We start from the raw sequence: 55,897 nt of genomic DNA, 5'->3' as shown, positions 1-55,897 counted from the left end.
GGCCGTTCGAGAGCGTCCGGTGGGAAAACGATCCGCCGGATCGTTTTCTGGACCACCTTCCACTTCTCGACCAAGATCCATCTCCGCGTCAACGGCGCTGGCCTCCCGATGAGAACCGAGATCACGCTGGGACAGGATTCCGACTACACCGGCTATGACCTGGTGATGGCCGACAACCTGCCGCAGCCCGCCGTTCTGGTCGCTGACAGGGGCCATGGCTCTGATAAAATTCGAGAAGATATCGAGAACCGCAACGCCCTGCCGATGATACCGATGCGCAAGAACAAGGTACGCAAGGCCGTCGACATGACCATCTACACGCTGCGGAACATGGTCGAGCGCGTTCGCCCGTTCTCTCGAACCGGTGGCGTTCACGGGCTCACTCGACAAGCTCAAGAACAGCCGGCGGCTGGCAACCCGCTACGATAAAACCGCAGACAGTTTCCTCGGGTTCGTCGATGTGCCCTGCATCAGGCTATGGCTGCGCCATTTGTCAACATGACCTAATGGGCTTCAGCCTTTCACTGCAGCCGCACATCATGTCGTCCAGATAGAAATCTCTTTTTATGATCTCCGCACCAGGAGGGATGCGCGTCTTGTGCTTTCCTTCTTGCAGCGCACCCGCGCCCTCCATAGTCGCCCCTGAGCAACGTGCAACGTCTTGATATTATGCGAAGATCGGTCTGTTTTGTTGGCACTGGGTTGCAGGGTTTCGTAATCTGGCCCCAGAAACCCTGCAAATTCCGATCATCCATGAAGCCCCAATCCCGCGCGCCCGAACAGGATGACCTTCTACGTCCCCGACTGGTGGACATGATCGATCTGCGCCATGAGCTGGTGAAGCTTGCAGCTCTGATCGATTGGGAGTGCTTCGCGCGGGAATGGGCCGGGCTCTTCCCCTCGACGACGGGCCGCCCGGCAACATCGCCACGCCTGGTCGCCGGGCTGATGTATCTGCAGCACGCCTTCAAGCTGTCGGACGAGGCGGTTGTTGCCCGCTGGGTGGAAACCCATATGATCAGCATTTCACCGGTGAGACCTTCTTTCAGCACCGCCCGCCGATTGATCCCTCATCGCTGGTGCGCTGGCGCAAGCGGATCGGTGAAGAAGGCGTAGAATGGCCTCTGACCAAGACCATCGAAGCCGGGCGCTTCTCGGGGACGATCACCGACAATGCCCTGAAACGGGTGGCCGTCGATACGACGGTGATGGAGAAGAACATCGCCCATCCGACAGACGCCCGTCTTTACGAGCGGCCCCGGCCCCTGCTGGTGGGCCTGGCGAAGCAGGCCGGGATCGAAAGCTACGCCCGCCTTGCGCCGCGCCTGGCGGTCCAGGTCGGCCGTTACGCCCATGCCCGTCAGTTCAAACGCATGCGCAAGGCGCTGCGCCAGCTCAGGGGTCATGTCGGCCGGGTGCGCCGCGATCTGCGCCGCCACCTGCAGGAAATCCCACCGAGCCCCTTGCGCGAGAGGGTTCTGGACGCCCTCTGGCTGGTCGGCCGCCTGCTGGAGCAGGGACCGAAGAGCCGCGACAAGATCTATTCCCTGCACGAGCCCGAGGTCGATCGCATCTCCAAGGGCAAGGCACGGGTGCGCTACGAATTCGGCACCAAGGTCAGCCTTGCCACCACCCTTGACGGCGGCTTCGTGGTGGGCGCCCGCAGCTTTCCGGGCAATCCTTATGACGGCCACACCCTGGCGCCAGCGCTGGAGCAGGTCGAGATCCTGACTGACACGAGGCCCAGCCTGGCCGTCGTGGACCGCGGTTGTCGCGGACATGGCGCAGAGATCGCCCAGGTCCTGATCAGCCGTCAGCGGCGCGGTATTACACCGGCGCGGGCGAAGCTCCTCAAGCGACGCAGCGCCATCGAACCCGAAATCGGGCACATGAAATCGGACGGGCGGTTGACCAGATGTCCCCTCAAGGGCCGGATCGGCGATGCCATCTTCGCCGTGCTCTGCGCCTGCGGCCACAATATCCGAAAGATCTTCGCCCATATCAGGGCTCTTTGGGCTCTCGTCATCCGCTTCATCCGCGCCATCATCGGGGGCGCTGACGGATCACTTCGGACGCCCCGCGCGGCATAACCGCGTTGTTCAGAACCGACTGATTAGTCGTGGAAGAGTGGCCTGCGAGAAGAGTTGCGACCGCCGCCCGACTAGAGCCATCCCTTTCCTTTCCCGCGCTGCAGTGCGCCGGCCCCGTTTCCCTTGTTGCCAGCCGTGATTTTCTGTCTTTTATACTTGTCCCGATCCAAGGGCCGCCCGTCGCGGATGGGCCAACGCGCGGCGACGATGACGGAGGAGGAGCAGCCCCGGGCCGCCGCCGATTGGGAAGCGCCGCTCACGCAGGCCGACATCGACGCCGCCATATCGCACAACCGGTCGGAATACGAACGCCTGCTGGCCCTGGACGCGGAGGTCGCTGCCGGCTGGATCGACTACGTGGCCCGCGCGGAGCGCCTCGAGCGGCAGTACTGACCTGCCCGCCGGCAGCGGCGCCTGGGCCGCTGCCGTCATGACCGCATCCAGGCCGGCATAGGCAAAGTTTACGGCTCACGCCCGGACGCCGCGAGAGACGGGCGAACCAGGCAAAGCAACACAAGTATAATATATTATTTATTGACAGATACATTAACTGTCGCGATACTGACCGGGCCAATGGGGGAGGAAACCATGAAGCCACGCGTGTCGCAGACGGATTTCGATGTCATCCAGATCGGCTACGGCCCTGTCAGCAAGTTTTCGGCCCTGCTGCTGGATCGCCTGGGCTGGCGGGTCGGCGTGTTCGAGCGGTTCGGCGAGATTTTTCCGCTGCCCCGTGCCGTCTGCATCGACCACGAGATCTTCCGGGTCATGCATGCCGGCGGCCTCGGCCCCATCGCCGACAGGGTGACCGAGCCTGCGCCCGTCTATCGCTGGTTCAACGCCGAGTGGCAGGAGCTGATCTCGATCGACTGGACCGCCGGCTCGGTTTCGGGCGGCACCGAGGTCAATTTCGTCCACCAGCCGTCGCTGGAGCGCGAGCTGGATGCCGAGGCCAAGCGCCGCACCAATATCGCGCTGCATTTCGAACAGGAATGCATGGCGATCACCCAGCATGACGATCATGTCGTGGTCCGCATCCGCGACACCGCCACCGGCGCCGAGCGCGACCATACCGCCCGCTATGTGATCGGCATCGACGGCGCCAACAGCTTCGTGCGCGAAACGCTGGGGATCACCCGCAGCGACCTGGGCTTCGAGGCCGACTGGCTGGTGGTGGATTTCGTGCTGAACGACGGGCTGACGGCGCGCGATCTGGGGCTGATCGAATGCGGGCAATATTGCAATCCCGAACGCCCGACCACCATCGTGCCGGGCGGGATCGAGAACGGCCAGATCTGCCGGCGCTGGGAATTCATGCGCCTGCCCCACGAGACGCGCGAGGAGATGGTCGAGACCGCCAAGGTCCAGGAGCTGCTGGGCGACTGGATCAAGCCCGAACAGGGCCGGCTGGTGCGCCATGCGCTCTATACCTTCCGCTCTCTGGTGGCGGACAGATGGCGCGACGGGCGCATCCTTCTGGCGGGCGACGCCGCGCATGTGATGCCGCCGTTCATGGGCCAGGGCATGTGCGCCGGGCTGCGCGATGTCTGGAACCTCGGCTGGAAGCTGGACAGCGTGCTGAGCGGCGCGGCCGATCCGGCGCTGCTGGACACATACCAGGCCGAGCGGCTGCCCCATGTCACCGACATCATCAAGGCGTCGATGTTCCTGGGTTCGATCATCTGCATTCCCGACAAGGACGCGGCGGCCGAACGCGACCGGATGTTCCTGTCGGGCGAGGCCCCGCCCCCGCCGCCCTTCCCGATCCTGACCGACGGGTTTCTGGCCCGCGATGCGCAGGGCGCGGTGCTGGCCCCGGCCGGCGAGCTGTCGCCGCATGGCACCGTTCGCCTGAATCGCCGAACCGGGCGTTTCGATACGCTGGTCGCGCCCGGACTGGTGCTGATCCTGACCCGCGAGTTGACGCTGGCCGACCTTGATCCCGCCAGCCGCCGGACGCTGGAGAGGCTGGGCGCGACCGTCGTGACCGTCGCCGGCAGGACCTGCGCCACCGACGGCGAGGTTGCCGACACGCAGGGCCAGATCCTGCCCTTCATGCGCGAACGCGGCCTGAACGCCATGCTGGTGCGGCCGGACCTGTATCTGTTCGGCGGTGCCGCCGATGCGGCAGGTCTGGACCGGGTCCTGGCCGAACTGGACCGGCAGGCGCGTCAGGTCGGCCTGCTGGCGACGGACGATGTGCCCGAACCGCACATGGCGGCCAGCGCCTGACCCTCAGGCAAGCGAAAGATGGGCGGGCTTGGCTCAGGCCCGCTTCAGCCTTTCCTCGAAATCCTCGACCAGGTTCGAATCGAGCAGGATGCGGGTCGTCAGCGACAGATGCTCGGCCATGGCCGCACCGGCCGTCGCCGGGTCGCGGGCAATGGCGGCATCCGCGATGGCCTTGTGTTCGGCATGCAGATCCCGCTGGCTGCGGTCCAGCGGCACCGTGGCGCTGCGATAGCGTTCGGATTGCACATAGAGCATTTCGCGGATCCGCATCAGCCAGGCACTTTGGCAGGCCGCCACCAGCGCATGGTGAAAGCGCTGATGCGCCTCGGCCCAGGCCGCGCTGACCCCGCCGGGATCCGAAGGATTCTCCAGCCCGATCCGCGACAGCTCGTAAAGGCTGGACACGATTTCGGATTCCCATTTCAGGTCGCCATGCGCGATCGCATCCTTCAGGCAGGCGCATTCGATCATGATCCGGGTCGCGGTCAGATCCTCCAGCTCGACGCGGGTGATCGGCGCCACCCGATAGCCCTTGTTCGCCTCGGCCAGCACCAGCCCCTCCGAGGTCAGCCGCGACAGCGCCTCGCGCACCGCGCCGAGGCTGAACCCCAGCCGCGCCACCAGGTCCGAGATCTTCAGCTTCTGCCCCGGCGTGATTCGGCAGGCCAGGATATCCGCCCGGATCTGCTTGTAGGCCTGCGTGGTCAGGTTTTCGCCCTTGTCCCGGTTGCCCCTTGCCATCGTCGTCACCCGCTTTCCGCTTCGATCGCCCCACTCTACCCGCAAGAGCTGGATAATAATAGATTTAAACACTGACAATCCACTATCACCAGCCTACCTGCCCTTCCGCGCATCTCGACATGATAATATATTATTTATTGACATATTTACTATCCCTTCTATCCTCGCAGGCATAGCTTGGAGGAATGCCATGAAATTCGCAGCGTTTTGCAAGTATGGCCGCAAGGGTCTGGCGGTCGAGGTGGAGGGGGGCTTTCGCGGCCTGACGGAAGACGAGGCCGGCTATCCCGGCGATCTGCTGACCCTGATCCGCAAGGGCGGCGACGCCGTGGCTCAGGCGGGGGCGGCGCTGCAGGCGGCCCCGCAGATCCCGCTCGGCAGCGTCGCGCTGCTGCCGCCGATCTCCGATCCCGAAAAGATCATCTGCGTCGGGTTGAACTATCGCGACCATTCCGCCGAGAGCGGCTTCGAGCAGCCGGATTTCCCGACCCTGTTCGGGCGTTTCAACTCGTCGCTGATCGGGCATGGCGCGCCGATCATCCGCCCCCTCGCCTCGGCGCAACTGGATTACGAGGGCGAGCTTGTCGCGGTGATCGGCCGCGAGGCGCGCAACGTGTCCGAAGCCGAGGCGCTGGATTACGTCGCCGGCTATTCGATCTTCAACGATGCCTCGATCCGCGACTATCAGTTCAAGTCGCCGCAATGGACGGCGGGCAAGAATTTCGACGACAGCGGCGCCTTCGGCCCGTGGTTCGTGACCGCGGGCGCCCTGCCCGCTGGCTGCCTGGGGCTGACGCTGACCACGCGGCTGAACGGCCAGGTCGTCCAGCAGGCCGCCATCGACGACATGGTGTTCTCGGTCGCGCAGCTGGTCGCGATCTGTTCCGAGTTCATGACCCTGAAACCGGGCGACGTGATCGTGACCGGCACGCCCTCGGGCGTCGGACTGGCGCGCAAGCCGCAGCTGTTCATGAAGGACGGCGATGTCTGCGAGGTCGAGATCACCGGTATCGGCTTGCTGTCGAACCCGATCCGCGACGAGGCCGCGACCCGGCTGGCGAAAACGGCCTGACCGGGGAAGAGGAGGAACAACCATGACCGCAATCACGGGAAAGGTCGGCATCACCAAGCGGCCGGGCGAGCTGGGCATCCATTCGATGGACACCTTCCACATGGTGGTGCCCGACCTGAAGGTGGCGCAGGATTTCTACACCGCCTTCGGGCTGGACGTGCGCGAGGAGGGCGAGGGCCTGGGGCTCTATACCTTCGGATCGGACCATCGCTGGATGTCGCTGGCCGAAAGCAACCGCAAGAAGCTGAGCCACCTGTCCTTCGCCGTCTTCGAGGAGGATTTCGAGCCGATCAAGCGGCGCATCGAGGCCGAGGGCGTCCGCATCATGGACGCCCCGCGCGGCTTCGACAGCAACGGCATCTGGTTTCACGACCCGTTCGGCGTCCTGATCGAGGTGAAGGTGGCGGAAAAGACCTCGCCCGCCGCCAAGATGGACTTCACCACCCGTTCGGTGCCGGGGGGCAGGATGGGCTCGATCCAACGGTCGAAGGCGCCGCAGGTGCGGCCGCGGCGGCTGGCGCATCTGCTGATCTTCACGCCCGACGTCCTGGGCTGCATCCGCTTCTATTCCCGCGTCCTGGGGCTGCGGCTGTCGGACCAGTCGGGTGACGGGATCTGCTTCATGCACGGCATCCACGGCTCGGACCACCATCTGGTCGCCTTCGCGAAATCCGAGGCGCCGGGCCTGCATCATTGCAGCTGGGACGTGGGCGGCATCAACGAGATCGGCCTGGGCGCCGCGCAGATGGCCGACAAGGGATTCTCCAAGGGCTGGGGGCTGGGCCGGCATGTGCTGGGGTCCAATTACTTCCATTACGTGAAGGATCCCTGGGGCAGCTATTCCGAATATTCGGCCGATATCGACTATATCCCCGTCGATCACGACTGGGAGGCGGGCGACTATCCCGGCGAGGATTCGATCTATCTCTGGGGCCCCGAGATCGCGAAGGACTTCGTCGTCAACTACGAGGCGCGGCAGGACTAGGCCCCAGGTCCTTGCCGGCGGCAACGCCTTCACCGCCCGGCCCCGGCTTTGCCCGTGGCCGGGATCGTGCTTTCATGGAGCCGCGAACAGAAGCAGGAACAACGCATGAAACTGAGCCAGATCAGGGATGTCGTCGCGACGGCCGAAACCGGCAGCCTGCGCGCGGCGGCGCGCCAGCTGGGCATCACCCAGCCCGCGATCACCCGCAGCATCCGCGAGCTGGAGCAGGAGCTGGGCGTCCCCCTGTTCGAGCGCCATCAGTTCGGGATGCAGCTGACCGCCGTCGGCCGAGCCTTCCTGGACCGCGCCCGCGCCGTACAGGAAGAACTGCGCCGGGCGCGCGAGGAAATCCAGCAGCTGCAGGGAACCATGACCGGCAGCATCAGCGTCGCCATGTCGGCCATCTCGACCTTCGCGCTGATGCCGCAGGCCGTGCGCGCCTTCAGGAACCGCCATCCGGGCGCCGTCCTGAAGATCATCGAAAGCTTCTTCCAGCCGATCGAGGGCCGGTTGCTGAACGGCGAGATCGACTTCTTCGTCGGCCCCTTCGCCGCCGCGGAAAAGCGCAGCAGGATCGCCTATGAGACGCTGTTCAGCAACCACCGCGTGGTGATCGCGCGCAAGGCGCACCCGCTGAAGGACATCACCTCGCTGCGCGATCTGGCCGGGACGGAATGGGTCAAGCAGGCCCTGCCCGACCGCGAGAGCGAAGGCGATTTCGAGCGGCCCTGGTCCCAGCTGGGCCTGCCGCCGCCGCGCGTGGTGATGCATACGACATCCTCGACGGCGACGCTGCTGGCGGTGGCCAACAGCGATCTGCTGACCTCGGTGCCCCGGCAGATGCTGAACGCGCCGGTCTCGCGCGAGCTGTTCGAGGTGCTGCCGATCCGCGAGGAAATGATCGCAGCGCCGATCTGCCTGGTCTATCGCACCGACATTTCGCTGACCCCGCTGGCGGAATCGATGTTCGACATGTTCCGCCGCGCCGGGCTGCAATACAGCCGCAAGACCGATGGCGCGGCGGCACCGTGACGATCAGGCGGGCACCGCCGCCCGCTGGCCCGCGATCACCGCGAAGACGCCATCCTCGAAGGCATCGCCGCGCCAGGCGACATGCTGGTCGGGCCGGATCAGCGCCAGCCGCGCGGCATAAAGCCCCGGCAGCCGGTCGTCCCCCGGCGCGATCACCGTCAGCGGAACGCCCGCCTGCCGCGCCTCGGCTTCGGCGCGGGCGATCTCGGCATCGAGGCCGGGGCCGGTCGCCAGCAGCGTGAAGCCGGCGCCGAAATGATCGTAGAGCGAGCTTCCGTCCGCCAGCCAGCAATGCGGCGCGATGCAGCCGGGGATCGCGGCCGGGACATAGTCCAGCGAACGCACCCAGTCCTGCTGGCTGCCGTCGTCCACCACGACGGGCGAGCCGCGATAGCAATAGCCCAGCACCACGCCGCGAGCATAGAACTCGGCCCGCTTGTGCCGGCGCACCAGCGCCGCCGCCTCAGCCCGCGCCGCCTCGCCCGCCGGGCTGTCCTCTTCCAGATGCGGCAGGATCAGCTGATTGGCCAGGATGGTGTGATTGGCCTCGGCCGCGTCCAGCACGATCTGCGCGGTCTGCCGCCGCTCGATCTCGTAGCTGTCCAGCAGACCCTCGCCGCCCCAGCCGGCCAGGACCGCCGCGATCTTCCAGCCCAGGTCGACCGCATCGCCGACGCCCAACAGCATCCCGAAGCCGCCGAAGGGCGGATGCAGATGCCCCGCATCGCCGACCAGGAAGGCGCGGCCGTTGCGGAAGCGGTCGGCCAGCAGCTTGCTGGCCACCCAGGTATCGGAACTCAGCACCTCGATTTCGGTGTCGATGCCGGTCGCCTTGCGGATCATCGCCTCGGCCTCGGCGGGCGTCGGCGGGTTCGCCCCATCCACCCCGGTCGGCATGAAATACCACAGGTCGCCCTGGTCCATCGGCCCGATCAGGCTGGGCAGGTCGGGATTGATCTGCCAGAACATGATCCCCGGCCCGTGCGGATGCGCCCCGGCCAGACCCGGCGCGCGGAAGATGATGTTGAGATTGCGCGACAGCCCATAGCTGCCCTGCATGGTCGCGTCGATCCGGTCGCGCACCGTGCTGCCCGACCCGTCCGCGCCGACCAGATAACTGGCCGCCATCTCGTGGGTGCTGCCATCCTCGACGTCGCGCAGCCGGACGGTCACGCCGCTGCCGGTCTCGGCGTAATCGGTGAATTCCTGGCCGTAGAGGATCCGCACGCCGGGCAGCGACAGCGCATGATCCAACAGCACCTTTTCCAGCCGGTATTGCGGAATCCACTGGCCATGTTCGGAATAATGCTCGTCCCGCGCCGGGTTGCAGTCCAGCGCATGTTCGAAACGGTGCAGCAGATGCCCGCCAAGCCGCGTCACGAACATCACATGGCTGGGGTAATCCACGCCAAAGGGCGAGGCCTCGGCCAGCTTCCCGGCGATCCCCCAGCGGCGCATATGTTCGCGGGTGCGCGAATGGGTGGTCTTGGCGCGGGGCGCGTGACCGGCGCGCGGGCTGCGCTCGAAGATGGTGCAGGGCACGCCGCGGTGGCCCAGTTCGATGGCCAGAGACAGGCCGGCGGGGCCGCTGCCGATGATGGCAACGGTGGTCGTGTCGGGTTTCGGTGTCACAGCAACAGGTCTCCGCTTGGCAGGGCCATGACGGCCCGCCATATCCGCCCCACGGGGCCGAGGACGATGTGAAAGATCAGGCGGGCAGTCTGATGTCGCCCGGCGTTTCGGGCAGGTATTCGCCCTCGCGAGACCGCTTCAGCAATTCCGACTGCGGCACGCCCTGTTTCAGCGCGGCGATCAGCTTCGGCGGGTCCACCTCGACGCCGATCGGTTCGCGCGCGAATTCGGGCGAGGTCTGCATCCAGTGCGCCGAATGGATCCAGTTGCCGAAATTGTCGCTTTGCAGCTCGACCGAATTGCCGTCCGGGTCGACATAGTAGAACGACATGGTCAGCCCGTGATCCAGGCAGATATGCGGCAGGATGCCCACCTCGGCCAGCCGCTCGTAATTGTCCAGAAGCGCCTGCAGCGTGCCGAATTCGAAGGCCGTGTGGTGGATGCCGCTATGCGCCACCTTGTCGGGATCGTCCTTGATGCCCGGCGTGGTCAGGAAGGCGATGCGGTGGTTGGCGGTGTCGTTGGTGGTCCAGGCGGCGCCCTCGAAGGCGAAGTTCGGCGCGCAGCCGACCACGGCCTCGTACCAGTCGATCATCTCCTGCAGGCGCGTCGTCTTGAACGTCACGTGATGCAGAACCGGCTTCTGCGCGATGGGCTTCGGTTTCTTCATTGGGCTCCTCCCCGACAGGTCGAAAATGCGGCGCCCCGGACATGAGCCCGGACGACGGCTTTCCGACTCCAGACTGTCATGGCGGAGGGGCTTTCATCAGATGGCAAATCAAAAACGGTGATGCCGAAAGATTATCGCGCTCCGATCTTCCGAAACGAAAATGACCGACCCTGCATGCAGGGCCGATCATCCTTTCCTGGCAGCGGCGCGAAACGAAGCGTCAGCCGCGGATCACGCAGCGGAACCCGATATGGCCGGTCGGACTGTCCACGGGCTGCGGGTGCCGGGCGGCGGGGCGATAGCGCCGGCAATAGTTCGGCGCGCAGAGATGCGAGCCCCCCTTGATCACCTTTTGCGCCACCGCGCCAGAGGCGGGGTCCGGTGCGCGCGCGCCCTTGCCCGCGGCGCAACAGGGTCGCGATCCGCCGGCCTGGCCGCGAGCCGTCCAGGGATCATCGGTCCATTCCCAGACATTGCCGATCATGTCCTGCAGGCCGAAGCCGTTCGCGGAAAAGGCCTCGACCGGCGAGGTGCGATACCATCCGTCCTCCATCAGGTTCTGGACCGGAAACCGACCCTGCCAGGTGTTGGCCATCTGCCGGCCATCCGGCACCAGCTCATCGCCCCAGGCGAATTCCGCAGCTTCCAGCCCGCCGCGCGCGGCAAATTCCCATTCCGCCTCGGTCGGCAGCGATTTCCCCGCCCACCGCGCATAGGCGGCCGCATCGGCATGGGCGATATGGACGACCGGATGATCCTCGATGCCCTTGATCGAGCTTCCCGGCCCCAGCGGGCGGCGCCAGGACGCGCCCGGAACATGGCGCCACCAGCGGCCGTGATCGTCCAGCGGCACCGCCTTTTCGGGGGGCGTGAAGACCGCCGAGCCGGGCTTCAAGAGATGCGCCGCGGCATCGGGGTAATCCTCGCGCCGCGGCTGGCGCTCTGCCAGCGTGACATGGCCGGTCGCCTCGACGAATTTGCGGAAGCGGCGGTTGGTCACCGGCAGGCGGTCGATCCAGAAACCTTCCACCGCGACCTCGCGCGCCGGCGCCTCCTCGGGATAGTGATCGTCCGACCCCATCCGGAAGCGGCCGCCGGGGATGAAGACCATTCCGCGGCCGGCGTTGGGGTGAGGGTCGGGATCGCTCATTGCCGCGCTCCGAACAGGGTCAGGGGTACAGCTCGAAATGCCTGCTGGCGTTGGAATAGAACATCCTGCCGGCCATATCCGGTGACCAGATGTCCCCGTTCCGTTCGCGGTAGTCGTCCCATAGCGCAACCATCGCATCCCGTTTCGCGGGTTCGGCCTTCGCAAGGTCGCGGCTTTCGCCGGGATCGGCCGACAGATCGAACAATTCCCAGTCATCCGTGCCATGGGGCGCATTGCTCCAGACCAGCTTCCAGTCGCCCTGGCGGATGGCGATGCGTCCCGACAGTTCCCAGCCGACATGGCTGTCGCCGTCATGCACCGCCTCGGCCTCGCCCGACAACATGTCCACCATCGAGCGGCCGGTGATCGGCATGATGTCGCGGCCCTTGTAGGTGTCCTCGGGCGGCGTCACCCCGGCATAGTCCAGCAGCGTCGGCGCGATGTCCATGACCGTGGCGAACTGGTCCCGCAGGCCCGGCTCGACCCGGCCGGGGGCGGTGATGAAGGCGGGCACGCGGATGCCGCCCTCATAGGTGAAGCCCTTGTACATGCGCAGGGGCGTGGACCCGACCGCCGCCCAGACCGGGCCATAGCCGGCAAAGGACGTGACCGTGCCGATATTGTCGGTCGAGTTGTCGAATTTCTCGGCGATCCAGTCGGCATTGTCGGGCGAGGTTTCCTCGGCATCCTGCCCTTCGGCGCCATTGTCGGACATGAACACGAAGATGGTGTTGTCATATTCGCCGGTCTGCTTGAGATGGGCGACCAGCCTGCCGATATTCTCGTCCATGTTGTCGACCATGGCGGCATAGACCTCCATCAGCCGCGCCTCGCGAAGCCGCTGGCTGTCGGAAAGCTGCTGCCAGCTTGGCCAGTCCGCGGAAAACTCCCAGGGCGTGATGTCCGCACCGATGATGCCAAGCTGCTGCATCCGGTCGATCCGGGCCTCGCGGATGGCCTCGTAGCCCGCATCGTAACGGCCCCGATACTTGTCGATATAGGGCTGCGGCGCCTGCAGCGGCCAATGCGGCGCGGTCAGGGCCAGATAGGCGAAGAACGGCTTTCCGTCATCCTCGTCCTCGGAAATATACTCGATGATCCGGTCGGTATAGAAATCGGTCGAGAAGAAGTCCTCGGGCAGGGTGAATTCCTCGCTGCCCTCGCGGAACGAGGCGACGGGCACCCGGACATTGGCCCCGACATCGTCGAAATGCCCCGCCGCGCCGGCCAGCAGGACGGTGGACTTGTCGAAGCCCCGATTGACCGGCAGCTGCTCGGGCTGGCCGCCCAGATGCCACTTGCCCGAGATATAGGTGTTGTAGCCCGCGTCCTGCAGCAGTTCGGGAAAGGCCACCACCCGGTCGGCCAGGAAGGTCTCGTAGCCCGGCTGGCCGCGCTGCTCGTCATGCAGCAGCTCGGCCATGTTGCCCAGGCCCGCGACATGGTTGTCGGTCCCCGACATCAGCATGGCCCGCGTGGGCGAACAGGTCGGCGAGCTGTGGAAATCCAGCAGTTGCGCCCCCTCGCCGATCAGCTCGTCCAGATGCGGGGTCTCGATCTCGCCGCCGAAGGCGCCCAGGTCGGAATAGCCCAGGTCGTCGGCGACGATCAGCACGATATTGGGCCGGGGATCCTGCCGCGCGGCCTCCTCTGCGCCCGCGGCGCCGGATGCCGCAACGATCACGCCCATGCCCGCCAGAACGGCGCGCAGAAAACGGTCGCAACCGGGGCCCTGCTTCGAGATGTCCATCATCACTCCCCCTTGATGATCCGCGTCGAGTTTCGCCCTGCCGCGATGCGGCAGGCATGCCGTGTGACGGCCGAAGCATCCATGGACGCCTCGGCCGAGAGCCTTAAGCCGGCAGTCTGATGTCGCCCGGCGTTTCGGGCAGGTATTCGCCCTCGCGCGACCGCTTGAGCAGGTCCGAGAGCGGCACGCCCTCTTTCAGCGCCGCGATCAGCTTCGGCGGGTCCACCTCGACCCCGATGGGCTCGCGCGCGAATTCGGGCGAGGTCTGCATCCAATGCGCCGAATGGATCCAGTTGCCGAAATTGTCGCTTTGCAGCTCGACCGAATTGCCGTCCGGGTCGACGTAGTAGAAGGACATCGTCAGCCCGTGATCCAGGCAGATATGCGGCAGGATGCCGACCTCGGCCAGCCGCTCGTAATTGTCCAGAAGCGCCTGCAGCGTGCCGAATTCGAAGGCCGTGTGATGGATGCCGCTATGCGCCACCTTGTCGGGATCGTCCTTGATGCCCGGCGTGGTCAGGAAGGCGATGCGGTGGTTCGCGGTGTCGTTGGTGGTCCAGGCGGCCGCTTCGAAGGTGAAGTTCGGCGCGCAGCCGACGACAGCCTCGTACCAGTCGATCATCTCCTGCAGGCGCGTCGTCTTGAACGTCACGTGATGCAGAACCGGCTTCTGCGCGATGGGTCTGGGTTTCTTCATTTTTCTCTCCTCGTGAAGTCTGGTCTGTGGGCGCGCGGTCCGGTGACCGGATTGCGGGTTGTCCCGATGATACCGGGTCCGGATCGGCAGATGCGTTTCATCCGGGCTCGCTTGTCCGCATTATCGGCAGAATATGCCGCTTTTCGGTGCATGAGGCGCAGGTTCGACCGCCCGCATGCTAAAGATCGGTCAGGGTTCCTTCGAAGGCCTCGGCCGCGAAGCCCAGGGTTTCGGACAGCGTCGGATGCGGGTGGATGGTCAGCGCCAGGTCGGCCGCATCGGCGGCCATCTCGATGGCCAGCACCGCCTCGGCCAGCAATTCGCCTGCATTGGGGCCAGTGATGGCCGCGCCCAGCACCCGGCCGGTATCGGGGTCGAACAGCATCTTGGTCAGCCCCTCGGCCCGGCCCATCGACAGCGCCCGCCCCGAGGCCGCCCAGGGGAAGCGTTCCACGCGGAGCTTGCGGCCCTCGGCCCTGGCCTGGGTTTCGGTCAGGCCGGCCCAGGCGATTTCCGGGTCGGTATAGGCGCCCGAGGGGATCGCCACGGGATCGAACGCCGCCTTGTGGCCGCAGGCGGTCTCGGCCGCCACCTTGGCCTCATGCGTGGCCTTGTGCGCCAGCATCGGCTGGCCCACGACGTCGCCAATGGCGAAGATATGCGGCTGGCCGGTGCGCATCTGCGCATCAACCGGGATGAAGCCCTGGTCGGTGACCGTCACGCCGGCGGCCTCGGCCCCCAGCAGCGCACCGTTCGGGCGCCGGCCCACCGCGACCAGGATGGCGTCGTATTCGGCCTGCCAGCTGCCCGCCTTGCCCTCGAAACTGACGGTCAGCGCCTTTCCCGCCTGAACGGCGGTCACGCTGGTTTCCAGATGCACGGCCTCGTAGCGCGCGGAAATCCGCGCCATCAGCGGCTTGACGACATCCTTGTCGGCGCCGGGGATGATCTGGTCCAGCCTTTCGGCGATGGTGATGCGCGAGCCGAGCGCGTGATAGACCTGCGCCATTTCCAGCCCGATGATGCCGCCGCCCAGGACCAGCAGGCGCTGCGGCACCTGCGCCAGGTCCAGCGCGCCGGTGCTGTCGATGATGCGCGGGTCGTCGGGCAGGAAGGGCAGCCGCACGGGACTGGACCCCGCCGCGATGATCGCCTGGTCGAAGCGGATGCGGCGCGTCCCGTCGGGTGTCGCCACCTCGACCTCATGCGGGCCGGTGAAGCGGGCGGTGCCCTGCACGGTCTGGACCTTGCGCCGCCGCGCCAGCCCGGACAGCCCGCCGGTCAGCTTGCCGACCACCTGGTCCTTCCAGCCCCGGATCGCATCCAGGTCGATCTGCGGGGCGCCGAAGCTGACGCCATGGGCGGCGCCCTCGGCGGCATCGTCGATCAGCTTGGCGACATGCAGAAGCGCCTTGGAGGGGATGCAGCCGACATTCAGGCAGACCCCGCCAAGCGTGGGGCGGGTATCGATCAGCACCACCTTGCGGCCCAGATCGGCGGCGCGGAAGGCGGCGGTATAGCCGCCCGGCCCGGCGCCGATGACCAGCAGGTCGGCGTGATCCTCCGAAGCGGTCGCCGGCGCTGCGGGGGCCGGCGACGGAGCGGTGGTTTGCGCCTCGGTCTCAACCCGCATGACCGGCGTGCCGGCGCTGACCCGGTCGCCCTCGGCGACCAGCAGTTCGGTCACGGTTCCCGCGACGGGGGCGGGAATGTCCATCGTCGCCTTGTCGCTTTCCAGCATCAGGATGGTGTCCTCGGCGGCGATGCGGTCGCCGGGCTTCACGCTGATCTCGACGATGGCGACGTCCTTGAAATCGCCGATATCGGGGATGGTGATGTCCTTGATCATCGGGCGCTCCTCACAGGCTGATCCGGCGGAAATCGCCCAGCACGTCCTTGAGGAAGCCAAGGAAGCGCGCCGCCGCGACGCCGTCGACGGCGCGGTGGTCCCAGGACAGCGACAGCGGCTGGATCAGGCGCGGCTGGAAGCCCTGCCCGTCCCAGACCGGCTTGATCGCGGAACGGGTCATGCCCAGGATCGCCACCTCGGGCGCATTGATGATCGGGGTGAAGTTGGTGCCGCCCACGCCGCCGAGCGACGAGATGGTGAAGGTCGCCCCCTGCATGTCGGTGGCTTTCAGCCGCCCGGCACGGGCATCGGCGGCCAGGTCGGCCATCTCGGCGGCGATCTCGCGCAGCCCCTTGCGGTCGGCATTCTTGACCACCGGCACGACCAGACCTTCCGGCGTGTCGGCGGCGACGCCGATATTCCAGTATTTCTTCAGCACCATCTCGTCGCCGTCCAGCGAGGAGTTGAATGCCGGATAGGCCTTCAGCGCCGCCACCGCCGCCTTGACCACGAAGGGCAGGATCGACAGCTTCGGCGCGTCCCTGTCTTCATTGGCCTGTTTGCGGAACGCCTCCAGCTCGGTCACGTCGGCTTCGTCGAAATTGGTGACATGCGGGATGACGATGGCATTGCGCGCCAGCGCCGGCCCCGAGATGCGCACGATGCGCGACAGCGGCTTGCGCTCGATCTCGCCGAACTTGGCGAAATCGACGCGGGGCCAGTCGGGCAGGCCCAGCCCCAGGCTGGGACCGGAGGCGGCAGCCGGCGCCTGCAAGGCCGCCTTGACGAAGCCCTGCACATCCTCGCGGGTGATGCGGCCCTTGGGTCCGGTGCCGGTGATCCGCGCCAGATCGACGCCCAGCTCTCGAGCGAATTTGCGGATCGAGGGCGAGGCATGGGGCGGCAAGCCATCCGTCCGCGCCGCGGCCGCCGGCGGCGGAGACGCGGGTGCGGGGGGCGCCGCGGCGGGTGGGGCCGGTTCTGCCGGCGCTGGCGCGGCGGGTGCGGCGGCGGGCGCTGCGGGGGCGGGATCGTCCTGCGCGTCCTCGGCCTCGATCTCGGCCAGCAGCGAGCCTTCGCTGACCTTGTCGCCCATGCCGACATGCAGGGCCGCGATGCGGCCGGCGATCTCGGCGGGAACGTCCAGCGTCGCCTTGTCGGATTCGACCACCACGATCGTATCGCCCGCCGCGATCACATCGCCGACCGAGACCGGCATCTCGACGATCGGCACATCGCGGAAATCGCCCAGATCGGGAACCGTGATCTTCACAATATTGCTCATCTCGATCCGCTCCTTCAGACGGTCCAGGGCGCGGGCGCGTCGGCATCGGCACCCAGTTCGGCCAGCGCGCCGACCAGCACGGCGCGCTCGACATGGCCGTCGCGGACCAGCGCCTCGATGGCGGCCAGCGCGATGCTGGGCGCGTCCACCTCGAAGAAGGCGCGCAAGGCGGTGCGGGTGTCGCTGCGCCCGAAGCCGTCCGTGCCCAGGGCGACAAGGCGCGCATCCAGATAGGGCGCGATCATCTGCGGCAGGGCGCGGACGTAATCGGTGGCGGCGATCACCGGCATCCGGCCCGCCAGCAGCCGGGCGGCATGGCAGGGCTGCGGCTCCTCGGCGGCGGTCAGGCGGTTGCGGCGCTCGACCTCGCGCGCGTCGCGGGCCAGTTCGGTGAAGCTGGTGGCGCTGTAGATGTCGCTGGCGATGCCGAAACGACTGGCCAGCAGATCGGCGGCGGCGATCACCTGCTGCAGGATCGTCCCCGAGCCCAGCAGCCGGACCCGCACCGCAGCCGCGTCATCGCCCCGGCTGTCCAGCTTGTAGAGCCCCTTGACGATATCGCACTCGGAGCCCGGCAGCAGCGAGGGCTGGGCGTAATTCTCGTTCATCACGGTGATGTAATAGAATTCGTCCGCCTGCTCCTGCATCATCCGGCGCATGCCGTGATCCAGGATCACCGCCAGCTCGCCCGCGAAGGCGGGGTCATAGGCGCGGCAGTTCGGGATGGTCGAGGCGATCAGGTGACTGGTGCCGTCCTGATGCTGCAGGCCCTCGCCCGACAGCGTGGTGCGCCCGGCCGTCGCGCCCAGCAGGAAGCCGCGGGCGCGCTGGTCGGCCGCCGCCCAGATCAGGTCGCCGATCCGCTGGAAGCCGAACATCGAGTAATAGATGTAGAAGGGCAGCGTCGGCGTGTCGTGGATGCTGTAGGATGTCGCGGCGGCCGCCCAGCTGGAGATCGCGCCGGCCTCGGTGATGCCCTCCTCCAGCAGCTGGCCGTCCTTGGCCTCCTTGTAGAACATCATCGCGCCGGCATCCTCGGGCTCGTAGAGCTGGCCCTTGGGGGCATAGATGCCGACCTGCCGGAACAGGTTGTCCATGCCGAAGGTGCGCGCCTCGTCGGCAACGATGGGCACGATGCGGGGGCCGAAACCCTTGTCCTTCAACAGCCCGCCCATCATGCGGACGGCGGCCATGGTGGTGGACATCTCCTTGCCCTCGGCGGCCAGCGCGAACTTGGCATAGCTGTCCAGCGCCGGGACCGGGATGCGGTCCTTTTCCGCCTTGCCCGCCAGGCGCAGCGGCATCGAACCGCCAAGCGCCGCGCGGCGGTCGCGCAGATAGGCCATCTCGGGGCTGTCCTCGGCGGGTTTGTAGAATTTCAACCCTTCCAGATCGGCCTCGGACAAGGGCAGCTTGAAGCGGTCGCGGAAGGCGACCAGCGCCTCCATGTCCAGCTTCTTGGACTGATGCGCGGTCATCCGGCTTTCGCCGGCATTGCCCATGCCGTAGCCCTTCTTGGTCTTGGCCAGGATCACCGTCGGGCGGCCCTTGTGGGCCTTGGCGGCGGCGAAGGCGGCATGAAGCTTGCGGAAATCATGGCCGCCGCGCTTCAGCGCGTGGATCTCGGCATCGGTCATATGCGCGACCAGCTCGCGGGTGGCGGGATCGGCGTCGAAGAACTTGGCGCGGTTGTAGTCGCCGTCCTTGCTGCCCAGGTCCTGATACTGGCCGTCCACCGTCTCGGCGAAGCGGCGCAGCAGCACCAGATCCCTGTCGCGGGCAAAGAGCCCGTCCCATTCGCTGCCCCACAGCACCTTGATGACGTTCCAGCCGGCGCCGATGAACAGGCTTTCCAGTTCCTGGATGATCTGGCCGTTGCCGCGCACCGGACCGTCCAGCCGCTGCAGGTTGCAGTTGATGATGAAGGTCAGGTTGTCCAGGTTCTCGCGCGCCGCCAGCGTCAGCCCGGCGATGGATTCCGGCTCGTCCATCTCGCCATCGCCGAAGACGCCCCAGACATGGCGCCCGGCGGTATCGGCCAGCCCGCGCCCTTCCAGGTAACGCATGTAGCGCGCCTGATAGATCGCGCTGATCGGGCCGAGGCCCATCGAGCCGGTCGGGAACTGCCAGAAATCCGGCATCAGCCAGGGATGGGGATAGGAACACAGCCCGTTGCCGCCGACCTCCTGGCGGTAATTGGCAAGCTGTTCCTCGCTCAGCCGCCCCTCCAGATAGGCGCGGGCATAGACGCCGGGGGCGGAATGGGGCTGGAAATAGACCAGATCGCCGCCGAAATCCTCGGTCTTCGCGCGGAAGAAATGGTTGAAGCCGGTCTCGAAGATCTCGGCCGCGCTGGCATAGCTGGCGATATGGCCGCCCAGTTCCCCGTAAGCCTTGTTGGCGCGCACGACCATCGCCAGCGCGTTCCAGCGGATGATCGAGGTGATCCGCTCCTCCATCTCCAGATCGCCGGGATAGCTGCCCTGCTGCGCGACAGGGATGGTGTTGCGATAGGAGGAATAGGGCTGGCCGGTCAGGAAGACGCCGTGGCGGCGGGCAACGTCCTCAAGCTGGCGCAGCAGGAACTGCGCGCGCTCGCCGCCCGAATGGGCCGCCACCGCCACCAGCGCCTCGATCCATTCCTGCGTTTCGACGGGATCGGAATCGGCAAAGCCGCTTCCCTGGGGCTGCATCTGGGTCATGGGTGTTCGTCCTGTCTTCGATTTCGGGAAGACTAGGGCAAGCTGCGCCGAATATAGTGCCGAAGGCCGGGGCGAAGACGAAAAATTCAGGCATCCATGCCGGAATGCCCCCATATCGCAGCATGACGTGCTTATTTTATTGCGCTGCAGAGATTCTATTGCCTGCGCTGTGGCGATTTGGCAGTTTTTGGCGACGAACACGCTCTGCCTCATGTCAGGAAGGATGAAGATGACCCGGAAATCCGTTGCCATGCTGGTTGCCAGCCTTCGCAAGGAATCGATCAACCTGAAGCTCGCCAGGGCGGTCGAGCGTTACGCCCCGCAAACGCTGCGCTTCGACTATGTCCGCATGGATGACATGCCCTATTACAATGGCGACCTGGAGGGGCAACGGCCCGAAAGCGTGCGCCGCTTCACCGACAGCATCAGGGCGGCGGACGGGGTGTGCTGCGTGACGCCGGAATACAACCGCTCGATCCCCGCCCTGCTGAAGAACGCCATCGACTGGGGATCGAAGCCGCCGGCCGAGAATGTCTGGAAGGACAAGGTCCTGGCGATGACCGGCGCCTCGCCCGGCGGCATCGGCACGGCCGTCGCGCAGCAGCACCTGCGCCAGATCCTGGCGATCCAGGGCTGCATCGTCATGCCGGGCGAAACCTATATCAGCTTCAAGACGCCCGACATGATCCAGCCCGACGGCAGCATCGCGGATGAAGCCGTGCGCGAGTTCATCGCGGCTTTCGGCGCGCGCCTGGCCGCCTTGATCGAGCGCATGGCCTAGACCGGCAGCGCCGTCTTGTATTTCACCTGCTTCAGCGCAAAGCTGGAGCGGATGTTCGACACGCCGGGAATGGTCGTCAGCTCCTTGACGATGAACCGCTCCAATGCGTGGATGTCGGGAACGATCAGGCGCACCAGATAGTCGCTGTCGCCGGTCATCAGGTAGCATTCCATCACTTCGGGAAAGGCGTTCATCTTCTGCTCGAAGATCTGCAGGGCGCGTTCGACCTGCTTTTCCAGCGTGACCTGGATGAAGACGCTGATCGACAGGTCCACGGCCTCGGGGTCCAGCAACGCGACATAGCCGCGGATGAACCCGTCCTTTTCCAGCTGCTTTACCCGGCTGAGGCAGGGCGAAGGCGACAGGCCGACCCGCGCCGACAGTTCGACATTGGTCAGCTTGCTGTCCCGTTGCAGCTGATTGAGGATACGGCGGTCGGTGGCGTCAAGCGCACGGCGCGGCATAACAAGCTCCCATTTATCGGATATGACATATGTTATGCTGATTTATTGGATTTCCCTGCCGTTAACCGCAAGAAATTTCCGCCGATCCCGCATAAATTCGGCCTGCGCGACCCATGGCGATGCCCGAAGCTGATCGGCATGGCCGGTTGCGCATCGTCACATCGGCACATGATGCGATTAGGCTTCCGCGTGGCCCAGACCAAGGAGAGATGAGCATGACCACCAGCGACCAAGACACCCTGCGCGACCTGGAAAGCAGACGCTGCGCGGCTCTGATGGGCGCGGACGAGGCGGTGCTGGCCGGCCTGCTGACCGAGGATCTGGTCCATATCCACCTGAACGGCCATGTCGACGACAAGCCCGGCTATCTGGCCGGGTTCCGCGACAAATACATCTTCCGCAATATCGAGCGCGGCGAGCTGACGATCCGCATTTTCGGCGACGCGGCGGTGATGACCGGCCCGCTGATCCAGACCATCGTGGTGCGCGACAGCGGCCAGGTCATCGACGTGCGCGCGATCACCACCCAGGTCTGGTCGCGCGATGGCGACGGCTGGCGGCTGAACACCTGCCACAATGCCCCCGTGGCCGCATAATCATCATCACAGCAGAGGACTTCCCATGCCATTGGCAGCTTATTCCACCACGGGCGAGATCCGCCTGGGCAAGGTTTTCGGCGACCGCCTGATCGACATCGCCAGCATCGACCCGGATTTCCCCAGGACGATCAAGGCATTCCTGGAAGCCGGGGACACCGCCCGCGCGGCCTTCGACCGCATCTCGGAAAGCGACGGCACCCCGATCCCGCTGCGCGACGTGACCCTGCACGCGCCGATCCCCGACCCCGAGAAATATCTGGCGATCGGGCTCAACTATGCCGATCACGGGGCCGAGGCGAACAAGCTGGGCATGGCGACGCCCGAATACCAGATCTGGTTCAACAAGCAGGTCTCCTGCATCACCGGGCCCTACAGCGATGTCGTGGCGCCGAAGGTCTCGGACAAGCTGGACTATGAAGGCGAGCTGGCGGTGGTCATCGGCAAGACCTGCCGCAACGTGCCTGCCGACAAGGCGCGCGAAGTGATCGGCGGCTATATGGTGTCGAACGACGTGTCGGCCCGCGACTGGCAGTTCCGCACCACCACCATCACGCTTGGCAAGTCCTTCGACACGCATGGCCCCACCGGCCCCTGGCTGACGCTGGACAGCGAGATCGAGGATCCCCACGCCCTGGGCCTGCGCACCTATGTCAACGGCGAGGAGCGCCAGCACGGCAATACAAGCGACCTGATCCACGACATCCATGAGCAGATCGCCTATCTGTCGCAGGTCATGACGCTGAAGCCCGGCGACATCCTGGCCACCGGCACCCCGGCGGGCGTCGGCGTGGCGCGCGATCCGCAGGTCTTCCTGCAACCCGGCGACGTGGTGCGGGTCGAGATCGACGGGCTGGGCCATATCGAGAACACCATCACCGCCGAAAGCTGACCAAGCGCGTGGCGGCGCCCGCTGCGCCGCCACGCCTGCCCGCTCTGGGGCGGATCGACATTCAACCTTTGGCACCTGCTGCACAGGGCTGAGGGCAGTGCCCGACCGCGGGCGGGCACAGCACCGGTTGTGCTGGGCAGTTCATGCTGCCGCCCCGCAGTCAAATATCTGTTGCGCGCAACCTCACCGAAGTGCCCGCCCGTCCGGGCGGTCGGGCACTGCCCGGCGGCGCGTTCCGCGCCTTGTTCCGGGCAGGACTTTACCTTCGGCGAAAAGGATCCAGTGGAAAGCCAGGTGAGTGTCGATCCGCCTTAGGCCGCCCCGGTGCAGAGCCTCACGGCGTCGGTCAGCGTCTCGGGCGACCGCCCCTCGGCATCGCGCCACAGCACATGGCCGTCGGGCCGCACCGCGACCGCGCCGCGCGGGCCGATGCCCAGCAATTCGCCCGCACGCGGCCCCAGGTCCAGCCCGCCCGGCCCAAAGCGCCGCAGCACCACCGGGAAACCCGCCTGCGCGGCCTCGTCGGCCACCGCCTGCCACTGGTCGCCTTGGGCAAACAGGGTGATCGCATCGGGCGCGACATGGCCCAGGGTCGAGGTTGCGAACCCGCCATCGGCCGAGCTGAACGGCAGCCTTGCGCCGGGATGCGCGTCGGGGCGGTATTCGGTCGGCGCCGAGGATGGCGGTGCCGAGCCATCGGCCACCAGCACCCCTTCGGCATAGGCGAAGCCCAGGTCGATCCCCGCCCCCTGCGCGAAATGTTCGGCCTGGTCGTCCACCGCAGCCTGCACCGCCGCTCGCCTGGCCTTCGCCTCGGCGCTGTCGCCGTCGATGCCCAGAACCGCGTCGTCGTGAATGCGGATCGGCCCCTTGCCGGCATCCGGCGCGATGGGGGCCAGCGTCGGCACGCCAAGTGCCTCGTCTATGGCGGCCATCTTCATCAGGTTCTTCACGCTCTGATCGGTATTGCGCTGCGCGATGGGGCGGCGTTCCTGCTGATAGCTGTCCAGCAGCGAGGGCGCGGCCCGGCCGGCCATCACAGCATCCAGCTTCCAGACCAGGTTATGCGCATCCTGGATGCCGGTATTCATCCCCAGCCCTCCGGTCGGCGGAAAGCGGTGGCAGGCATCGCCCGCCAGCAGCACATGGCCTTCGCGATAGCGGGTGGCGACCTGCGCGCTCATGTTCCAGCTGCTGACCGCGTCCAGTTCGACCGGAACGTCGAAGGTGCCGATGGCCTTGTTGATGATCGCGGTGGCATCCTTGTCGGTGAAATCCTCGATCTTCGCATCGCCGATCGGCACCAGCATCGCCCAGGTGCGGCCGGCCTCGTCGAAGCTGATGAAAACGCCGCGCACCTCGGCCCCGCCGATCCAGTAGAGCAGCGCCCGCCGTCCTTCCCGGAACCGGTCGATGTCGGCGTGGAAATAGATCGTCATGAAACGCGCGATCGAGGGCGGCCCGTCCATCTCGATGCCCACCGAGCGGCGCACCGTGCTGCCCGCCCCGTCGCAGCCCAGAAGCCAGTCGCAGTCCAGCACCTGCGTCTCGCCACCCTCTTCGACCGTGACCTCGGCGCCGGTCGCGGTATCGCGGGCATCCGTCACCCGATGGCCGAAGCGGACCGAGCCGCCCAGCTCGATCAGCCTCTCATGCAGGATCTGCTCCATATGCGTCTGCGCGATGTTCACGGACCGGAACCGGCTCAGCGGACCGCGCGCGTCCTGCGCCGCGCCCTGGATCGGCAGGACGCCATATTCGCGGCCCGCCATGCTTTCGACCCAGACCACGCGGCTGCTCAGCGCCGTGGTGTCGCCCTCGTTCCAGATCCGCTCGCCCACGCCCATCTCGGCCATGATCTCCATCGTGCGGGTATTGGCGACATGGGCGGCGGGATAGCCCTTCAGGCTGGGCCGCCGGTCCAGAACCACCGGGTCATGGCCGCGCTGTCGCAGCAGGATGGCAGCCGAAAGGCCGGTCGGGCCAGCGCCGACGATGATGACGCGGGATGCTTTGGTCATGATGTGATTGCCTCTTCCATTACCATCCGGAACCCATGCGACCATCGGCCCATGAGCCCCTCCTCCAGAATGCAGAATAAGCCAGCCGTCGCGGCATTTATCACTTGTTTCTACCGCGATATCAGACACAGGAAGCATATCCTGCGCCGACACTTGGGAACCTCCCGCAGAATGCACCCTTCCAGCTGCAAATGGGCCATGGCGCCCAAGGCGGGGGCTTGAGAGAGCCAGAGCCGCGGGTCAGAGCCGCGAAGGACAGTCCGCCCCTGCTCCGGCCCAAAGTGCAAAAAGACGGTCGGGTCTTCCGGCCTCCCTCATGTCGCGCCGGGGATCAGAACGGATAGCGCCCCGGCCCTTGGGTGATGGTGGTCAGGCGGATCTCGGTGAAATCCTCGACCGCGTAATGGCCCGAGCGGCCCCAGCCGCTGTCCTTGACGCCGCCATTGGGCAAGGATGCCTCGCCCGCCATCGTGGCGCCGTTGACATGCACGATGCCGGTGTCGAAACGCTGCGCCATGTCGAGGCCCCGCGCCGGATCGCCGGTCATGATCGCCGCGCTGAGACCATAGGGCGTGTCCTGCGCATCGCGCAGCGCCTGTTCGGGGTCGTCGAAGGGTTCGATCACCAGCATCGGGCCGAAGGTCTCGTCGCGGCCGGTGGTGCAGATCGCGTCCTTGGGCACGTCGGTGAGGATCGTCGGGTGGTAGATCATCCCCTCGGCCCTGCCGCCCGCGACCACCCGCGCGCCGCGATCCACCGCGTCCTGCACCCGCTCGGTGGTCTGCGCCAGCGCGCGGGCATTGATCAGCGGGCCGACCACCACGGCGGGATCACGCGGATCGCCCGATTTCAGGGTCCGCGTCCGGGCGGCCAGCCGCCCGACGAAATCGTCATGGACGCTGCGCGCGACATAGACCTTGCGGGTGTTCATGCAGATCTGGCCCTGATGGAAGAAGGCGCCGAAATTCACCGCCGCGGCGGCATTGTCCAGATCGGCATCCTCCAGCACGATCATCGGGTTGAAGCCGCCCAGTTCCAGCACCATCCGCTTGAGCGCCCGTCCCGCGCGTTCGGCCAATATCCGCGCGGTCTTGTCCGAGCCGGTGAAATTGATGCAGCGCACGGCGCGGCTTTCGAAGAACACATCGGCGATCTCTGCCACCTCGCCCGGCGCGTGGGTGACGACATTGCAGGTGCCGGGCGGGAAGCCCGCCTCGTCAAGGATCTCGGCATGCAGCAGCCCGGCCGACAGCGGCGCCTCTTCCGAGGGCTTGATCACCACCGTGTTGCCGAACGCCATCGGCAACAGGATCGTCCGCCAGCCCAGATAGAAGGCGCCGTTCCAGGGGGTGAAGCCCGCCACCACGCCCAGAGGCTTGCGCGTCACCATCGCCATGCGGCCGGGAATGTCGCTGCGCAGCACGTCGCCATAGGGCAGATAGCCCCAGGACGCCGCCTGCCGCATCAAGGATGCCGAAAGCTGCACCTGAAACGAGGCGAAGGCGCGGCTGGTGCCGGCCTCGACGGCCATCAGATGCACGGCCTCGTCATGGCGTTTCTCGGTGATCTCGGCGGCGCGCAGGAACAGGCGCTGGCGGTCGGCGGGGCGCATCGCCGCCCAGTCGGGAAAGGCGGCATGGGCGGCGGCGACGGCGGCCTCGGCCTCGGGGCGGCCGCCGGCGGCGATCTCCGCGACCAGATCGCCGTTCAGCGGGTTGCGGTCGGGAAAGCTGCGGCCCGTGGGGTCGGTCCATGCCCCGGCGATATAGTGGCTGTGGCGGGGGGCGACGGTCGCGGCGGGATTGTCGTTCATGGCAGTCTCCGGGTCGGGGCGGTTCAGTGAAGGCCCAGCAGCCGCAGGGCATTGCCGGACATGATCTTGCGGCGGTCCTCGGGCGTCAGGTCCAGCCCGTCCAGCGCCGCAATCGTCGGTCCGATCGGGGCGAAGGGCGTGTCGGTGGCGAAGACCACATGGTCGGCGCCGAAGAATTTCAGGCCCGCATGAAGGCCGCTGGTGCCGCCCATCAGCGCGGTGTCGCCATAGAAATCGCGGAAATAGTCCAGATGCGGGCGTTTCAGCGAAGGCAGGACGGCGCTGTAATCCTCGTCCGGGGTGCGGCTGCCGAGGACCTCCATGCCGTGGCCGATGCGGCCGTCGAAATAGGGGATCATGCCGCCCAGATGATGGGTGATGATCCGCAACCCGGGATGGCGGTCGAACAGGCCCGAGAAGACCAGCCGGGCCATGGCGACCGAGGTCTCGTAGGGCCAGCCGAAGCACCACCACATTTCAAAGCGGGATTTCGCCTCGGTCTTGTAATCGGGCATTCCGGCGTCGCGGGTGGGATGGAGCCAGATCGGCACGCCAAGCTCGGCGGCCTCGGCGAAGACCGGCTGAAACTCGGGGTCGTCCAGCGGGCGGCCGTTGACATTGGTGTGGATCTGCAACCCCTTGGCGCCCAGTTCGGTGACCGCGCGATGGGCCTCGGCCACGGCGCCCGGCACGTCGTTCAGCGCCACGGCGGCGACGAAGGCGGGGAAACGGTCGGGGTGCCGGGCCACCAGTTCCGCCAGCCCGTCATTGCCGAGCCGCGCCAGGCGGGCGGCCAGATCGGGGTCCGCGACCTCCTCCAGCGCCGGGGCGGGCAGGCTGATGACCTGCCGGTAATCGCCGAATTCGTCCATCTGGCGAAAGCGCGCGTCGAGATCCATGACCGAGGGCAGGCTTTTCATCCGCGCCGCCAGACTGCCAAGGCCCGCCGTGCTTTCGGTCAGGGCGTCGAAATAGGCGCGCGGATACAGGTGTGTATAGATGTCGATGATCACGGTTGCGCCTCTGCCGATTCAAGCAAGGCGGCGAAATCCAGTTGTTCATCCTGAAATGCCGGCCCGGCGAGGTGATAGTCGATGCAATGGCCCGCGCCGGGCACCAGTTCGGCATCGACCTGCGGGCTGGCGGTGAAGAGGCGCGCGAAATCCTCGACGCGGGCCGCCGAGACCAGCCACAGCCTTTCATGCTCGCCCTGCCGGTAATGGACCGGCACGCGGATGCGCGCGGCGATCCCGGCCAGCCGGTCCTGCCAGCCGCCGGTGATGTCGGTCAGTTCCGACAGCGGCACGGGGCGGTGCGCGGCATGGCTGGCGGCGGGCATGTCGGGCGGATAGCTGCCTTCGGGGCCGAACATCACCTGATCCTTCACCGGACCGGGCAGTTCCACGAAATATTGCCGGGGCATCTGCGCATAGGCCTCGGCGCTCTCAGACGGGGTTTCCGCACCGACGCCCGACACGGCCACGCCGGCAAGGGGCCAGCCCTCGCAGAGCGCGGCCAGCGTCAGCGCCACGGCCCCGCCGATGGAATGGCCGATCAGGCAGACCGGCCGGCCCGCCAAGCCAAGCGCGGCCAGCAGATCGGGCAGCGCGGCGTTCAGCGCCTCGGCATTCTTCTGGATCAGGTCGGGCGCATCGGGCAGCGGCGTCGAGTTGCCATAGCCCGGCCGGTCGATCGCGACGACATGAAAGCCCCACGCCACCGCCCGGTCCAGCAGCGAATGGCCCGGAATGTCGAAATAATCGCAGTCATAGGTGCCGCCATGGATCGCCAGCAGCACCGGCAGCCCGGCCTGTCCGCCATCGGGCTGGGCCAGCTTGCCGCTGAAGTCTTGCCCCGCCGCCTCCAGCGTGAATCTCTGTTTCATGCGCGTCCTTCCCCCTGTCAGTTCATCACCGAGCCGCCATCGACCACCATCACCTGCCCGGTCATGAAATCGCTTTCCGCCGACAGCAGGAAGCCGATGGCGCCGTTCAGATCATCGGGCTGCTGGTCGCGGGGCAGGCAGCGCGAGGCGACGGTCGCGCGGTTGATCGCCGCCGTCTCCTCGGCGTCCAGGATCCCCTCGCTGAGCGTGAAGCCCGGCGCCACGCAATTCACCCGGATGCCGTCGCCGCCCACCTCTCGCGCCACCACCCGCGTCAGGGCGATGATCGCGCCCTTGGAGGCCGTGTAGTGCAGCAGGCCCGGCGTGCCCTTGTAGACCGTGCCCGAGGCAATGTTGACGATCTTGCCGTAACCCTGCCCGCGCATTCCGGGCAGGACCGCGCGGATGCATTCGAACGTGCCGCGCACATTGACCTGCAATACCCGGTCGAATTCCTCGGATGGGATCTGCTCGAACGGGCGCGGCGTCAACGCCGCGAAGATCGCGGCATTGTTCACCAGCCCGTCGATCCCGCCGAAGCGCGTCTTCACCTGCGCCACCAGATCCGCGACGGAAGCGGTGTCGGTGATGTCGCAGACGGCACCTATCGCTTCGCCCCCTGCGGCTTCGATATCCGCGACGACGGGGCCGGGATCCAGCACGTCGCAGATCGCCACCCGCGCGCCCTCGGCCGCCAGCGCGCGGGCATAGGCTGCCCCGATCCCGCGCGCGGCGCCGGTGACGATGATGGTTCGGTTCGACAGTCGCGACATGCCGGGCCCTTTCAGAACAGGAACAGCTCCATCCCCCAAAGCGTGATCGAGGGCAGGTAGGTGATCAGCAGCAGCACGGCCACGAAGATCCAGAAGAACGGCAGCACGCCCCTGTAGATATCCGGGGTCCGCATCTTCAGCACCGATTGCGCCACGAAGATGTTGATGCCGAAGGGCGGGGTGAACAGGCCGATGGCAAGGTTCAGGGTCATGACGATCCCGAAATGCACCTTGTCGATGCCGAACGCCTCGACGATGGGGATCAGAAGCGGCGTCAGCAGCAGGATCGCCGAAAGCGGGTCCATGAAGCAGCCCACCACCAGCAGGACGATGTTGACCAGCAGCAGGAATTGCCAGGCGGTCATTTCCTGCGCGGCGATCCAGGACACCAGCGCCTGCGGCACCTGGTTCACGGTCAGGATCCAGGAGAACAGCCCCGCCACCGCGATGATGATCAGAACCTGCGCGGTGAAGAACACCGTGCCGATCGCCGCGTCCAGGATGTCGCGCCAGCCCAGTTCGCGATAGACGAAGCGGGTCACGACCAGCGCATAGGCGCAGGCCACCGCCGCCGCCTCGGTGGGCGAGAATACTCCGCCATAGATGCCGCCCAGCACGATGACCGGCGCGCCAAGCGCCCAGGCCGCGCGCAGCCCCGCCTGCGCGAAGCGGCGGAAGGACAGGCTTGCGCCGCTGCCGAAGCCGCCCGCGCGCGCCCGGATCATGATATAGATCGCCAGCGCCGCGGCAAGGATCAGGCCGGGCACCACCCCGGCGGCATAGAGCCGGGGGATCGAGGCCTCGGCCGAGGCGCCATAGACGATCATCGGGATCGAGGGCGGGATGACGATGCCGATGGCGCTGACCGAGGTGATCATGCCGGCCGAGAAGGCGGCGGGATAGCCGTCGCGCGTCATGGCCGGCTGCATCACCTTGCCCACCGAGGCCACCGAGGCCGCGCTGGACCCCGAGATCGCGCCGAACATCGTCGCCGTGCCCACGGTCGTCACCCCCAGCGAGCCGGGCACCCGGCCCACCATCGAGCCCACGAAATCCACCAGCCGCTGCGAGACCGTGCCGCGCGACATCAGCTCTCCGGCGAAGATGAAATAGGGCACCGCCAGCAGGCCGGGCGAGTTCAGCGAACCGAACAGGTTCTGCTGGATGGCGGTCAACGGCACGTTCATATGCACCACCAGCGCCAGCGTCGCGCCGCTCAGCAGCACGATGAAGATCGGAAAGCCGAGGACCAGCAGGACCATCGGCAGGACACCCATTGCAAAGATCATTCGATCCGCTCCTTGCCGGTCTGGGCCTGGTCGAGGCCGAAATCATGGCTGGCGATCAGGCGGATGCAGCGAACCGCCGCGATCAGGGCGATGAGAAAGAGGCTCAGCGGGATCAGCGCATGCACGATCCAGGTCGGCAGGCCGGACGCATCGCCGCGCATGCCGATGGCATAGGCGCGTCGGACATAGCCCACCGACTGCCAGGCCACCCAGCCGCACAGCCCCGCCATGACGGCCTGCTGGAGGATGTTGAGCAGCCTCTGGACCGCGGATGGCATCAGGTTCGCGAAGATGTCCATTCGGATCTCGGCCCTGTGCCAGCCGCAGACCACCGCGCCCAGAAAGGCCAGCGCGATCATGGCGAATACCGTCGCCTCGTCCGCCCACAGCAGGGCGCGATTGAAGACATAGCGGCTGATGACGTTGCAGATGGTCAGGCCGATCATGGCGATCAGCACAAGGCCAAGCAGGGCCAGAAACGCATTCGCCGCCCGGTCGAGGAAACGCATCATGGTCAGATCTCCGAGAAGGGGCCGGGGCGATGCCCCCGGCATGTCGGCGTTACCTGACCGCGGCCGCGGCGGCGCCGAGGATGTCGTAATCGGCCTGCATCTGCGCATCCCCGGCCACGATCCCCGCCACGATCGACCCGGTCGTTTCCAGGTATGTCGCGGCCTCCTCGTCGCCCATGCGGATGACGCGCCCGCCCGAATCCTCCCAGGCCTTTTCCTGCGCGGCGACATTGTCCAGATGGGCAAGCACGACGCTTTCGGCGTTCTGCGCCTCTTCCATCACGATCTGGGCAAGCTCCGGCCCGATGGTGGCCAGGAAATCCCGGTTCACGACGGCGCCGATGATGGTGAAGGTGCCGGGCAGATAGGTCACGTTGCGCGCCACGTCGGCCATCTGGAAGCCGTTGATCACCGCCATGGAATTCGTCGCGGCGTCGATCGTTTCGGTCTGCAGCGCGGGAAGCACCTCACCCAGCGGCATCGCGACCGGGGCCGCGCCGACCGCCTTCAGCGGTTCGTTCAGCAGCGGAGTCGCGCCGCCGCTGCGCACCTTCTTGCCCCGGAAATCCGCGACCGTCTCGATCGGGTCCTTCGAGATGATCACGCCCTGCCCGTCGACCACCACGACCAGCGGCTGGACCCCGGCGGCGGTGCCGAATTCGGCCAGCATCTCGCGCACCTCCGGCTGCTGGAAGGTCCGCATCGCCTGTTCCGGCGTCTCGAAAAGCCCGCCGGCGTCCAGCACCCGGAAGCGCGGGTCAAGCGAGCTGAAGAAGCCGATGATCGAGAACGAGGCCTCGATCGTTCCCATCGAGACGCCCTCGATCGCGGCGGGCAGTTGCCCCAGCTGGTTCGAGGGGTAGAGCTGCACGTCGATCCGACCGCCCGAGCGTTCCTCCACGCCGCGCTCGAACGCCACCATCCAGGCATAGACCGGATCCTTCTCGGTGGCCGGGATCGGCGCCGAGATCTTCATCACATGTTCCTGCGCCGCGGCGGCGAAGGGTGCCGCGCAAAAGGCGGCAGCGCACAGGACGGCCGCAAGGACCTTGTTCTGCTTCATTGATTTTCTCCTCCCCTGGAAGGCAGCCGGACAGACCGTTCATGCCGGTCCCGCGAAGCTTTCCCCCGGAAAGGCGATATCAACCGGGACAGATCAAAAGAAGATGCCGTCCCGGCCGACATGATGCCAAATAATGATCGCGCGGGACGATCTGTCGCCCTCCAAGCCCGTCCTCCGCCGGCATATCGCGGATTTCCGCAGGCCGTTCCGGGTCCTTCAGGGGTTTCGCGGCCTGTCCTTCATGTGCGGCCACAGGTGCGATCCAGCGGGCCGGGCCTGCGCGGCTCGTTCCGGGCCGGCCGCGAAGATCATTCGCCGATCGTGCGGGCCACGTCCAGCGCCCTGGCGGCGGCCTCGCGGTCCGGCTGGCCGGCAACCCATTTCTCGGCCGCCGGCGCCAGGGCCGTGTGCCAGGCCGCCACCGAGGGCTCCTCCAGGTCGATGAACTTCACCTTGCCGGCGTTGCGGAAGTCGCTCTCGATCTCGGCATCGGTGGCATCGACGATGTCGGCGACCCATTCGGCCATCTTGCGGCCCGCCATTTCGTCCAGCACCCTGCGGTCCTCCTCGGGCAGCGATTCATAGGCCGCCCTGTTCATCAGGATCGCCATGGGCGAGGCGGTGAAGCGCAGCGACGTGACGGCCGGCGCGACCTCGTCCAGGCGGAAGGTGCGATAGGCGTCCATGACCCAGACCGCGCCCGACACGACATGGCGCTCCAGATTCTCATAGACCTGCGGCGCCGGGATCGAGACCCCCGAGGCCCCCAGCATGGCCAGGATTTCCGACCCGAAGGGCGAGGGCGTGCGCATCTTCAGCCCGCGAAGCTGGTCGGGTTGCGAGACGCCGTCGCCGGTCATCAGGAAGCGGTATCCCGGCGTCGAGAACAGCGCCAGGACCTTGTAGTCGCGATATTCATCGTCCAGCACGCCCTGCTCGGACAGGGCGTTCAGGATGGCGGTGCCGTCGGCCGATGTCTCGACCAGTCCCGGAACCTCGACCACGCCCGACAGCGGGAACAGGCCCGGCGTATAGGTCGGCACGATCAGCGCGACATCGGCGACCCCCGCCTTGACCAGTTCGGGCTGCGCGGGCGGCGCCCCGAGGATCGAGCCGGCATAGAGCCGGAACGAGGTGCCGGTCAGCTTCGGATTGATCTCGTCGATCCATGCCTGCAGCACCTTGGCCGAATAGAAGCCCTGGGGCGGCTCGAAGGACGAGACGCGCATCTCGCGCGCCTGCCCGGCAAGGGGCGCGGCAAGGGCGATGATCGCAGCCGAGGCGGCGAGGATCTTCCTGAACATGATAACTCCTCCCATGGAAAATCGGTTTCTCAGAGCGCCGCATGGGGCACCCAGGTCACGATCGCCGGGATGGCGATGATGATGGCGACGCGGATCAGGTCGGCGATGACGAAGGGCGTGATGCCGCGCCACAGCTCGGTCATGCGGATTTCCGGGTTGGTGGTCTTCAGGACGAACAGGTTCATCCCGACCGGCGGCGTGATCAGCCCCATTTCGACGACCATGACGGCGAAGATGCCGAACCAGATCAGGTCGATGCCGGCCGCATCCGCGATCGGCACGAACAGCGGGACCGTCAGCAGCAGCATCGCCAGGCTGTCCATCAGCGTGCCCAGCAGCAGATAGATCCCCAGCATCATCAGGATCACCAGCATCGGCTGGTCCAGGATGCCCGAGAACATGCCGGTCAGCGAGAAGGGCAGGCCCGACAGCGCCAGGAAGAAGTTGAACAGGTTCGCCCCGATCAGCACCAGATACAGGGCGCCGCAGGTGACGGCCGTGTCCATCGACGCCGCAAGGAAGCCCCGGACCGTCAGCCTGCGCGACAGGACGCCATAGGCCAGCACCACCGCCGCCCCGACGGCCGCCGTCTCGTTGGCGGTGAAGAAGCCGGTATAGAGGCCGCCCATGATCAGCCCGAAGATCGCGACCGGAGGCGCCAGTTCGCGCAGGGCGCCAAGCGCCTCGGCCCGGCTGGCGCGGTTGCGCTGCGGCGCGGTGGTCCAGCCCATCCACAGCGGCACCCAGATGGCCAGGCAATACAGCGTGACCGCAAGGACGATGGGCCCGGCGGTGGCCAGCAGCAGCGAGCGGATCGACCGCTCGGCGATGAAGGCATAGATGACCAGGATGGTCGAGGGCGGGATCAGGATGCCAAGCGTTCCGCCCGCCGCGACCGAGCCGGCCGAGAGCGGCCGCGAATATCCCGCCGCCTGCATTTCCGGCAGGGCGATCCGGCCCATGGTCGCGGTCGTTGCCAGCGATGACCCCGAAATCATCCCGAATCCCGCGCTGGCGCCGATGGTGGCCAGCGCCAGCCCGCCGCGCCGATGCCCGATCAGCACCGACATGGCCCGGTAAAGCTGCGAGGACAGGCCGGAATTCGCCGCCAGGTTCCCCATCAGGACGAACAGCGGCAGCATGGTCAACGTATAGTTGGTCACGCTGTCCCAGATGGTGGTGGCGCCGACGGCGATGGTGCCGTCGATCCCGATGATCAGCGTGACGATGCCCAGAATCACGGGCATGGGCAGCGCCAGATCGCGCGACAACTCGGGCGATCCCAGCTTGGACCAGGTGTTGTCGGCCATGGTGACGAACAGGACCAGCGCGAAGACCGTCGAGACGAAGGCTCCGAACAGCCCCAAGGGCCGCGCGAAGGTCCGGGGCCGGACCTCGGACAGCAGCCTGGCGGCGACATGGCTGCGCTGGACATAGCAGACCGGTCAGCAATTCGTCATAAAGCCCTTCGACCACCTGCACCGGCTGGGCGGCGCGCTGTCGCCGAAAGGCGGCCAGCGCACCGGGTAGCAGGACCGAGCGCGCCATCGGCAGCGCGCCGATGACGATCTTGCCGACCTCGCGCCCCTCGATCTCGGCAAGATCGGCCACCGCCTGCTCCAGTTCGTGAAAGGCCAGCCTCGCCGCCTGCGCCAGGTCTCGCGCGGCGCGGCTGGCCACCAGGCCGAAGGGGGTGCGCTGGAACAGCGGCCGCCCGGCCTCTTGCTCGAGCTGCGAGATGGCGCGGTGAACCGTCGGCTGCGACAGCTCCAGCGACCGCGCAGCGAGAGTGAAGTTCTCGAACTCGCAGACGCGGATCAGCGCGGTCAGCTGCGCGTGACTGGCGGTCAGCCGCAAGCGGGGCGACAGCTCGGCCAGCGGCGGGTCCAGCGTGGCAAAGGCCCGCCGGGTCCGCCCGGCCAGGATCTCGCCCCGCCGGGTCGGGAGGAAGCCCTGCCGCGTCCGCAGGAACAATGCCCCGCCCGCCAGCATCTCCAGCTTGGCGATGGCCTGCGTCACCGCCGGCTGGGTGATGTGATGGCGATCGGCCGCCAGCGTGACCGAGCCGCCGTCGCTGACGGCCAGAAACAGCCGCAGATGCCTGAGATTGCGCGAGATCACAGCCGCGCCAGGACGCGGTCCAGCCGCGTCGCCAGATCCCCGGCGCCCGGATCGGCCTGCGTTGCGGCAACGCGATCCTGCCAGCGGGCGGTGGCCGCGCTCATCGCATCGGGCAGGCCAAGGGCGGCGACGGTCGCCGCGACCTCGCGCATCTCGGCGGCGCGGCGGGCGCCGTGAACCATCATCCGTTCGAGGTTGTAAGCCCCCTTGCCCGCCATTCCGTGCCGGGGTCCGAGGCCTGAAGCGAGGCGATCACCTGCGCCTCGACCGCCTGGGCAGCCGGGTCACGGAACTGATCCAGCTCGACAACGGCCGCATCGGCGGCTGCTCGTTCACCGTCAACAACAAGACCTATGACCTGGCCTGCACCGAGGAACATGGCGGCGGGCCCATTGAGTCAGGAGGGGGCCGGCTGCACCACGTCACCTATGCCACCGACCAGCGCGAGGACATCCTGCGCGCCGCCGACATCTTCCTGCAGAACGGCGTCCATATCGAGACCGGACCGCACAAGCACGCCATCCAGGGCACCTTCTTCCTCTATGTCTGGGAGCCGGCCGGGAACCGGGTCGAGCTGGCCAATGCCGGCGCGCGGCTGATCCTGGCGCCCGACTGGCAGCCGGTGGTCTGGACCGAGGCCGACCGCCGGAAGGGCCAGGCCTGGGGGCTGAAGACCATCGAGACATTCCACACCCACGGCACCCCGCCGGTGCAGAAAGGCTGAGCCATGTCGATCGTCGTCCAGAACATCCAGCGCGCCGATCCGGCCGTGATCGCCGGGCTTGCCGAGGCGGGCGTCGCCACCGTGCACGAGGCGCAGGGCCGCATCGGCTGCCTTGCCAGCCAGATGCGGCCGATCTGGGCCGGGGCGCGGATCGCCGGCTCGGCGGTGACGATCAGCGCGCCGCCCGGCGACAACTGGATGCTGCATGTCGCCATCGAGCAGCTGCGCGCGGGCGACGTGCTGGTCCTCGCCCCGACCTCGCCCTGCGACAACGGCTATTTCGGCGACCTGCTGGCGACCAGCGCCATGGCGCGGGGCTGCCGGGGGCTGGTGATCGACGCCGGGGTGCGCGACGTGCGCGACCTGACCGAGATGGGCTTCCCGGTCTGGTCCAGGGCGGTCAGCGCGCAGGGCACGGTCAAGGAGACGCTCGGTTCGGTCAATGTCCCCGTCGTCTGCGCCGGGCAACTGGTCGAGGCGGGCGACGTGATCGTCGCCGATGACGACGGCGTCTGCGTGGTCCGCCGCGCGGATGCCGAGGCGGTGCTGGCCGCCGCCCGCAAGCGCATGGCGGCCGAGGAAGCCAAGCGCGTCCGCCTCGCCGCGGGCGAACCGGGGCTGGACATCTACGACATGCGCCCCCGGCTGGAGGCCAAGGGGCTGAAATATGTCTGACGGCATTCCCTGCCTGTGGATGCGGGGGGGCACCTCGAAGGCGGCCTGTTTCCTGGCCTCCGACCTGCCCACCGATCCGGCCATGCGCGATGCGCTGCTGCTGCGGATCATGGGGTCGCCCGATCCGCGCCAGATCGACGGCATCGGCGGCGCCGATCCGCTGACCTCGAAGGTGGCGGTGCTGGCGCCGTCGTCGCGGCCCGATGCCGATGTCGACTACCTGTTCCTGCAGGTCTTCGTCGATCAGGCGCTGGTGTCGGACGCGCAGGGCTGCGGCAATATCCTGGCGGCCGTCGGCCCGGCCGCCATTGAGCGCGGGCTGGTGGCCGCAAAGCAGAGCGAAACCCCGGTGCGCATCCACATGCTGAACACCGGCGAGGTCGCCCTGGCGCGCGTGCAGACCCCGGCCGGGCGCGTGACCTATGCGGGCGAGGCCGCCATCGACGGCGTGCCCGGCAGCGCCGCGCCGATCCCGCTGATGTTCCAGAACACCGCCGGCGCGATGTGCGGGGCGCTGCTGCCCTCGGGCCGGGCGGTGGACGTGATCGAGGGCGTGGATTGCACGCTGATCGACAACGGCATGCCCTGCGTCATCATGCGCGCCGCCGATTTCGGCCTGACCGGCGGGGAAAGCCGCGAGGCGCTGGATGCCGACGGCGCGCTGAAGGCCCGGATCGAGGCGATCCGGCTAAGGGCCGGGCCGCTGATGAAGCTGGGCGAGGTGGCGGAGAAATCCGTGCCCAAGATGGTGCTGGTCTCGGCGCCCGTCGCGGGCACGATCCGCACCCGCAGCTTCATTCCGCATCGCTGCCATGCCTCGATCGGGGTATTCGCGGCGGTCAGCGTGGCCACCGCCTGCACGCTCGCAGGCTCTCCGGCGGCGACCCTCGCAAATCTGCCCGGTGACGGCCGTTTCCTGATCGAGCATCCGACCGGCGCGGCCGAGGTGCTGCTGGAACGGGACGCCGCCGGGCATGTCACCGCCGCCGGCACCATGCGCACCGCCCGCAAGCTGATGGAGGGGCGGGTGTTTCCCCGGTCCTGAGCCCTGCGCCTGATCTGCCGGTCGATCCGGGGGCGTGTTTCCGCTGCTTGCCCTCGCGGCCGCCGCTTCTTCGACCGCATCAGCCCGGACCATCCTGCGCGGCGCGCGCCACAGAGGATGGTGCATTGGTTGATACAGGTGCCGCGGAGATGCCCGAACCGGCCCGAGAGGATGATACCGACTTCAGGAAGCGGTGGCTGGCAAGGGCCGCGCAGGCCGGTCCCGGTCAGCATGACCGCCCGCCTTGAGGTCGGTTCCGGCGATCTCGCGCCAGGTCTCGCGCAGCCAATGGGCGATGGCGACGTTCTGCTCGAACAGCGAATAGCCGACACCGCCGCCGTAGTCGGCCATGTCGATCATGTCGGTGGTCAGCCAGCGCAGCGGGCTGTCGGCGCGGTCGTGGTGATATTGCAGCACCTTGCGGGCGACGTATTTGCTGGGCTGAACCTTCCACGCATGCCAGTCATGGTCCCATTCGCCGGGCGCCGGCCGCAGGAACGGATACTGGCAAGCGCGGCCGTAACGCCCGCCCGACCCCATCATCGCGGTGTTCTTCGGCCCGTTCGGTGCGACCGGCCGGGTCTGCAGCCAGACCACCATGTTCTGCGCCAGCCATTCGTCGATGACATTGCCCGGCTCATGGGGATCGAGGATCAGCCGGCCGCTTTCGACATCGGCGCGGATGCCGCAGGCGTCCTGTTCCTCGGGGCTTTCGATCTTCAGCAGCACATGGGAATGGTCCAGCACGAAGTTGAACGGCACGCCCCGCGCGCGGACCTTTTCTGCAACCGGGGTGATGCGGCGGAAATCCTCGGTGAACCTGTAGATATGCACCTCGGCGGCGATGGTGATGCCCAGCCTGTCGCCCTCCTCCATGGCGCGCAGGTAGAATTCCACCACCTCGTCATCGGTCACGACATGGCCCTGCGCGTGATGTGTCAGGATCATCAGGTTGTGGCATTCGGCCCCGGCGCGTTGCGCCCATTCCAGGTTGTGGCGCAGCAACCCCTCGTCCCGGCCGACCTGATAGGTCCAGAGCCCGGTGGTCATCGGCACGCCGAAGCGGTTCGATGCCTCGACATAGGCGCGTTCCTCTCCGGGCTGGGGGATGCGGTCGAAATGGTCGAAGACGCCGCTGTCGCGCAGCAGGCGGAACTGCGCCTCGACCGGCAGGGGCGCGCGATGCATCACGCCGCGGCCATTGCAGCCGAGCGACAGGTTCTTATCGGTCATGATTGGCTCCTATAATGCGATGCTGACGGCGCCCTGCGGACGGCCGCAGCAGGTCAGCACCATCCCCTGCTCCAGCTCGCCGGGGCCGAGGCCCTCGGTATCGTCCATGGCGACCTGCCCGGCGCTGCAATGCGCCTTGCAGGTGCCGCAAAGTCCCATCTGGCAATTGGTCGGCACGGCGATCCCCTCGCGCGAGGCGACGTCGAGGATGGTCTCGCCCGGCCGATAGGGCGCGGCCTTGCCCGACAGGGTGAAATGCACGAGGTTCTGCCCCGCCTTCGCCGGCTGATGATCGACGGGCGGCGGGGCAGCACTTGCGGCGGGTTCCCCGCCATCGGCGCGCAGGCTTTCCGGCGTGGCGCCATCGGGATTGCGCCGCTCGGCCGGGTCGCCGAAGCTTTCCTCGTGGTAATGCGCCATGTCGAAGCCCGCTTCGCCCAGCATCGCCCTGACCGCCCGCATATAGGGCGCCGGCCCGCAGGTCAGGACGGTGCAGTCATGCAGGTCGGGCACATGCGCCTGAAGCATGTCGCGGGTCAGGAAACCCGCCTCCATGCCCGGCAGGGCGTCGCGTTCGCAGATGAATCCCAGCTTGGCGCCGCCGCGCGCCGCGATCGCCGTCAACTCGCCCTGGAACAGCAGATCCGCCGGGCTGCGGGCCGAATGCAGGAAACTCACGCGATATCCGGTCTCGCGCCGGTCCTGCAGGTAACGCAGCATCGACATCATCGGCGTGATGCCCGAGCCGCCCGAGAGCATGACGATATGCCGGCGCGGCGCGACCGAGAACAGATCGAAGCTGCCTCCGGGCCCCTGCGCGGCCAGCCGGTCGCCGATGCGCAGCACGTCGTGCAGATAGCGCGAGACCAACCCGTCCGGATCGCGCTTGACGGTCAGCGTCAGCAGCATCGGCCGCGAGGGCGGCGAGGCGATGGTGTAGGACCGCGGCACCAGCATATCGCCATGCCGCAGCCGCAGGGTCAGGAACTGTCCCGGCCGGTGCAGGCACAGCGGCGCCTCGCCCGCCGCATTGGGCAGGACGCGAAGATGGAACGACTTCACGTCATGGGTTTCGGTTTCGATATCGACGCATTCCAGCGTCAGCCGGGTCGGGGTCCATTGCGACGAAAGAGGCTGCAACATGGCTCAGATATCGTCGCGTTCGGTGTCGAGGAAAGCTTTCAGCGCCTCGGGCCCCTGCGCCTTGGCCTTGCAAAGCGCGTAGAGCAGCCGGCGATAGGTCAGCGACACCTTGTCGGGCGCCACCGCGATCTCGTCGCGGGGATGCGGGATCTGCTCGGGATCTTGGCTTTCGACGATATCGACATCCTCTTCGAGGATCCGCATCTGCTGGTCGATATGCGGCTGGTCCGGCCCGTCCAGATCGCCGTTGCGGCAGGCGAACCAGAAGCTGCGGCAATGGATGTCGTCCAGCGGTGTCGCCCAGACCCACAGCACGGTGCGGGCGCCGTTCTGCAAGGTCAGGTCCACGCTGACGCCGAAGGGCAGCCGGATGGTATAGTCCGAGAAGGCCAGCGGAGAGAAATTGCCGCTGGCATCGACCGCATTGCGCGCGCCCTCGGGCGGGGCATAGCGAAAGCGCATCCGGCCTTCCTTGCGGAAGGCGATCTGCGGGGTCAGGAAAGTCACATGCCCGGCGCTGCCCAGGGTCTCGGGGTGAACGAAGGGGAAATGCGCGAGATCGGTATAGTTCTCGACCCGCCGCGCTGAATGGGTCTTCCAGTCGTAGCTGGGGCCGGGCACGCAGCGGAAGGCCGGGTCGTCGAAGACCGGATGTTCGGGAATCGCGGTCCCGGCGCTGCCGTCCAGCCGGACCCAGACCAGCCCGTAACGCTCGGCGCAGTCATAGCTGACCGCCTTGGCATTGGGCGGGATCGGGCCATCGGGTGCCGCCGGAATGCCCTTGCACGACCCGTCCGCCCCCCATTGCCAGCCGTGATAGGGGCATTGCACGCTGTCGCCCCGGTTCCAGCCCAGATGCAGCTTGGCCGAACGATGCGGGCAGCGGTTGTTCATCGCCACCACGCCCGAATCCAGCCGCGCGATGACCAGTTCGGTGCCCAGCAGCCGGGCGCAAAGCAGCTCTCCCCGCCCCTTGTCGGACTCCGCCAGTTCCTTGACTGTGCAGACCGGGTGCCAGAAATAGCGCCATGTCTCGTTGTCCAGAAAGCTCTCGCCCATGTATCGTCCTCCCGATGAATGAAGCTGGCCGGCCCTCTGCCATTGCCGCGGCGGAGGGATTGCGTTACACATAATAACGTTACTACATGTAACGCTATTAGACCGACTCACCCGGTTCTGGCAAGGGGGAATTGCCGTGGAGAAAGACAGAAAGCCGCGTGGCCGCCCGATGGACGAGGAACTGGGCGCGCGGGTGCTGCGCGCGACCTGGGCGCTCCTGGCCCAAAAATCCCTGTCCGAGCTGACCCTGAACGAGATAGCAAGCGCGGCGGGCACCAGCCGACCGGCGCTCTACCGGCGCTGGAATTCGGTCGAGGCCATCGTGATCGACGCCTTCCTCGCCATGGTCGAGGACGAGGTTCCGACCCCCGGCATCGCCGAGCCGGCGCTTGCGCTGCAGGAATACATCGCCTCGCTGGCACGCTTCCTGCAAGGCCGGGTCGGCCGGGTGATCGCCGAGCTTCTGGGCCGCGCGCAGAACGACGAGGCGCTGATGGCGGCGTTCCACCAGGGCTTCTTGGTCCCGCGTCGCAACCATGCGCGCGAGCTGATCGCGCGCGGGCAAGTGGCCGGCGTGTTCCGCAGCGACCTGGACCTGGACCTGATCATCGACCTCTATGCGGGCCCGATCTATTTCCGCGCCTTCTCGAAGCATGCGCCGCTGGATCGGGACTTCGCCGAGGGACTGGCCCGGCTGGTGACCGACACCCTGCGCCCTCCCCGCACAGCCGATTGAAGCGAGTTGCAGGAAGGCGGGTGATCCGCCCGGAATGCGATCCGCGCCCTGCGACGTTTCGCAATGGGTTGCAGGTTCTGGTCTTCTCGCCACTCTCGGCCAACGACCCAGATCTGGACTGGAAAAACAAGCTCATCTGTCCAGCACAGCGCATCGCAATGGCGCGCCACTCACAACTTCCGCCTACCGCCCCCGCCTGCCAATTTCACGGCAGCCATGGATTTCGTGATTTCTAAACAAGGCTCTATTGCACAAATCGTTTAACGACCGGACTCCCGGATCGGGTCGCCCAGATCGACCGGCCTGCGGTCGCGATCCGCGGCCGGGATCAGCTGGACGATGACATTGACCCTGTTCTTGCCTAGGGATTGGCCGACATTGACGGTCGTATAAACCGACTACACCCCGGGGAATTCGGTCAGCGCGACCTCCAGTTTCTCCAGTCTGGCCGTCGTGTAATCCAGCGACGAGCCGACCGGTATCTCGGCCGTGATGGCGATGCGGCCATCATCAGCGGGGGCGACGAACTTGGTTCCGACCATCGACACCATGGCCAGGCGGCCGACGAAGGTCGGGATCGTCGCCAACAGCGTGATCAGCCGATGCCGCAGCACCCATGTGATGACGTGCCTGCAGGCCCAGACCATGCACTCGGATCGAAACGCTGAACCAGACCTCCGATGACGCCCCGTTTCTCGCCGGGCTGGGAATCCGGGTCATGCCAGACGTTTGACAGCATCGGGTCCAGCGTGAAGCTGACGAACAGAGATCATGATCGCCACCGATACGGTCATGCCGAACTGATAGAAGAACTGCCCCCACCCCGCTCATCAGGGCGACGGGCAGGAAGACGGCGACGATGGTGGCGGTGGTCGCGATGGGCAGGGTCAGAGCGGTGATGACCGTGCTGCGCCAGGAATTGAGGAACAGGAACATGATGTCGATGGCCAGCGCGGTCTGGCCGTCGCGGATCACGCGGGTCTCGGCAACCGAAGCGCTGGATGACCGGCTTGTCGAGCGCGGCAGGAAAACCCCCTTCCAGCGGCGAGGCGCGGTCGCGCACATGCTGCGCCGCCGCCAGCCGGTCGACCTTCAGCCTGAAGGTCGCGGTGACCACCGGCTGCCCCTCGCAAGGGGCCGAGTTCACCTTTTCCAGGCCGCATCGAATTCAGCGCCTCCTCGATCGTGCGCGAGATCTCGACCGTCTCCGGGGTCGTGCTTGCGGCAGCCACAGCCTCCCGAATACGACGAATGACAGCGCGGCCCCATCGCGGAGATGGGCTGACGATGCGCGGCGCGACGAGAATGAACCGCCGGTCAGGTGAAGCCATCCTGCCGCCGATCGGGACAGCCGATCGGCTGGCAAGGGCCGTGTCAAGCCCGCCTGACGGATGTCTCGGGCGCGGCCACCGGATGATCAGGCCATTTCCCTTATGCGCCCAACCTGCCAGATTGGCGCCATGACGCGACCTGTGTCCTTTCTGGAAAGCCCTGCAAGGCTGGCCCTTCTCGGGGCCGGGCTGCTTCTTCTGCTGCTGACGGCGATGGGCATCGCGCAGCACCGGGCGCTGAGTGCCGAACTGGCGCAGGAAACCGCCGTGCTGCATCGCCTCGCCTCGCAGCGTGCCGATCAGCATGACGCCCACCTGACCGCGCTTTCCGCGATTGCAGTGGCCAGCGACGACCCGGCGCAGCGGCTGTTTCTGGAGGTGGCGACGACGATCACCCGCTTTTATCCGCGCATCAGTGCCATTGCCCTGGTGCCGCTGCAACCGGGCGGCGTGGCGGCGGCGGGGACGGCATTGGACCCCCAGCTGACGGCACGGATCCGGGCGGCGGCCATTGCATCGGGGGGCGAGATCGCGCTTCTGCCCGATCCGGGCCGGGCCGGGCATTACGTCATGGTCAAGCGCAGCCCCAATTCCGATGCCGCGCGCCATGGCCTGATGCTGTCGATCGACGCCGCCCGGCTGCTGGACGAGGCCGGGACGTTCTGGGACCGGCCGGGCATCAACCTGGCCCTGTCGCTGCCGGATGGGACGGTGCTGTTCCAGCGCGGCGCGATCGACGGCACGGTGGACGGCGCGGTGGACGGCACCGGGCAGGCCAAGGCCCTGGGCAGCGCCTCGCAGCCCCTGCGGCTGGAGACGGACCGCAGCATCACCCCGGGCGACCTGTTCCCGCCGCTGCGCAGCGCGCTGATCCTGATGGCGGCCGCCGCGGCGGGTTTCGGCGCGCTGGCCTTTCTGCGCCAGCGGCGGCGCGCGGGCCAGGCGCTGGAGCAGGCACGGCTCAGCGCGCTCGATTCGCGCCTGGCCCATGCCGCGCGGGTCAATGCCCTGGGCGAGCTGGCCAGCGGCCTGACGCATGAGCTGACCCAGCCGCTGACCGCCATCCTGGCGCAGGCCCAGGCCGGGCGGCGGCTGCTGGCACGCGACGACCGCGACGGTCTGGCCCCGGTGCTGGACGATACCGTGACCCAGGCCCGCCGCGCCTCGGCCATCCTGCAGCGGTTCCGCAGCTGGTCGCGCCCGCAGGCGGCGCCGGTCCGGGCCTTCGATCTGCGCGACGCCCTGCGCAATGTCGCGGCGCTGCTGGCGGCGCAGGCCCAGGCGCAAAGGGTGGCGCTGAGCTTCGATCTGCCCGCCGATGCGGTCATGATCCGCGCCGATCCGGTCGAGATGGAACAGGTGGCGTTCAACCTGCTGCGCAACGCGCTCGAGGCCCTGCGGGACCGGGCCGGGGACGGGCAGATCCGCGTCACCCTCTGCCCCGAAGCGGGCAACGCCGTGCTGGAGATCCGCGACAACGGCCCCGGCATCCCGCCAGAGCTGCGGGCGCGGCTGTTCACCCCCTTCATGACCACCCGCCCGGACGGGACCGGGCTTGGCCTTACCCTCAGCCAGCGGCTGGTGGAACGCGCCGGGGGCGAGATCGCGCTGGAGCACGGCACAGAAGGCGCCAGCTTCCGCATCACCCTGCCGCTGGACCCGACCGGGGAAGGACCATGACCCATCCCGTCTACCTGGTCGATGACGATACGGCGGTGCGTCACGCGCTGAGCCTGCTTCTGTCCACCGTCGACATTCCGGTGACCGGCTTTGCCGATCCGCAGGCCTTCCTTGCCCGCCTGCCGCAGCTGCCGCCGGGCTGCCTGATCCTCGACATCCGGATGCCGGTGATCTCGGGGCTGAAATTGCAGGACAGGCTGGCGGATCTGGCGATCGACTGGCCGACCATCATCATGTCCGGCCATGGCGATATCGAGGCGTGCCGGCGTGCCTTTCGCAACGGGGCCATCGACTTCCTGTCCAAGCCTGTCGACGAGCAGGATCTGATCGACGCCATCCAGAAGGCGCAGTCCATCCTGGATCGCCAGCTGGACCGCCGGGCCGAGCTGGCCGAGACGCTGGCGCTGCTGTCCGCCCTGACCCCGCGCGAGGCCGAGATCCTGGAACGCATCGCCGCAGGCTTCACCACGCGGCAGATCGCCGAGGGGCTGGGCCTGTCGCCGCGCACGGTGGAAAGCCATCGCGCCGCGATCGGGGCAAAGCTGGGCACCACCTCGCAGGCCGAGATGACCCGGCTGTGGCTGGAGGGGCGCGCGGCTCCGTAGTTCTACGGAGGCGGCTGCAAGGGCTACGCATACCCGACCCGCGGCATCGGCGTTAGCGTCCCGTCATCATTCATGACAGGAGATCCCGATGATCCGCACCCCGCTGCTTGCCGCCGCCCTGCTGGCCCCCCTCGCCGCCGCCGCGCAGGATCTGCCGACGGCGCCCTACCTGCCGCTGGACCTGGCAGTCGAGGCCGCCGATGCCGCCCTCGGCGCCTGTGCCGCCGACGGCCACAACGTCAGCGTCGCCATCGTGGCGCGCGACGGTGCGACCAAGGTGATGCTGAAGGCCGATGGCTCGGGCCCGCATACCGGCGCCAGCGCGACGGGCAAGGCCTTCACCTCGGCCGCCATGGGCCGCGACACGGCCGGGCTGGCCGGGTTCATCGCCTCGGCGCCCGAGAATGCCGGCCTGCGCGACATGGATGCGCGGATGGTCATCCAGGCGGGCGGCCTGCCGATCCGCATCGGCGAGGCGCTGGTGGGAGGCATCGGCGTCGGCGGCGCGCCCTCGGGCGATCTCGACGCCGCTTGCGCCACCGCTGGCCTGACCGCCATCGGCGCGGCAGAGTAAGGTCGGGGCGTGGCCCTGCCGGGATGATATCGGCAGGGCCTGTCCCGTTCCCGACGTTTCCGATCCCTTGAAGATTGCCGGCCGGGGGATCTCCTCGCCGTCCGCTGGACCGCTTCAGACGAGCTGCACGACGGTATGCAACGGTCTCATGCCGTCCCCCAAGGGGAATACGGCATCGTGCCGCATGGCGTCGGAGCGACTGTTTTGGAAAACGTTCCGCGCGGAACAGGACGGGGCGGAACGCCGAGCCTGATCGCCATCGCGTGGGCCGCATGGCGGGGCGGCGGCAAGACGTGGATGGCACGCGCCATGGGCGACAGCGCCGGGATCACAATGAACGGCCGGGGACGCAAAGCCCCCCGGCCGCCGCAAGAACGCCGCTCAGGCGTCCAGCTTCTCGACTTTCGGCGCGGCCTTGGCGATCTCGATCCGGCGCGGCTTCAGCGCCTCGGGGATCTCGCGCACCAGGTCGATATGCAGCATGCCGTCGGCATGGCTGGCCCCCTCGACGCGGACGTGATCGGCCAGGGTGAACTTGCGCTCGAAGGCGCGGGTGGCGATGCCACGATGCAGATAGCTGCGCCCGTCCTCCTCCTCGGCCTTCCGGGCCGAGACGATCACGGCGCCGTCGCGGACCTCGACATTCAGGTCGGCGGCCGCGAATCCGGCCACGGCGATCGAGATGCGATAGGCATCCTCGCCGGTCTTCTCGATATTGTAGGGGGGATAGGTGGGCGCGGCGACATCGGCCGACAGGGCCCGGTCCATGACATCCGCCAGGCGGTCGAAGCCGACCGAGGCACGATAAAGCGGGGTCAGGTCAAAGTTGCGCATGGGTCACATCCTTTCAAAGCGATGTTGTCTTGCCCCCCGATGGGTCGGGCGGGCGATCCACCGGCGCCGTTGCGGCCGCCGGCGACATCGAATCTGGGAAGCCGGAATCCGGGTTTCAAGACCCCTCAGACCAGATCCGCCAGCGCCGGCGGACGCGGCCCGCCGGTGGCCCAGTCCAGCAGTTCGACCGTATGGACGACCGGCAGGCCGGTCCCGCCGCCGATCTGCATCATGCAGCCGATATTGCCCGCCGCGATGACCTGGGGGGCGACGGCTTCCAGCGTCGCGACCTTGCGGCGGCGCAGTTCCTCGGACAGTTCCGGCTGCAGCAGGTTGTAGGTCCCGGCCGAGCCGCAGCAGAGATGCGGGTCCGCGGGCTCCAGCACCTGGAAACCCGCCTGCGCCAGCAGCGCCTTGGGGGCGGTGCGGATCTGCTGGCCATGCTGCAGCGAGCAGGCGGAATGATAGGCCACCCGCGCCAGCCGGGGGGCCGCGCCGGTCTCGGGCAGGCCCAGGCCCTCCAGGAACTCGGTCACGTCGCGGGCCAGCGCCGCGACCCGCTGCGCATCCGCCTCGATCGGGTCGCCCGCGAACAGGTGGCCGTAATCCTTGATCGTGGTGCCGCAGCCCGAGGTATTGACGATCACCGCATCCAGCGGGCCCGCCGCCTCGCAGGCCAGCAGCCGGCGGATCGTGTCGCGGGCGCGGGCGGTCGCGTCCTCTTGCCGGCCCATATGCAGGGTCAGGGCGCCGCAGCAGCCGAAATCGTCGGGGATCACCACCTCGCAGCCCGCCCGGCGCAACAGCCGGATGGTCGCATCGTTGATATCGGTGTTCAACGCCCGCTGCGCGCAGCCGATCATCAGCGCCACCCGCGCCCGGCGCGGGCCTTCGGCCGGGAAGGTCTGGCCCATGTCGTTGCGGCTGACCGGCGGCAGGGAGCGCGGCGCCATGGCGATCATCGCCCGAAGCCGGGCATCCGGCATCAGCCGCGCGAAGGGCCGGGCGATCCTCGCGCCCAGCAGCGCCAGCCGGAAGCGGCGCGGATGGGGCACCAGCGCGGCCAGCAGCCGGCGCAGCAGCCGGTCGCGCCAGGGCCGGCGATAGGTCGCCTCGATATGGGCGCGGGCGTGATCGACCAGATGCGCGTAATGCACCCCCGAGGGGCAGGTGGTCATGCAGCTGAGGCAACTGAGGCAGCGGTCGATGTGCCGCACGGTCCTTTCGTCGGCCGGACGGCCCGATTCCAGCATCTCCTTGATCAGGTAGATGCGCCCGCGCGGGCTGTCCAGCTCGTCGCCCAGCACCTGGTAGGTCGGGCAGGTCGCGGTGCAGAAGCCGCAATGGACGCAGGCGCGCAGGATCCGGTTCGAGCGCGCGGTGGCCGGGTCCTGCAACTGTTCGGGGGTGAAGTTCGTCTGCATCTAGGGGGCCCCCTGGAAGATCCCGCGCGGGTCGAACCGGGCGCGCAGCCCGGCATCCAGCCGCGCGGCGACCGGGTCGGGGGCGGGCAGGATCGCGGGCTGCGCGCCGCGGATGCGGCGGGCATGGCCCGAAAAGCGCGGCAGTTGCGGCAATTCGCCCGCGGGCAGCGCGACATGGATCAGCGCGCCGCCCCAGTCCAGCGAGCAGGGTTCGGGAAGGGCGGCCAGGAGGGCGGCGGCCTGGCTGGGTCGGCAGATGATGCGCCAGAGGTCGGCCTGGGGATCATGGGTATTTGGGCAACGAAGAAGCGGCCAGGGATCGTCCTGGGCATCACCGGGATCGCCGAAGGGGGCGAGGGTCTTGCGCAGCGACTCGGCGCGGAGGCGGACCGAGCCTTCCAGCCCTTCGAGCCGGATCAGCGCGCCGCGGCCGGGCAGCCAGGCGGCGCCGCTGACGTCGAAGGGGCCGCCAAGCGCGGCGGTCAGGGCCGGGATCGCGGCGGCGGCGTCGCGGGCGGGCAGGCAGAGCGTCAGGCGGGATTGCGGGATCGGCGCGGTGCGGAAGGCCAGTTCGGTCAGCACCCCCAGCCGGCCGCGGCTGCCCGCCATCAGCTTGACCAGGTCATAGCCGGTGACGTTCTTCATCACCCGGCCGCCATTCCGGACGACATTGCCCTGCCCGTCGATGAAGCGCAGGCCGATCAGCGCATCCCGCGCCGCCCCCGCCTGCAGCCGGCGCGGCCCCGAGGCATTGGCCGCCGCCACCCCGCCGATGGTCGAGCCGGGGCTGGCGGGCGGCTCGAAGGCCAGCATCTGGCCCTCGGCGGCCAATATGTCGACGATGCTGGCCAGGGGCGTGCCGGCGGCGACCACCAGGGTCAGCGCCTCGGGCTCGTAGAGGGTGACGCCGGTCAGGCCGCGCGTGTCCAGCCGCGCGCCCTGCCCCTCGCCCGGTTCCAGCCGCGTGCCGCCGCCCGTCACCGAAAGCGGCGCGCGGGCGGAGCGGATCGCCTCGGCCAGGGCCGCCTCGCCGTCAGGCCGCATCGGCAGATCCCGCATCGCGCCGCGCCTCGCGGCGGCTGGCCGAGATGTCCAGCGGAAAGACCTTGGCCGCGTTCAGCAGCCAATGCGGGTCGAAGACGTCCTTGACGCGCATCTGCGCCTCCATGTCGATGGGCGTGAACTGGTCGTGCATCAGGTCGCGCTTCTCGATGCCGACGCCATGTTCGCCGGTCAGGCAGCCGCCGACCTTCACGCAGAGCCGCAGGATGTCGGCGCCGAAGGCCTCGGCCCGTTCCAGGTCGCCGGGCGCATTGGCGTCGTAGAGGATCAGCGGGTGCATGTTGCCGTCGCCGGCATGGAAGACATTGGCCACGCCCAGCCCGTATCGGCGCGACAGATCGCCGATCCCGGCCAGGACCTCGGGCAGGGCCGAGACCGGGATGGTGCCGTCGAGGCAGATATAGTCGCCAAGCTGGCCCATCGCCCCGAAGGCCGACTTGCGGCCCAGCCAGATGCGGCGCGATTCCTCCTCGCTGCGGCTTTCGCGGAATTCGACCGGGTGGAAGGACAGCGCGATCTCGCGGATCAGCGCCAGCTGCTCGTCGATCTCGGGCGGGGTGCCCTCGACCTCGACGATCAGCAGCGCCTCGCAATCGGGATAGCCGGCGCGGGCGTGATCCTCGGTCGCGCGGATGCAGGGGCGGTCCATGAACTCGATCGCCACGGGCAGGATGCCGGCGCGGATGATGGCGGCGACGCAGGCGCCCGCGACCTCGCTGGAATCGAAGGCGACGAGGACCGGGCGGGCGCCGGCGGGCTTGGGCAGGATGCGCAGCGTGGCCTCGGTCACGATGCCGAGCTGGCCCTCGGATCCGCAGACCACGCCCAGAAGATCGAACCCCGGCGCCTCGCCCATCGGGCCGCCCAGTTCCACGACGGTGCCGTCCATCAGCACCATCGTCACCCCCAGCAGGTTGTTGGTGGTGACGCCGTATTTCAGGCAATGCGCGCCGCCGGAATTCATGCCGATATTGCCGCCGATGGCGCAGGCCAGCTGGCTGGAGGGATCGGGCGCGTAGAAGAAGCCCAGCCCGTCCACCGCGCCCGAGACCGACAGGTTGGTGCGCCCGGCCTGGACCCGGACCAGCCGGTCCTCGGGGCTGATCTCCAGCACCTCGGTCAGGCGCGCCAGCCCGACCACCACCGCATCCGCCGTGGGCATCGAGCCGCCCGCCAGGCTGGTGCCCGCCCCGCGCGGCACCACCGGCACGCGCTCATCGTGGCACAGGCGCAGCACCGCCGCGACCTCGGCGGTCGAGCGCGGCAGCACCACCGCCATGGGCGGGCAGCGATAGGCCGCCAGCGCGTCGCATTCATAGGCCCGCGTCTCGGCGGGATCGTCGATCACCGCGCCGGGGGCGGCATCGCGAAGGGCGGCGACGATGGCATCCCGCCGCGCCAGGACGGCGGCGTCAGGTTCGGGCATCTCCATCGCAACTCCTCCTTCGCGATGCGCGTCTGGTCAGGACGGGACGGCGGCGATCATCCGGGCGATCTCGTCCTTCAGCTGGGCGCGGCGGCGGCGCAGCTGCTTCTCGGTATCGTCGCTGACCGGCCGGACAAGGGTTTCGGCCGCCGCCACCTCGTCGTTGACGCTGTCATATTCGTCCAGCAGGCGCGCGAAATGCGCGTTCGACAGCTTCAGGTCGTGAATGCGCGTCGCGTCATTCGGGAATTCTTCGTGAATGGCATGGGGTGCAGCCATGATAACCCTCCGTTACGCGCGCGTTCCTGAAACGAACCTAGAGGCGCGCAAGGGGGCTTTCAAGGCGCCGCCGCCGGTCATAGAACCATGGCATGAGCATCGATCTGCCCTTTTCCGTCACCCTCGGCCTGCCGGACGCGCTGGCGGTGCTGCTGCTGTTCGTCAGCTGGTACGCGATCGGCTGGGTGATCGAGCGCCCGCCGGCCGGCAAGCCCTCGGTCTCGGTGCTGATGACCCGCTTCCGCCGCGCCTGGATGGAGCATTTCATCACGCGCCAGCCGCGGATCTTCGACGCCAACATCCTGACGACGCTGCGCGAGGGCACCTCGTTCTTCGCCTCGGCCTGCATGATCGCGACCGGGGGCCTGCTGGCGCTGATCGGCAATGCGGACCGGCTGCGCGGGCTGGCCGAGGGGATCGAACTGGTCGAGGGCGCGGATGCGCTGATCCGGGCCAAGCTGCTGGTGACGATGTTCTTCGTCGTCAACGCCTTCCTGAAATTCGTCTGGGCGCACCGGCTGTTCGGCTATTGCGCGGTGATGATGGGCGCGGTGCCGAACGATCCCGGCCAGCCCGCCGCGATGGAGCGGGCCATGCAGGCGGCCGACCTGAACATCACCGCCGCCCGCAGCTTCAATGCCGGGCTGCGCAGCGTCTATTTCGCGCTGGGATCGCTTGGCTGGCTGGCGGGCACATGGACGCTGGTGCTGGGAACGCTGGTGGTGCTGTTCGTGACCTGGCGGCGCGAATTCGCCTCGACCTCGCGCCGGGTCATCCTGCGCAGTCTGCCGCCGCCGAAGCTGCCCGTTCCGACAGCACCGCCAGAGTCAGCACCACCGCCCCCACGGCGGTAAGCGCGATCCCGACCAGGCCGGGCGAGGACCAGCCCCAGCCCGCCGCCAGGGCCATGCCGGCCAGGAACGGCCCCAGCGCATTGGCGGCGTTGAAGGCGGCGTGGTTCATCGCGGCGGCCATGTTCTGGGCCGGGCCCGCGACATCCATCAGCCGGGTCTGCAGCGGGATCACCAGCCCCGCCCCCGCCGCCAGCAGGAACGAGGACAGCACCATCAGCACCCAGTCGCCGACCACCGCCGCGGCGAAGCCCTGGGTCAGCGCCATCAGCGCCAGGCTCAGATAGGCGGCGCGGGTGGTGCCGAGCGTCTCGGTGAAACGGCCCGCCGCCCAGGTGCCAAGCGTGCCGCCGACGCCGAAGACCGCCAGGGCCAGCGGGATCGCCCAGCCCGGCGCCTCGGTCGTGGCAAGGATCGCCGCGGTCAGGAAGGCATAGACCGAAAACAGCCCGCCGAAGCCGATCGCGCCCACCGCCAGCAGCCACAGCACGCGCGGATTGCGCAGCGCCTGCAGCTCGTCCCAGGGCCGCGCATCCGGGTTGCCGCCGACCCGCGGCGCCAGCCGCAGGATCGCCCAGGCCGAGGCCAGCGCCAGCACCCCCGGCAGCGCGAAGCCCCAGCGCCAGCCGATCCCCTGCCCCAGCGCGCCGGCCAGCGGCACGCCCGCGACATTGGCCAGCGTCAGGCCCAAGAGGACCTGCGCCGCGCCGCGCGCGCGTTTCTCTCGCGGCAGGGCATCGGCGGCGTAAAGCATCGCCACGCCAAGGAAACCGCCATGCGGCAGCCCGGCCAGGAAGCGCATCGTGGTCAGCGCCGCCAGTCCCGGCAGCAGGGCGGCCAAGAGGTTCATCACCCCGTAGAAGGCCATCAGCGCCGCCAGATAGCGCCGCCGCGGCAGCCGCGCGCCCAGGATCGAGGTCAGCGGCGCGCCGATCACCACCCCCAGCGCATAGGCGCTGATGACATGGCCGGCCTGCGGCTCGGTGATCGACAGGTCGGCGGCGAAATAGGGCAGAAGCCCCATCGCCGCGAATTCGGAAGTGCCGATGGCAAAGGCGCCGAGCGCCATCGCGAGGATGGCGTTGCGCGTGCTGCGGGGCTGGGTCATGGCTGCGCGTTCCCGTGGGTGTTCGCCCTAACATACGCTGCGCCGCAGCATAGGCAAGCGCCGCCGCGGACAACGCAGCCTTGCAGCAGCGTCAGAGCGTCCCGCGACGCAGCATCAGCCAGATCGCCGCCGCCCCGATCAGCAGCAGCCCCAGCACGACCGAGGCGGTGACATGCAGCGCCCGGTCCTGGAAGCGGCTGACCTCTCCCAGCGGGCGCAGATGGGCGGTCAGCGCGTGATGGGCGCGGCTGACGGCGCGCATGTCCTGCTGGCGCCCGACGCGGGGCTGGGCACAGAGCCGGTCGGCCTCGGCCAGGCGCTGCGCCTGCCGCCGCAGCCGCCCCGGCAGGGCGCCGCCGCGCCGGCGCAGCATCTCGTGCAAGGGGGGCTGCTCGCCTCGCCGGGCGCCGCCGAAACGCGCCGCCATCAGTTGCGCCACCTCGTCGGCCATGCGGCGGATATCGTCGATGGTCTTCGCTTGTTGCCTCATGGCGCGCAGGATAGACGGGTTGGCGCGGCTTAGCCAGCCGCCCTGATGCGGGGGAAGATGATGCTGAACCAAACCGTTACCGGCCGGGACGAGGGCCTGCCGATCCTTCTGGTGCACGGGCTCTACGGGCAGGGCCGCAATCTGGGCGCGGTCGCGCGCAGGCTGGCCGAAAACCGCCGCGTCGTCACGGTGGACCAGCGCAACCACGGCGACAGCCCGAACATGGAGCGGCACGACTATCCCGCCATGGCCGCGGACCTGGCCGAGGTGATCGAGGCGAATGGCGGACGCGCCGACCTGGCCGGGCACTCGATGGGCGGCAAGGCGGCGATGGTGCTGGCGCTGACGCGGCCGGAACTGGTGCGCAAGCTGGTGGTGATGGACATCGCGCCGATCGCCTATCAGCACGACCAGAGCCGCTATGTCGAGGCGATGGAGGCCATCGACCTCAAGGGCATCGATCGGCGCAGCGAGGCCGACCGGCGGCTGGCCGAACATGTCGGGGACAGCCGGCTGCGCGCCTTCCTGCTGCAATCGCTGGACCTGAAAAGCGATCCCGCGGCGTGGAAGCTGAACCTGCCGGTGCTGCGGCGCGAGATGGGCAAGATCACCGGCTGGCCCGAGGACCTGCCGCGCGGCAGCTTCGAAGGCCCGGCCCTGTTCATCAACGGCGCGCAGTCCGATTACGTCACCGCGGCGGGCGAGGCGGCGATTCGCGCCCATTTCCCGCAGGCGCGGCTGGTGACGCTGAAGGATGCCGGCCACTGGCTGCACGCCGACCAGCCCGAGGCGCTGGCCGAGACGCTGGCGGTCTTCCTGGGCGAGGGCTGAGGGGCCGGCCCATCAGCAGCGCCATCAGCAGCGCAGGTCGAAACGCGCGACGCCGGTATCGCCGGGAATGCGCGTCCAGAGGCTGCCGGGGATCACCGCGCAGCCCGTCACCGCCTCGGCCGCCCGCGCCATCAGTTCCGGCACCCGGTCGCGGTCGCGCCGGGACAGATAGCCCATGCGGATCACCTCGGCCTCGGTTGCCTGGTGAAAGACGGTGAAGGTGATGCCCTCCAGCGTGACCTGGCCGCGGCCCGCGCCCATCATGTCGGGCGAGGGCGAGGCGCAGCCCGCCAGAAACGAGAAGACGAACAGGATCAGGGGCACGCATCTGCACATGCCACCTTGATCGCAGAAAGGCGTTAAGGCGCGGTTAACGGGCGCGCGAAAAGATCAGCCGTCCTGCTGTTCTTCCAGCCGCTCGGCCAGGGCCTCGGCGCGGGCGGCAAGCTCGGCCATGGCCTCCTTCAGCTCGGCCGGGATCACCGGGACCTCGACCCGCTGCGGATTGGATTGCAGCCGCGCCAGGTGCCGCTCGGCCCGCTCGGCGCGTTCCTCGGTCGAGGCGAAGCGGTCGGCCAGCATCAGCCCCGCCAGCAGCAGCAGGCGCGGCTCGGGCACCCGGCCCGCCTGCGCCAGGATCGCCTGCGCCTCGGCATCCAGGACCTGCGCGGCGCGCTTCAGCAGCTTTTCCTCGCCGTCCTGCGCGGAAAGGCTGTATTCCTTGTGCCCGATCGTGAATTCGACTTCGGCCATCTACCTGCCCTCTTCCTTCACCTGATCCGCGCCATCCTCGGGCAGCCCGGCCTCGTCGCCCATCACCTCGGGCTGGACCGCCTCCGCGGCCGGACCCGGATGGCCGGTGCCCATGTAATGCTCAAGCTCGGCCATGATCTCGCCCAGCTGGGCGATCTCGGCGGCGCGGGCGGCGCGCAGGGCGCCGATCTCGGCCTCCAGCGCCCGGTGCACGCCGTCGCCGTCCAGGTCGGGCGCAGCATCGATCAGGGCGCGATTGGCCGCCGCCAGTTCCTCGTTTGCGCGGGCAAGACCGGCCAGCTGATCGTTGGCGGCATCCAGCCGCGCCTGCAGGTCGGCCAGCCGGGCACCGTCCTCGGCGGCCTCGGCGGGGGCGGGCCGATGGCCGCGCCCGGCCTCGAGGATCTGGTCGATACGATCAAGCGCGGCGCTGAGCCGGCGTTCGCTGGCGGAGATGTCGCTCATCACGTCGGTCCTTTGGTGGCGTCAGTGACGGTTTTGGCATTGCCTGCGCGATAAGACAAGAACGGGCGGGCTCTGCCCGCCCGTTCAGTTGTCTGCCCGGGGATGTTCAGGCGAGTTCCCGCCTTTCGCCGATCAGCCCCTTGACGATGGCCCAGCAGGCGCCCAGCA

General features: G+C 67.8%; 52 protein-coding genes and 3 pseudogenes. 19 read left to right on the top strand and 36 right to left on the bottom strand.

Going from position 1 to position 55,897, the window contains the following annotated elements:
- Nucleotides 1-63 precede the first annotated feature (63 nt).
- The 4 genes and pseudogenes from C9E82_RS19200 to mhpA all read left to right on the top strand — a co-directional run.
- Nucleotides 64-502: pseudogene (locus tag C9E82_RS19200) on the top strand (transposase); the annotation flags it as partial.
- A 251-nt stretch (nt 503-753) separates the two neighbouring features.
- Nucleotides 754-2,090: pseudogene (locus tag C9E82_RS19195) on the top strand (IS5 family transposase).
- Nucleotides 2,091-2,297: 207 nt separating this feature from the next.
- Nucleotides 2,298-2,483, top strand: coding sequence for a hypothetical protein (locus C9E82_RS19190; RefSeq protein ID WP_147393134.1), 186 nt, complete (start codon nt 2,298-2,300; stop codon nt 2,481-2,483).
- 195 nt (nt 2,484-2,678) lie between these two features.
- Nucleotides 2,679-4,322: a bifunctional 3-(3-hydroxy-phenyl)propionate/3-hydroxycinnamic acid hydroxylase MhpA gene (mhpA, locus tag C9E82_RS19185; protein ID WP_170162153.1), complete on the top strand. Its 1,644-nt coding sequence runs from the start codon at nt 2,679-2,681 to the stop codon at nt 4,320-4,322.
- Between the two features lie 33 nt (nt 4,323-4,355).
- Here mhpA and C9E82_RS19180 read toward each other — a convergent pair whose 3' ends face one another.
- Nucleotides 4,356-5,063: a GntR family transcriptional regulator gene (locus tag C9E82_RS19180; RefSeq protein WP_119900352.1), complete on the bottom strand. Its 708-nt coding sequence runs from the start codon at nt 5,061-5,063 to the stop codon at nt 4,356-4,358.
- Between the two features lie 190 nt (nt 5,064-5,253).
- Between C9E82_RS19180 and C9E82_RS19175 the strand changes: the two genes are divergently transcribed.
- The 3 genes from C9E82_RS19175 to C9E82_RS19165 all read left to right on the top strand — a co-directional run bounded on the left by C9E82_RS19175 (nt 5,254) and on the right by C9E82_RS19165 (nt 8,152).
- Nucleotides 5,254-6,135: a fumarylacetoacetate hydrolase family protein gene (locus tag C9E82_RS19175; RefSeq protein ID WP_119900351.1), complete on the top strand. Its 882-nt coding sequence runs from the start codon at nt 5,254-5,256 to the stop codon at nt 6,133-6,135.
- 22 nt (nt 6,136-6,157) lie between these two features.
- Nucleotides 6,158-7,120, top strand: coding sequence for a VOC family protein (locus C9E82_RS19170; protein WP_119900350.1), 963 nt, complete (start codon nt 6,158-6,160; stop codon nt 7,118-7,120).
- A 105-nt stretch (nt 7,121-7,225) separates the two neighbouring features.
- Nucleotides 7,226-8,152 carry a LysR substrate-binding domain-containing protein gene (locus C9E82_RS19165; protein WP_119900349.1) on the top strand — a complete coding sequence of 309 codons (927 nt, stop codon included), beginning with the start codon at nt 7,226-7,228 and terminating at the stop codon, nt 8,150-8,152.
- A 3-nt stretch (nt 8,153-8,155) separates the two neighbouring features.
- Here C9E82_RS19165 and C9E82_RS19160 read toward each other — a convergent pair whose 3' ends face one another.
- The 8 genes from C9E82_RS19160 to mdeB all read right to left on the bottom strand — a co-directional run bounded on the left by C9E82_RS19160 (nt 8,156) and on the right by mdeB (nt 19,887).
- Nucleotides 8,156-9,784 (bottom strand): FAD-dependent monooxygenase, encoded by a 1,629-nt coding sequence (locus tag C9E82_RS19160; protein ID WP_205962223.1) that lies wholly within the window; start codon nt 9,782-9,784, stop codon nt 8,156-8,158.
- Between the two features lie 76 nt (nt 9,785-9,860).
- Nucleotides 9,861-10,454 (bottom strand): VOC family protein, encoded by a 594-nt coding sequence (locus C9E82_RS19155; protein WP_119900347.1) that lies wholly within the window; start codon nt 10,452-10,454, stop codon nt 9,861-9,863.
- Nucleotides 10,455-10,674: 220 nt separating this feature from the next.
- The gene (locus tag C9E82_RS19150) at nt 10,675-11,604 is read right to left on the bottom strand and encodes a formylglycine-generating enzyme family protein (RefSeq protein WP_119900346.1); all 930 of its coding nucleotides are present in this window, start codon (nt 11,602-11,604) and stop codon (nt 10,675-10,677) included.
- Between the two features lie 19 nt (nt 11,605-11,623).
- On the bottom strand, nt 11,624-13,354 hold the full coding sequence (locus C9E82_RS19145; RefSeq protein WP_119900355.1) for an arylsulfatase: 1,731 nt from the start codon (nt 13,352-13,354) through the stop codon (nt 11,624-11,626).
- 103 nt (nt 13,355-13,457) lie between these two features.
- Nucleotides 13,458-14,051 (bottom strand): VOC family protein, encoded by a 594-nt coding sequence (locus C9E82_RS19140; protein WP_119900345.1) that lies wholly within the window; start codon nt 14,049-14,051, stop codon nt 13,458-13,460.
- A gap of 178 nt (nt 14,052-14,229) precedes the next feature.
- Nucleotides 14,230-15,900 (bottom strand): dihydrolipoyl dehydrogenase, encoded by a 1,671-nt coding sequence (lpdA, locus tag C9E82_RS19135; RefSeq protein ID WP_119900344.1) that lies wholly within the window; start codon nt 15,898-15,900, stop codon nt 14,230-14,232.
- A gap of 10 nt (nt 15,901-15,910) precedes the next feature.
- Nucleotides 15,911-17,185 (bottom strand): 2-oxo acid dehydrogenase subunit E2, encoded by a 1,275-nt coding sequence (locus C9E82_RS19130; protein ID WP_122449360.1) that lies wholly within the window; start codon nt 17,183-17,185, stop codon nt 15,911-15,913.
- A gap of 14 nt (nt 17,186-17,199) precedes the next feature.
- The gene (gene mdeB, locus C9E82_RS19125) at nt 17,200-19,887 is read right to left on the bottom strand and encodes an alpha-ketoglutarate dehydrogenase (protein ID WP_119898227.1); all 2,688 of its coding nucleotides are present in this window, start codon (nt 19,885-19,887) and stop codon (nt 17,200-17,202) included.
- Nucleotides 19,888-20,116: 229 nt separating this feature from the next.
- Here mdeB and C9E82_RS19120 point away from each other — a divergent pair, with 229 nt between their 5' ends.
- A complete protein-coding gene (locus C9E82_RS19120; RefSeq protein ID WP_119898226.1) occupies nt 20,117-20,668 on the top strand; it encodes an NADPH-dependent FMN reductase in 552 nt (183 codons plus the stop codon).
- On the opposite strand, the gene C9E82_RS19115 is transcribed toward C9E82_RS19120, so the two are convergent.
- A complete protein-coding gene (locus C9E82_RS19115; RefSeq protein WP_119898225.1) occupies nt 20,665-21,132 on the bottom strand; it encodes an Lrp/AsnC family transcriptional regulator in 468 nt (155 codons plus the stop codon). The genes C9E82_RS19120 and C9E82_RS19115 overlap by 4 nt on opposite strands.
- 215 nt (nt 21,133-21,347) lie before the next feature.
- Here C9E82_RS19115 and C9E82_RS19110 point away from each other — a divergent pair, with 215 nt between their 5' ends.
- Both C9E82_RS19110 and C9E82_RS19105 read left to right on the top strand, forming a co-directional pair.
- Complete coding sequence (locus tag C9E82_RS19110; protein WP_170162080.1) at nt 21,348-21,728, top strand: nuclear transport factor 2 family protein; 381 nt, start codon at nt 21,348-21,350, stop codon at nt 21,726-21,728.
- Nucleotides 21,729-21,753: 25 nt separating this feature from the next.
- Nucleotides 21,754-22,620, top strand: coding sequence for a fumarylacetoacetate hydrolase family protein (locus C9E82_RS19105; RefSeq protein ID WP_119898223.1), 867 nt, complete (start codon nt 21,754-21,756; stop codon nt 22,618-22,620).
- A gap of 311 nt (nt 22,621-22,931) precedes the next feature.
- On the opposite strand, the gene C9E82_RS19100 is transcribed toward C9E82_RS19105, so the two are convergent.
- From C9E82_RS19100 to C9E82_RS25435, 11 genes and pseudogenes are all read right to left on the bottom strand, one after another.
- Nucleotides 22,932-24,641, bottom strand: a complete 1,710-nt coding sequence (locus C9E82_RS19100; RefSeq protein WP_170162079.1) for an FAD-dependent monooxygenase — start codon at nt 24,639-24,641, stop codon at nt 22,932-22,934.
- A gap of 331 nt (nt 24,642-24,972) precedes the next feature.
- The gene (locus C9E82_RS19095; RefSeq protein WP_119898221.1) at nt 24,973-26,454 is read right to left on the bottom strand and encodes an aldehyde dehydrogenase family protein; all 1,482 of its coding nucleotides are present in this window, start codon (nt 26,452-26,454) and stop codon (nt 24,973-24,975) included.
- Between the two features lie 23 nt (nt 26,455-26,477).
- Complete coding sequence (locus C9E82_RS19090) at nt 26,478-27,467, bottom strand: amidohydrolase family protein (protein ID WP_119898220.1); 990 nt, start codon at nt 27,465-27,467, stop codon at nt 26,478-26,480.
- The gene (locus C9E82_RS19085; RefSeq protein ID WP_119898219.1) at nt 27,464-28,339 is read right to left on the bottom strand and encodes an alpha/beta hydrolase; all 876 of its coding nucleotides are present in this window, start codon (nt 28,337-28,339) and stop codon (nt 27,464-27,466) included. The genes C9E82_RS19090 and C9E82_RS19085 overlap by 4 nt, the downstream gene beginning before the upstream one ends.
- 17 nt (nt 28,340-28,356) lie before the next feature.
- The gene (locus C9E82_RS19080; protein WP_119898218.1) at nt 28,357-29,112 is read right to left on the bottom strand and encodes an SDR family NAD(P)-dependent oxidoreductase; all 756 of its coding nucleotides are present in this window, start codon (nt 29,110-29,112) and stop codon (nt 28,357-28,359) included.
- An 11-nt stretch (nt 29,113-29,123) separates the two neighbouring features.
- Entirely contained in the window at nt 29,124-30,401 is a 1,278-nt protein-coding gene (locus C9E82_RS19075; RefSeq protein ID WP_119898217.1) for a TRAP transporter large permease, read from the bottom strand.
- On the bottom strand, nt 30,398-30,913 hold the full coding sequence (locus C9E82_RS19070) for a TRAP transporter small permease (RefSeq protein ID WP_170162078.1): 516 nt from the start codon (nt 30,911-30,913) through the stop codon (nt 30,398-30,400). Before C9E82_RS19070 ends, C9E82_RS19075 begins: the two co-directional genes overlap by 4 nt.
- Nucleotides 30,914-30,962: 49 nt before the next feature.
- Nucleotides 30,963-31,976 (bottom strand): TRAP transporter substrate-binding protein, encoded by a 1,014-nt coding sequence (locus C9E82_RS19065; RefSeq protein WP_119898215.1) that lies wholly within the window; start codon nt 31,974-31,976, stop codon nt 30,963-30,965.
- 308 nt (nt 31,977-32,284) lie between these two features.
- On the bottom strand, nt 32,285-33,280 hold the full coding sequence (locus C9E82_RS19060) for a TRAP transporter substrate-binding protein (RefSeq protein WP_119898233.1): 996 nt from the start codon (nt 33,278-33,280) through the stop codon (nt 32,285-32,287).
- A 29-nt stretch (nt 33,281-33,309) separates the two neighbouring features.
- A complete protein-coding gene (locus C9E82_RS19055) occupies nt 33,310-34,647 on the bottom strand; it encodes a TRAP transporter large permease (protein WP_240643541.1) in 1,338 nt (445 codons plus the stop codon).
- Nucleotides 34,648-34,954: 307 nt separating this feature from the next.
- Nucleotides 34,955-35,401: pseudogene (locus tag C9E82_RS25435) on the bottom strand (LysR family transcriptional regulator); the annotation flags it as partial.
- On the opposite strand from C9E82_RS25435, the gene C9E82_RS25330 reads away from it, so the two are divergent.
- The 3 genes from C9E82_RS25330 to C9E82_RS19030 are packed head-to-tail and all read left to right on the top strand — an operon-like array spanning nt 35,337 to nt 37,845.
- Entirely contained in the window at nt 35,337-36,125 is a 789-nt protein-coding gene (locus C9E82_RS25330; RefSeq protein WP_280524964.1) for a VOC family protein, read from the top strand. The pseudogene C9E82_RS25435 and the gene C9E82_RS25330 overlap by 65 nt on opposite strands.
- A 3-nt stretch (nt 36,126-36,128) precedes the next feature.
- Complete coding sequence (locus C9E82_RS19035) at nt 36,129-36,800, top strand: 4-carboxy-4-hydroxy-2-oxoadipate aldolase/oxaloacetate decarboxylase (protein WP_119898214.1); 672 nt, start codon at nt 36,129-36,131, stop codon at nt 36,798-36,800.
- The gene (locus C9E82_RS19030) at nt 36,793-37,845 is read left to right on the top strand and encodes a 4-oxalomesaconate tautomerase (RefSeq protein ID WP_119898213.1); all 1,053 of its coding nucleotides are present in this window, start codon (nt 36,793-36,795) and stop codon (nt 37,843-37,845) included. The genes C9E82_RS19035 and C9E82_RS19030 overlap by 8 nt, the downstream gene beginning before the upstream one ends.
- Before the next feature lie 183 nt (nt 37,846-38,028).
- Here C9E82_RS19030 and C9E82_RS19025 read toward each other — a convergent pair whose 3' ends face one another.
- Genes C9E82_RS19025 through C9E82_RS19015 form a run of 3 tightly spaced genes read right to left on the bottom strand, consistent with a single transcriptional unit; the run spans nt 38,029 to nt 41,280 of the window.
- A complete protein-coding gene (locus C9E82_RS19025) occupies nt 38,029-39,078 on the bottom strand; it encodes a xylose isomerase (protein WP_119898212.1) in 1,050 nt (349 codons plus the stop codon).
- A gap of 9 nt (nt 39,079-39,087) precedes the next feature.
- Entirely contained in the window at nt 39,088-40,221 is a 1,134-nt protein-coding gene (locus C9E82_RS19020; RefSeq protein WP_119898211.1) for an FAD-binding oxidoreductase, read from the bottom strand.
- A gap of 3 nt (nt 40,222-40,224) precedes the next feature.
- On the bottom strand, nt 40,225-41,280 hold the full coding sequence (locus tag C9E82_RS19015; protein ID WP_170162077.1) for an aromatic ring-hydroxylating oxygenase subunit alpha: 1,056 nt from the start codon (nt 41,278-41,280) through the stop codon (nt 40,225-40,227).
- A 136-nt stretch (nt 41,281-41,416) separates the two neighbouring features.
- Between C9E82_RS19015 and C9E82_RS19010 the strand changes: the two genes are divergently transcribed.
- Nucleotides 41,417-42,016 carry a TetR/AcrR family transcriptional regulator gene (locus C9E82_RS19010; RefSeq protein WP_147393089.1) on the top strand — a complete coding sequence of 200 codons (600 nt, stop codon included), beginning with the start codon at nt 41,417-41,419 and terminating at the stop codon, nt 42,014-42,016.
- 398 nt (nt 42,017-42,414) lie between these two features.
- On the opposite strand, the gene C9E82_RS24855 is transcribed toward C9E82_RS19010, so the two are convergent.
- Together C9E82_RS24855 and C9E82_RS25110 are read right to left on the bottom strand one after the other, a co-directional pair.
- Nucleotides 42,415-42,630: an efflux RND transporter permease subunit gene (locus tag C9E82_RS24855; protein ID WP_240643542.1), complete on the bottom strand. Its 216-nt coding sequence runs from the start codon at nt 42,628-42,630 to the stop codon at nt 42,415-42,417.
- Entirely contained in the window at nt 42,527-43,081 is a 555-nt protein-coding gene (locus C9E82_RS25110) for an efflux RND transporter permease subunit (RefSeq protein ID WP_240643544.1), read from the bottom strand. Before C9E82_RS25110 ends, C9E82_RS24855 begins: the two co-directional genes overlap by 104 nt.
- Nucleotides 43,082-43,476: 395 nt before the next feature.
- Between C9E82_RS25110 and C9E82_RS19000 the strand changes: the two genes are divergently transcribed.
- The 3 genes from C9E82_RS19000 (at nt 43,477) to C9E82_RS18990 (ending at nt 46,206) form a co-directional block, all read left to right on the top strand.
- Entirely contained in the window at nt 43,477-45,027 is a 1,551-nt protein-coding gene (locus tag C9E82_RS19000) for a sensor histidine kinase (protein WP_240643539.1), read from the top strand.
- Nucleotides 45,024-45,632 (top strand): response regulator transcription factor, encoded by a 609-nt coding sequence (locus C9E82_RS18995; RefSeq protein WP_119898208.1) that lies wholly within the window; start codon nt 45,024-45,026, stop codon nt 45,630-45,632. Before C9E82_RS19000 ends, C9E82_RS18995 begins: the two co-directional genes overlap by 4 nt.
- 88 nt (nt 45,633-45,720) lie before the next feature.
- Complete coding sequence (locus tag C9E82_RS18990; protein WP_119898207.1) at nt 45,721-46,206, top strand: GlcG/HbpS family heme-binding protein; 486 nt, start codon at nt 45,721-45,723, stop codon at nt 46,204-46,206.
- A 381-nt stretch (nt 46,207-46,587) separates the two neighbouring features.
- On the opposite strand, the gene C9E82_RS18985 is transcribed toward C9E82_RS18990, so the two are convergent.
- The 5 genes from C9E82_RS18985 to C9E82_RS18965 all read right to left on the bottom strand — a co-directional run bounded on the left by C9E82_RS18985 (nt 46,588) and on the right by C9E82_RS18965 (nt 51,231).
- Nucleotides 46,588-47,040 (bottom strand): Hsp20 family protein, encoded by a 453-nt coding sequence (locus C9E82_RS18985; RefSeq protein ID WP_119898206.1) that lies wholly within the window; start codon nt 47,038-47,040, stop codon nt 46,588-46,590.
- A gap of 125 nt (nt 47,041-47,165) precedes the next feature.
- Complete coding sequence (glcF, locus tag C9E82_RS18980; RefSeq protein WP_119898205.1) at nt 47,166-48,464, bottom strand: glycolate oxidase subunit GlcF; 1,299 nt, start codon at nt 48,462-48,464, stop codon at nt 47,166-47,168.
- A complete protein-coding gene (locus C9E82_RS18975) occupies nt 48,465-49,508 on the bottom strand; it encodes an FAD-binding protein (protein WP_119898230.1) in 1,044 nt (347 codons plus the stop codon).
- On the bottom strand, nt 49,498-50,958 hold the full coding sequence (locus C9E82_RS18970; RefSeq protein ID WP_119898204.1) for an FAD-linked oxidase C-terminal domain-containing protein: 1,461 nt from the start codon (nt 50,956-50,958) through the stop codon (nt 49,498-49,500). Before C9E82_RS18970 ends, C9E82_RS18975 begins: the two co-directional genes overlap by 11 nt.
- A gap of 30 nt (nt 50,959-50,988) precedes the next feature.
- On the bottom strand, nt 50,989-51,231 hold the full coding sequence (locus tag C9E82_RS18965) for a YdcH family protein (RefSeq protein WP_205962166.1): 243 nt from the start codon (nt 51,229-51,231) through the stop codon (nt 50,989-50,991).
- Between the two features lie 92 nt (nt 51,232-51,323).
- Between C9E82_RS18965 and C9E82_RS18960 the strand changes: the two genes are divergently transcribed.
- Nucleotides 51,324-52,085 (top strand): DUF599 domain-containing protein, encoded by a 762-nt coding sequence (locus tag C9E82_RS18960; protein WP_119898202.1) that lies wholly within the window; start codon nt 51,324-51,326, stop codon nt 52,083-52,085.
- Here C9E82_RS18960 and C9E82_RS18955 read toward each other — a convergent pair.
- Together C9E82_RS18955 and C9E82_RS18950 are read right to left on the bottom strand one after the other, a co-directional pair.
- Nucleotides 52,003-53,190 (bottom strand): MFS transporter, encoded by a 1,188-nt coding sequence (locus tag C9E82_RS18955; RefSeq protein WP_119898201.1) that lies wholly within the window; start codon nt 53,188-53,190, stop codon nt 52,003-52,005. The two genes, C9E82_RS18960 and C9E82_RS18955, sit on opposite strands and share 83 nt — an antisense overlap.
- Before the next feature lie 91 nt (nt 53,191-53,281).
- Entirely contained in the window at nt 53,282-53,680 is a 399-nt protein-coding gene (locus C9E82_RS18950) for a hypothetical protein (protein WP_119898200.1), read from the bottom strand.
- Nucleotides 53,681-53,740: 60 nt separating this feature from the next.
- Between C9E82_RS18950 and C9E82_RS18945 the strand changes: the two genes are divergently transcribed.
- Nucleotides 53,741-54,511: an alpha/beta fold hydrolase gene (locus C9E82_RS18945; RefSeq protein WP_170162076.1), complete on the top strand. Its 771-nt coding sequence runs from the start codon at nt 53,741-53,743 to the stop codon at nt 54,509-54,511.
- 24 nt (nt 54,512-54,535) lie between these two features.
- Here C9E82_RS18945 and C9E82_RS18940 read toward each other — a convergent pair whose 3' ends face one another.
- From C9E82_RS18940 to C9E82_RS18930, 3 genes are all read right to left on the bottom strand, one after another.
- Nucleotides 54,536-54,835, bottom strand: coding sequence for a hypothetical protein (locus C9E82_RS18940; RefSeq protein WP_240643538.1), 300 nt, complete (start codon nt 54,833-54,835; stop codon nt 54,536-54,538).
- A gap of 66 nt (nt 54,836-54,901) precedes the next feature.
- Nucleotides 54,902-55,264, bottom strand: coding sequence for a cell division protein ZapA (gene zapA, locus C9E82_RS18935; protein ID WP_119898198.1), 363 nt, complete (start codon nt 55,262-55,264; stop codon nt 54,902-54,904).
- The gene (locus tag C9E82_RS18930) at nt 55,265-55,729 is read right to left on the bottom strand and encodes a hypothetical protein (protein WP_183154118.1); all 465 of its coding nucleotides are present in this window, start codon (nt 55,727-55,729) and stop codon (nt 55,265-55,267) included. It lies immediately after the preceding gene.
- Nucleotides 55,730-55,897 lie beyond the last annotated feature (168 nt).

This window comes from Paracoccus sigandri (assembly GCF_003709565.1).
GTDB classification, from domain to species: Bacteria; Pseudomonadota; Alphaproteobacteria; order Rhodobacterales; family Rhodobacteraceae; genus Paracoccus; species Paracoccus siganidrum.
The sequence above is the reverse complement of the archived record's forward strand: the minus strand, read 5'-3'. Positions and strand labels throughout refer to the sequence as shown.

Coding starts and splice junctions, on each gene's coding strand:
- mhpA (WP_170162153.1), top strand. CDS start 2,679: ATGAAGCCACGCGTGTCGCAGACGGATTTCGATGTCATCCAGATCGGC.
- C9E82_RS19085 (WP_119898219.1), bottom strand. CDS start 28,339: ATGAAACAGAGATTCACGCTGGAGGCGGCGGGGCAAGACTTCAGCGGC.
- C9E82_RS19095 (WP_119898221.1), bottom strand. CDS start 26,454: ATGAACGACAATCCCGCCGCGACCGTCGCCCCCCGCCACAGCCACTAT.
- C9E82_RS19000 (WP_240643539.1), top strand. CDS start 43,477: ATGACGCGACCTGTGTCCTTTCTGGAAAGCCCTGCAAGGCTGGCCCTT.
- C9E82_RS19080 (WP_119898218.1), bottom strand. CDS start 29,112: ATGTCGCGACTGTCGAACCGAACCATCATCGTCACCGGCGCCGCGCGC.
- C9E82_RS18995 (WP_119898208.1), top strand. CDS start 45,024: ATGACCCATCCCGTCTACCTGGTCGATGACGATACGGCGGTGCGTCAC.
- lpdA (WP_119900344.1), bottom strand. CDS start 15,900: ATGATCAAGGACATCACCATCCCCGATATCGGCGATTTCAAGGACGTC.
- C9E82_RS18955 (WP_119898201.1), bottom strand. CDS start 53,190: ATGACCCAGCCCCGCAGCACGCGCAACGCCATCCTCGCGATGGCGCTC.
- C9E82_RS19145 (WP_119900355.1), bottom strand. CDS start 13,354: ATGGACATCTCGAAGCAGGGCCCCGGTTGCGACCGTTTTCTGCGCGCC.
- C9E82_RS19065 (WP_119898215.1), bottom strand. CDS start 31,976: ATGAAGCAGAACAAGGTCCTTGCGGCCGTCCTGTGCGCTGCCGCCTTT.
- C9E82_RS19060 (WP_119898233.1), bottom strand. CDS start 33,280: ATGTTCAGGAAGATCCTCGCCGCCTCGGCTGCGATCATCGCCCTTGCC.
- C9E82_RS19190 (WP_147393134.1), top strand. CDS start 2,298: ATGACGGAGGAGGAGCAGCCCCGGGCCGCCGCCGATTGGGAAGCGCCG.
- C9E82_RS18930 (WP_183154118.1), bottom strand. CDS start 55,729: ATGAGCGACATCTCCGCCAGCGAACGCCGGCTCAGCGCCGCGCTTGAT.
- C9E82_RS19120 (WP_119898226.1), top strand. CDS start 20,117: ATGACCCGGAAATCCGTTGCCATGCTGGTTGCCAGCCTTCGCAAGGAA.
- C9E82_RS19150 (WP_119900346.1), bottom strand. CDS start 11,604: ATGAGCGATCCCGACCCTCACCCCAACGCCGGCCGCGGAATGGTCTTC.
- C9E82_RS18945 (WP_170162076.1), top strand. CDS start 53,741: ATGCTGAACCAAACCGTTACCGGCCGGGACGAGGGCCTGCCGATCCTT.
- C9E82_RS19075 (WP_119898217.1), bottom strand. CDS start 30,401: ATGATCTTTGCAATGGGTGTCCTGCCGATGGTCCTGCTGGTCCTCGGC.
- mdeB (WP_119898227.1), bottom strand. CDS start 19,887: ATGACCCAGATGCAGCCCCAGGGAAGCGGCTTTGCCGATTCCGATCCC.
- C9E82_RS19140 (WP_119900345.1), bottom strand. CDS start 14,051: ATGAAGAAACCCAGACCCATCGCGCAGAAGCCGGTTCTGCATCACGTG.
- C9E82_RS19035 (WP_119898214.1), top strand. CDS start 36,129: ATGTCGATCGTCGTCCAGAACATCCAGCGCGCCGATCCGGCCGTGATC.
- C9E82_RS19100 (WP_170162079.1), bottom strand. CDS start 24,641: ATGACCAAAGCATCCCGCGTCATCATCGTCGGCGCTGGCCCGACCGGC.
- C9E82_RS19105 (WP_119898223.1), top strand. CDS start 21,754: ATGCCATTGGCAGCTTATTCCACCACGGGCGAGATCCGCCTGGGCAAG.
- C9E82_RS18990 (WP_119898207.1), top strand. CDS start 45,721: ATGATCCGCACCCCGCTGCTTGCCGCCGCCCTGCTGGCCCCCCTCGCC.
- C9E82_RS19155 (WP_119900347.1), bottom strand. CDS start 10,454: ATGAAGAAACCGAAGCCCATCGCGCAGAAGCCGGTTCTGCATCACGTG.
- C9E82_RS19015 (WP_170162077.1), bottom strand. CDS start 41,280: ATGGGCGAGAGCTTTCTGGACAACGAGACATGGCGCTATTTCTGGCAC.
- C9E82_RS19130 (WP_122449360.1), bottom strand. CDS start 17,185: ATGAGCAATATTGTGAAGATCACGGTTCCCGATCTGGGCGATTTCCGC.
- C9E82_RS19070 (WP_170162078.1), bottom strand. CDS start 30,913: ATGATGCGTTTCCTCGACCGGGCGGCGAATGCGTTTCTGGCCCTGCTT.
- C9E82_RS19175 (WP_119900351.1), top strand. CDS start 5,254: ATGAAATTCGCAGCGTTTTGCAAGTATGGCCGCAAGGGTCTGGCGGTC.
- C9E82_RS19115 (WP_119898225.1), bottom strand. CDS start 21,132: ATGCCGCGCCGTGCGCTTGACGCCACCGACCGCCGTATCCTCAATCAG.
- C9E82_RS19180 (WP_119900352.1), bottom strand. CDS start 5,063: ATGGCAAGGGGCAACCGGGACAAGGGCGAAAACCTGACCACGCAGGCC.
- glcF (WP_119898205.1), bottom strand. CDS start 48,464: ATGCAGACGAACTTCACCCCCGAACAGTTGCAGGACCCGGCCACCGCG.
- C9E82_RS18970 (WP_119898204.1), bottom strand. CDS start 50,958: ATGGAGATGCCCGAACCTGACGCCGCCGTCCTGGCGCGGCGGGATGCC.
- C9E82_RS18975 (WP_119898230.1), bottom strand. CDS start 49,508: ATGCGGCCTGACGGCGAGGCGGCCCTGGCCGAGGCGATCCGCTCCGCC.
- C9E82_RS18985 (WP_119898206.1), bottom strand. CDS start 47,040: ATGCGCAACTTTGACCTGACCCCGCTTTATCGTGCCTCGGTCGGCTTC.
- C9E82_RS18965 (WP_205962166.1), bottom strand. CDS start 51,231: ATGGCTGCACCCCATGCCATTCACGAAGAATTCCCGAATGACGCGACG.
- C9E82_RS19110 (WP_170162080.1), top strand. CDS start 21,348: ATGACCACCAGCGACCAAGACACCCTGCGCGACCTGGAAAGCAGACGC.
- C9E82_RS18950 (WP_119898200.1), bottom strand. CDS start 53,680: ATGAGGCAACAAGCGAAGACCATCGACGATATCCGCCGCATGGCCGAC.
- C9E82_RS19170 (WP_119900350.1), top strand. CDS start 6,158: ATGACCGCAATCACGGGAAAGGTCGGCATCACCAAGCGGCCGGGCGAG.
- C9E82_RS19020 (WP_119898211.1), bottom strand. CDS start 40,221: ATGTTGCAGCCTCTTTCGTCGCAATGGACCCCGACCCGGCTGACGCTG.
- C9E82_RS18960 (WP_119898202.1), top strand. CDS start 51,324: ATGAGCATCGATCTGCCCTTTTCCGTCACCCTCGGCCTGCCGGACGCG.
- C9E82_RS19030 (WP_119898213.1), top strand. CDS start 36,793: ATGTCTGACGGCATTCCCTGCCTGTGGATGCGGGGGGGCACCTCGAAG.
- C9E82_RS19025 (WP_119898212.1), bottom strand. CDS start 39,078: ATGACCGATAAGAACCTGTCGCTCGGCTGCAATGGCCGCGGCGTGATG.
- C9E82_RS25110 (WP_240643544.1), bottom strand. CDS start 43,081: ATGTGCGCGACCGCGCCTCGCCGCTGGAAGGGGGTTTTCCTGCCGCGC.
- C9E82_RS19165 (WP_119900349.1), top strand. CDS start 7,226: ATGAAACTGAGCCAGATCAGGGATGTCGTCGCGACGGCCGAAACCGGC.
- zapA (WP_119898198.1), bottom strand. CDS start 55,264: ATGGCCGAAGTCGAATTCACGATCGGGCACAAGGAATACAGCCTTTCC.